Source organism: Escherichia sp. MOD1-EC5433 (assembly GCF_002966005.1).
Taxonomy (GTDB): Bacteria; Pseudomonadota; Gammaproteobacteria; order Enterobacterales; family Enterobacteriaceae; genus Escherichia; species Escherichia ruysiae.
This window is the reverse complement of sequence record NZ_PTRL01000010.1, coordinates 1-57,671: the sequence shown is the minus strand read 5'-3', so window position 1 is coordinate 57,671 and position 57,671 is coordinate 1. Positions and strand designations below refer to the sequence as shown.

The window sequence follows — 57,671 nt, the reverse complement described above, 5'->3', positions numbered from 1 at the left end:
CCTCTAGGCCAGGATGTGACATCGGCTACCACCGGTGGACATGGCGCATTGTTAAATTATTCGCTTCTCTCCAGCCGTTCTGAGTTTGGCAATGACAGCTCTGATTTTTCCCAGGCGGTGCTGGAAGGCGGTATCAACATCAATGACTGGATGTTAAGAAGCCATCAATTTATTACGCAATCTGACGGTAACTTCAGCAACCAGAACTCCACGACCTACCTTGAGCACACATTCGTGGGGAGCAAGATGTTAATGCGTGCGGGTGAAGTTAACGTGAATAACACGTTGCTTGAAGGTGCAAGAATTTATGGTATTGAATTATCGCCAGATAGCGCCTTACAGCATACCGGCAGCGGCGTACAAGTAACCGGAATCGCGAATACATTTCAGGCGCGAGTGGAAATACGCCAACAGGGCGTTCTGCTACTCTCGACTCTGGTTCCGGCGGGTGCGTTTACCATTTCGGATGTTCCCGTTCGCACGATGAACAGCGACCTTCAGGTCAACGTGATTGAAACTACCGGAGGGGAACACACCTTCTCCGTTCCTGCGACGTTGTTTAATAACCAAATGGTTAACGGCCAGGGCTATCGCATTTCACTGGGCCGCGTTGACAATAGTTATGACGACTCTCCCTGGGTATTAAGCGCATCTGATAGCTGGAATCTCACAACCTGGAGTAATCTCGGCGGAGGGGCAATTGTGGCAGATAGCTACCAGGCTATTGCTGCGCGTACAGATATCATCCCCTTGCCTGACCTGTCGCTGGGAGGCCAAATAAGCTCGGCCAGGGATAACAACCATTCGCTGCAAGGGCAAAAATATCAACTGGATGTAAACTACAACTTACCTTACGCATTAGGAGTAAACAGTAGTATCAGCTACCAGGATCGTGACTATCGTACCCTGTCTGAATCCACCGATAACGATGGTGAAAGCGACTGGACAAAAAGCACCCTGTCACTGGGAATTAGCTGGTCAGATCCGACACTTGGCGGTGTTAACGTTAGTGGCTATAAAACGCAAAGTTACGATGGCAGAAGCGATTCGACTAACCTTAGTGTCAACTGGAACAAAAGCTTTAAACACGCCACGGTTTCCGTTAACTGGCAGCATCAATTGGATGCCTCTGAAGATAATGAAGACGATGGCGACCTTTTCTACGTGAATATCAGTATTCCGTTTGGTCGTTCCAGCAGTACCACATTGTATACACGCCACGATGACCATCGCACATACTACGGCGGGGGAGTCTCTGGTGTTATCTCAGATGAAACATCTTACTATGTCAGTGCCGAGCGTAACCAGGACGAACAGCAGAACACGATTAATGGCAGCCTGAATACCAATCTTCACTATACCCAGCTCAGCCTGGCTGCAAGTGCGAACAACACAGATAATCGTTCCTATAACGGTATGCTTTCTGGCGGTATTGCTCTGCACAGCCAGGGTGTCACGCTCTCTCCGTGGGCAATTGATGATACTTACGCCATTGCCAGACTCGATAACGCCGTATCAGGGGTCAAAATATCAACCCCAACAGGCTCAGTCTGGACGGATATCGGCGGCAAGGCGGTGATCCCCTCACTTCAGCCGTGGCGTAAAGCAACAATAGAAATTGATACCACCAGTTTGCCAAAAAATGTCGACGTCGGTAATGGCACAAAAATGCTGAAACAGAGCCGTGGGGCTGTGGGTAAAGTGGGCTTTAACACCCTCACACAACGGCGGGCACTGCTCACTATTGCTTATCCCGATGGTAAAAAACTGCCGCGAGGAATGGCGATCCAGGACAGTGACGGCAACTACCTGACTACGTCCGTTGACGAAGGTACGGTGTTCCTCAACAACGTGAAGCCAGAGATGACAATAATCGCAGTAGATGGCAATCGCTCTTGTCGGATCTCGCTCTCCTTACCCGCAGAAGCACCTGACGATATCTTCTACGAAACAGCAACAGGAGTCTGCCAATGAAACGGATAATCGCAGTATGCCTGCTATTGACGTGCGCCATGCCCGTTCTGGCAGAGTGTAATCTCACCAGCAGCACACAAAATGTCGACTATGGCAAACGCAGTGCCGCTATGCGCCAGGCCGACCGAGGTAAGACAACGCAGTTAGCGGACAAAACAACCACGCTGGTTATTCAATGCGACCAGACTGGTCATGTCCGCGTTCAGTTAAGTACCACGCATATTACAAATAACAGATTTGGTTTTGGCCCGGACGGTGCATTAAATCTGGTCGCCAGCGATGCAATTTCCGGTAGTGACAGCTTTGATTTGGCGTTAGCTAACAGCAAAAGTGACAATGCAGGCAGTGCAGGAACAGCATCTGTAAGCCCTTCGCCTAATAATTGGCTGGTATTTATGCAAAATGGTCAGGAAGCAGTAATTGATAGCGGTAAAAGTATCAGCCTCACACTGACCATGGCGCCTTCTTTTAAGGATGAAGGAGAGCTCACCGACATGACGGATATTACGGGCAATCTTACTGTCCTGGTGGAGGTAAAATGAACAACACAAAATTGCTGATTGTCGCCAGCGCCTTTATTACTTTGTCAGTACAAGCCGCTGACAGAGCCACCATTGGCGTCAAGGTGTCTTTGGAAGCTGCAGCCTGTACACCGCTGTTAAGCAACGGCGGTGTAGTGAACTTCGGCAGCCATTCAATCAATGCACTTTCAACGCAGCATTACACTCAGATTGGCACACGTAATATTACTCTGACCATCACTTGTGAATCAGCAACCGGAATCGCGATTACTGCCCGGGATACGCGGATGGACAGCGTGATCACCGGAAAAGATGGTGAAGGTCAGAGCGGTGTAAAATATACCGTGAATGGCGGCGGTTATATTAACCAGGCAACACGCTTATTCGGCTTAGGAAAAACAAAAGATAATAAGAATATCGGCAGTTATGCTGTGTTAATTGATAGCCAAAACATTAGCGCCAGCAATGGTAGCCAGACGTTGGCGGCATCAGTTGCAGGTGCAGATGCGGTCATAACTGGGCAAAAAAGAGCATGGCAAACGCTCACCGCTTATCCGCTTGCTGTCGACCAAAGTTATTACTACACCTTTGTAAAAGCAGGGGAAATTTCCCCCATTCCTGTGACTAACGCCGTTATACCACTACAGGTGAGCGCATCTATTGCGAATGATTTAGGCAGCTCAGAGAAAATCGAACTGGATGGTCAAGCAGTGATAAGCGTGGTTTACTTGTAATAACAATGCCGGGCAGGAGTACTATCTGGCATTCGTTTTATACGCTCTGATAATATTGCTGGAAACTGTTCACCTATCTTAGGGAAAGTGAATGTAATACGCCGTTCTTAATTGTTCAGTGCTCATCCCAGGCATATAGCTGACTCCATTATTCAACACAGCGCCGTATAAAGGCACAGATAATGGAATCTCTCTCAGAGAGAACCACAGCAGGCTATCAGCAAATCCACGACGGCATTATTCACCTGGCCGATAGTGCCCGACGGAAACGATACGTAGCCTTAATGACCGCCACATACTGGGTAATTGGCCGACGAATTGTCGAATTTGAACAAGGCTGCGTATGGCGCACAGCTAATCAAGCGGCTATCAAAGGATTTAAGTCTTAGGTATAAGCGTGGTTTTTCCACCAGGAATTTATGGCAGTTTAAAAATTTTTATATTTTTTCAACGAATTGAAATTCGTGCAGACAATGTCTGCCAAATTATGCTTGTTACCTGATAAAAAACGACTCGCGGATGAACTCGTTCGAACATAGGCGGCGCCAGAGGAAGGTTATAGACGCCGTTAATTTCAGCGGTTTCGAATTCTGCAGACGGTGTCTGCAGAATCTTTAAAACGAACCAAGTTTTAAGCCATTAACTCGGCCTTAACCTTCACTACCACCTTTTTAATCTCTCCTGGCTCGCTAACAACACATCCCGGTTTATGCGGTTCTCCTGGCATAAACACGGCGAACATTCCCGGTTTCAGGATGATAGCTTGCTCGTTCTCAATGGCGCTGCAAAGCTGGTAATCATCCTCATGGTGAAACTCTTCACACTGACGCGCAGTGCCTGCCATGCCAAAAAGAATCCGCTCCTCGCCGCTTAACAATAACTGGATATCAATATATTGCTCGTGCAATTCGGCTTTTTTCTCAACGGGCGATTGAGTGTTAAAAGTCATGACATTCATAAAGATATTGTCGCCCTGCAATTCGTAACGACCCGGCGCTTTTTCCTGCGGCCTGGCGGCTAATGCCAGCGTTAACGCGTCCAGTAGTGCTGGATGTAAACCGGCAGATGGTAACGACTGTACTTCACCCATCATCATAATTTTTCTCCCTGAGCCAGCAACGCAGCCCCAAGTAAACCTGCATCATGGCGGTAGTGCGCCGCCAGTAACTCAACATGAAATGCCGCTGGCTCCTGAGCCAGATACGTTTCCACCAGCGCCAGATACCCTTCCGCCAGCCCGACACTGCCGCCGAGCACCACACACTGGCAATCAGTTGTGGCTTTAACATCGGCAATCAGTCTTGCCAGCGCATGTGCGGAGCGATGAATCAGTTGCTGCGCCTGCTCGTCGCCCTGTCCGGCGCGCGTGAAAATGGTTTTCGCATCCGCGCCAGCCAGCTCACCCTGCGCTGCCGCTGCAATGCCGCGACCAGAAGCAATCGCTTCCACGCAACCTGTGCGTCCACAGCCACAGACAGGCCCCTGCGGATCGGCAAGCGTATGCCCGATGTGCCCCGCCAGACCGCCAGGGCCGGTAAGCAGTTTGCCGCCACTGACCACGCCGCCGCCAACACCGGTGGAAACGGTGATAAACACCATATCGGTTATATCGCCTTCCAGCGCCTGATACTCTGCCCATGCTGCGGCCTGCGCGTCATTAATGGCAATGGTCGGCAAATCGGTAAGTTGCTCCAGCGTTTTGACTAACGGAAAGTGTAGCAATCCACCAAGATTATGCGGATTAAGCGCCAGCAAACTGCCGTCGCGAATAATTCCGGTCGAAGCGATGGCAACCCGCTGCGCATGAGCTTGCAACGGAGAGACTAATGCGGATAAGGCATCACGCAAGGCTTCTGGTGTCTGGCTGGCTGGCGTAGGAAGTTCACGACGATCGCGGATCTGCCCGTCAGCGCCAATCAGCGCGGCGGCAAGTTTAGTACCGCCGATATCAATCGCCAGTGTGGTCATAGCACCGCCTTTTTCATCGCTGTGTTGTACCACTGGCAAATGTGCTCAAGTCGCGTAATGGCAGAACCGACCGTCACTGCCCATGCGCCGTGGCGCATCGCATCTGCCGCCTGCGCTGGCGTGTTGTATCGCCCTTCGGCAATCACGCGACATCCTGCGTCACTCAACGTTTTCACCAGCGCCAGATCGGGCTCTTCTGGCGTTTCAGGTGTGGTATAGCCAGAAAGCGTAGTACCAATAATTTCGGCTCCCAGCTTTTGGCAAGCCAGACCGTCTTCCGGCGTTGAGCAGTCGGTCATCGCCAGTAAACCGTGGTGGTGAATACGCGCAAGCAGCGTTTCAACAGGCACCGGACGTGGGCGATCGGTGCCATCAATCGCGATAATATCCGCGCCCGCCTGCGCCAGTGCATCAACATCTTCAATATAGGCCGTGATACGTACCGGAGAATCCTCCAGATCGCGTTTCACAATCCCGATAATCGGCACGCTCACCACCGCACGCGTGGCTTTCAGGTTTGCCACACCCTCTATGCGAATAGCGACCGCACCCGCCTGCTCTGCCGCTAATGCCATGGCAGCAACGATTTCGGGTTTATCGAGCGGGCTGTCCGGAACCGGCTGGCAGGAGACAATCAAGCCACCATTGGTAGCGATTTTTTGATCCAGTTGTGCAAGTAACGACATACTTCTTCCCTTAGCGAAAGGCCCGGTGCAGAGACCGGGCTACAGGATTAACTTTTGGTTTTGACTAAATCGTTTTTGGCGCTGCCAAACGGCACGGCACCGCTAAATGGTTTGCCGTCGATAGCGTCATGAGTACGTAACGCTTCCGGGCGCAGCCAACGCTGAACGCGGGATGGCATATCCAGACCAATCAGCAAGATCACCACGAACGTCAGACTGAACGAGAGCGATCCCAGCGCAGTGCCCAGATCCAGACGTTGAGCGATCAACGCGCCGAGGATTGGAGCCAGTGCGCCGCCAAGTGCGCCGACGTTGTAGGTAAAGCCCAGCCCCGCCGCACGCTGGTCGGTATCGAAATAACCGCCGATCAGTTTCGGTAAGATCCCGGAGATGCCCTGACCGAGCATTTGCTGGAAGAACAGTAACAGACCGAGTACCCAGACGTTTGCGCCGCCAATCGCAAATACCGGAATAATCAGCAATTGTGAAGCTAACAGGCTACAAACGTAGGCTTTGCGCGTTCCCAGCCAGTCACCGAGGAAGCCACCGACGCAGCAACCCACCGCCGCACCAAAACCACTAAAGAACAACACATTGGCGACCGTATGTGGGTTATAAGCCAGCTCAGTTTTCAGATACGTCGGCAGCAGCGCCTGAATCGGCCATGAGTAGAGGAAGGCAAACAACACAACCACCATCAGCATTACGCCCGTTGGCCAGCGTTTACCCGTACTTTGCACCATAAAGCTGATAAAGATCGCGGCGCATAACAGCCCAAGAACAGCGACGATTGCGGCATTTTGCAGGTTGCCGGCGAAGCAGAACCACAGCGCAGTAGCTGCCGCCAGCGTCATCACGATATTGGCGATGCGATGTTCACCACGGTAAAGAATATCCACCATTGTACGTACCGGTGCTTTACCTCCGTGTTTCTCTTTCCAGTCTTCTGCTTCCGGGATGTTTTTCCGCAGCCAGAGAGCAAAGATGATCGGTAAGATGCCGATAAAGAACAGCGCACGCCAGCCCCAGATCGGAACCACCAGGCTGTAGACCTGAGCTGCAACGACGGCACCTACAGAGAAGCCGGAAATCAGAAAACCACTGGCTTTGTTACGCAGGTGTTTTGGCCAGCTTTCAATGACATAGGTGGCGCTGGAACCGTATTCTCCTGCCATCCCCATGCCGATCACCAGACGAGCGATAAACATGGTGATGTAGCCTGGCGCGAAGCCACAAGCCAGCGTCCCGACCGAGAAGAGAACGATACTGGTGACCATTGCCAGACGACGCCCGTAACGATCCCCCATAGCCCCAAGCATCAAGCCGCCGAACCAGCGTGAGATAAAGGCTGCGGAGATCAGACTTGCCGCCTGCACCGTCGTCAGCCCAAATTCACCTTGTACTTCGGTGAGTACAAGGGCAATTAAAACGAAATCAAAACCATCAAGTAGATATCCCAACCAGGCAGCGGAAAATGCTCGCCATTGTGCGCGGTTGAGATGGCGATACCACGGGATATTCTGGGTTGTAGTACTCATTGTGAGTCTCCCGCGATGGGCGTTGCCCACACGCTTTGGTATGAAAGTTGTAGGGTACAGATGCGTTTATTTCCCCTCACCCGGTAGGGGCGAGTGAGGGGAAAAACTCACCCGCGCTCTTGCATCAACTGCTGAGCCAGCGCCTTCAGTTCTGGCAGATATTTTTCATCTACCGGACCAAACGGTTTGCGGCACAGCGGAACGGACACCACATCCATATAGTGCAGAACTGTTTTCAGGCCACGGAATACGCCAGTTTTAATCAGCAAATCAATGACTTTGTTGCACTCGGTTTGCAGTTTCTGCGCGGTCTGGATATCACCTTCTTTTAACGCCTTAACGATGCCCTGATAACGCCAGCCCATGATGTTGTAGGTACTACCGATACCACCATCAGCGCCCGCCAGCAGGCCGGAAGCAAAGATTTCGTCGTAACCGTTGTAGAGCACCAGATCCGGATGTTCACGACGGATCTGCTCCATCTGATAGAGATCACCAGAGGTCTGTTTCAGCGCGCCGACACCTGGCAACGTAACCAGAGTGTTGATCTGATCCAGGCTCAGTTTAACGCCGCTTAACGCCGGAATGTTGTACACCACCATCGGTAAACCATCCGCTGAATCAATGATTGCCCGGTAGTGATCGCAGTGTTCTTCAAAGCTGAAAGGATAGTAGAACGGCGTAACGGCAGAGACGGCATCGAAGCCATAACGTTTAGCGGATGCCGCAAGTTGTTGGCTTTCAGCAGTGCTGACGCAACCTACGTGAGCGATTAATTTAATCTTACCTTTCGCCTCTTCGGCGACGATTTCCAGTACCTGTTCACGCTCGGAAAGGCTCTGTACAAAGGCTTCGCCGGTTGAACCACCTACGTATAAGCCGTCGATGCCCTGCTGAATATTGAACTGAACCAGGCGGCGCAGACTCGCTTTATCCAGTGCTTGTTGTTGGTCAAAAGGAGTCAGGAGTGCGGCCATTACGCCACGTAAATTTGTTGCCATAAATACCTCTGAAGTGATGCTTGCCTGTTAGAAACGATATACCTTTATACCTGTTATACCAGATCAAATAAGCAACACATCATACAGAACGCTTATAATGCGATCTGCTTCACTAAAGTGGCATTATTTCTTTTTGTTGGTGGTCTGACCGAAGGCGTGCCAGGTGGCAGAAACGCTGTTGAGATGCGATTGCAATGCGCGATCGGCTTCATCGGGATCGTGACGACGGATCGCATCAACGATCGCAATATGCTGCTGATAACTAACGTTATTATGCTCGTGCAGCGCCTGATCGGCGACTGTCGGACGGGCGGCGATCAGCCAGTCGAGCAGAGCAACGTGGATCGCCATAAAGATCGGGTTCCCCGGGATCTCTGCCAGCACACGGTGGAAATCAACGTCTGAACGAATAAACGCGGCGTTGTTATCCAGCGACTGACTGTTGATTTCCAGAGCTTTTGCCAGCAAATCAATTTGCTCATCGGTGGCATGTTCAGCCGCATAGCGCACCAGGCTGGACTCAAAGAACAGGCGTAACTGTTCGAAATGGGCTATCCCGCCAGGATGGGAAAGAAAATCTTTTGCCATGCCGGAAAGCTCGCCGATGATGGTGTCCGCAGAAGGACGCGAGACACGAGCGCGTTCACCATTATTAATTTGTACCAGACCTTTGCGCTTTAACGCCGCCAACGCCTCACGTACCGAAGGACGCCCAACGTTAAAGAACGCCATAAGTTCGCGTTCAGACGGCAGTTGCTCACCTTCGCCAAATTCACGACGGCGGATCATCTGCTCCAGCTCTTCCTCCACCATTTCGGAGAGTTTTTTGCGCGCCAGTGGACGACGACGCAAGTTACGACCGATAGTAGCCGGAGAATCTTCTGCTTGCGGATCAAATGCGTTCATAGAGCTCTTTCTGGGAAAATACGTTGACGGATAATAGCGAAGTTATCGTAACACAGTATTAAAATCAGGCGAAAAGAAGGTAGATAGCAAAACAGGCCACATGGGCCTGTTTATCATTTATTTCACAACCCGCAATGCCGGGCGTCCACCGCGTGGAGGCTGTGGCGGTTCATCGTCAGGATGATGGTCATCATCGTGATCGGGCTTATCGCCGTCAATGACCGACATAACGGTTTCATTATCTGCCGACGCTTCATCATCATTCATGATACTGGCATCTTCGTCGTAGGCAGCTTCAGGCTCGAACATCGTTCCTGCGCCATTTTCGCGGGCGTAGATAGCCAGCACGGCAGCCAGCGGCACTGAAACCTGACGCGGAATGCCACCAAAGCGCGCGTTAAAACGCACTTCATCATTCGCCAGTTCCAGATTGCCAACCGCACGCGGCGCAATGTTGAGTACGATTTGCCCGTCACGCGCATATTCCATAGGAACCTGCACGCCAGGGAGCGTCACATCCACCACCAGGTGCGGCGTGAGCTGGTTATCCAGCAACCACTCATAGAATGCACGCAGCAGATAGGGACGACGTGGTGTTAGCTGTGACAAATCCATGCAGATTAACTCCGGCCCAGACGCATTTCACGTTCTGCTTCAGTTAAAGAAGCAAGGAAAGAGTCACGCTCAAAGACGCGGGTCATATAGCCTTTCAGCTCTTTCGCACCCGGGCCGCTAAACTCGATGCCCAGTTGCGGCAGACGCCACAGCAATGGAGCAAGGTAGCAATCAACCAGGCTGAACTCATCGCTCAGGAAGTACGGCTTCTGACCGAAGACCGGCGCAATCGCCAGCAGTTCTTCGCGCAGTTGCTTACGTGCGGCATCGGCTTCAGAGGCTGAACCGTTGATGATGGTGTTCATCAGCGTGTACCAGTCTTTTTCGATGCGGTGCATGTACAGACGGCTTTCACCGCGAGCTACTGGGTAAACAGGCATCAGTGGCGGATGCGGGAAACGCTCATCCAGATATTCCATAATGATGCGAGATTCCCACAGGGTCAGCTCACGATCCACCAGGGTCGGAACGCTCTGATTCGGGTTGAGGTCAATCAGATCCTGAGGCGGATTGTCCTTTTCCACGTGTTCGATCTCGAAACTTACACCTTTCTCAGCCAGCACAATGCGGACCTGATGGCTATAGATGTCAGTAGGACCGGAAAACAGCGTCATTACCGAACGTTTGTTGGCAGCGACAGCCATGAAAACCTCCAGGTATAGTCAGAATTTTTACTGCTACCAGCCACCAGGTGGCCAGTCAGAAGTTATGTTACCCAGTTAGGAACGACTCTCTTTGTTCGAAAATCAAACAAAAAATGAGCAATACCCGACATTTGGGCAGAAAATTGGATGATAGTTTACCAGATTTTGCGACCTTTGTGGTAAGTCGATACCGGAAATGGGGAAAAAGAGATGCGCTTTAGTCTGAAATGGTTGACTTAATCCCTTATCGGCGATGTTGTTTTTGCTTTACCTGCCTGTCAGACGGTAGCAAAAAGCATCTTTCCATTCTTACGCTGATTCAGATTTTAGTCATAAAAAAACCCGCCGAAGCGGGTTTTTTCGCAAATTGTATTCTGCCAGAGCAGAAAGCAATTAACGTTTGGAGAACTGCGGACGACGACGTGCTTTACGCAGACCGACTTTCTTACGTTCAACCTGACGAGCGTCACGAGTAACGAAGCCAGCTTTACGCAGTTCAGAACGCAGGGACTCGTCGTACTCCATCAGAGCGCGGGTGATACCGTGACGGATCGCACCAGCCTGACCAGAGATACCACCACCTTTAACGGTGATGTACAGATCCAGTTTCTCAACCATGTCGACCAGTTCCAGCGGCTGACGAACTACCATGCGGGCAGTTTCACGACCGAAGTACTGTTCCAGAGAACGTTGGTTGATAACGATTTTACCGTTGCCCGGTTTGATGAAAACGCGAGCTGCGGAACTTTTGCGGCGACCAGTGCCGTAGTATTGATTTTCAGCCATTGCCTATAATCCCGATTAGATGTCAAGAACTTGCGGTTGCTGTGCCGCGTGGTTGTGCTCGTTACCCGCGTAAACTTTCAGTTTACGGAACATAGCACGACCCAGCGGGCCTTTTGGCAACATGCCTTTAACCGCGATTTCAATCACACGCTCAGGACGGCGAGCAATCATCTCTTCAAAGGTCGCTTGTTTGATACCACCGATGTGACCGGTGTGATGATAGTACACTTTGTCAGTACGCTTGTTGCCGGTTACAGCAACTTTGTCAGCGTTCAGAACGATGATGTAATCACCAGTATCTACGTGCGGAGTGTATTCCGCTTTATGCTTACCGCGCAGGCGCAGAGCCAGTTCGGAAGCCAGACGGCCCAGAGTTTTACCGGTCGCGTCAACAACATACCAGTCGCGTTTTACGGTTTCTGGTTTAGCTGTAAAAGTTTTCATTAAAAGCTTACCCAATAAATAGTTACACGTTGGTGAACACCCAAACGTCTTCAATTGTTGAGGTTCACACGACAAAGTCCGGCAAACCTACCCCTTCGAATAGCCTATGCCAGCACACAAAAAGTTTTGGGAAAAAAACTTTCTTGTAACGTGGGGTCGCAAGATTATAGAGAAGTCGGGGTCAAAGATCGACCCCTTTTTGTGATTTGTGACAGGTTTTAACCCGCCAAATGCTCGCGCTTCAAATACTCTTCGCTTTGCATCTCTTGCAGACGTGACAGGCAACGCTGGAACTCAAACTTCAGCCGCTCGCCCTGATAAATTTCATACAAAGGTACTTCCGCGCTCACCACTAGCTTGACATGGCGCTCGTAAAATTCATCCACCAGCGCAATGAAACGCCGCGCTTCACTCTCCATCAACCGCGTCATGACAGGAACATCAAACAACATCACCGTGTGAAACAGACGTGAGAGCGCAATATAGTCATGCTGGCTGCGGGCATCGACGCACAGCGTGGTAAATGACACCGCCAGCGTCTGGTTTTCTACGCCCATTGTCGCCAGCGGTCGATGATTGATTTCCAGCGTAGGGGCTTGTTCTCGTTTTGCACCTGCCAGCGCCAGCCACAGCTTATCCATCTGCTCACGCGTTTCATCATTAAGCGGCGACAGCCACAGATGCGCCTGAGTAAGGGTACGCAGTCGATAATCAACACCGGCGTCCACGTTCATTACATCACAATGCTGTTTAATGGCATCGATTGCAGGCAGAAAACGCGCACGTTGCAGGCCATTTCGATAAAGCTCATCCGGCGGAATATTTGACGTTGCTACCAGCGTTATGCCGCGAGCAAACAATGCTTTCATCAGGCCACCCAGCAGCATGGCATCGGTAATATCAGAAACAAAAAATTCATCAAAACAGAGCACGTCAGTTTCGGCTTTGAAACGATCGGCAATAATTTCCAGCGGATCGCTCTGCCCTTGCAATGCGGTTAATTCTTCATGCACCCGCAGCATAAAACGGTGAAAATGCAGCCGCTGTTTTCGCTCTCCCGGCAAACTTTGATAGAAAAGATCCATCAGCCAGGTTTTCCCGCGCCCTACACCGCCCCACATATATAAGCCACGCACCGGCGCGTTGCTTGTATCTTCGCGCTTCCCCCACAGTTTCCCAACCCGTGCCATTAGCCCGCTAGCCCTGGGGACTGGCGGCGTGCTGTTGATTAATTCCTGGTAGATAATCTCCAGCCGACTGACGGCCTCTTTTTGTACGTCGTCGGGTTGATGGCTACCTTCATTGAGCGCCTTCAGGTATTGCGATGTTGGGGTAACGCTTTGCATGATGTTCTTGTTATTCCTTGAATAATCGGTGTGCCGTTGTTCACGGTTGACGAAAAAAAGGCCGTTCTACACTACGCGATATGCAGTCGGGATTCCACTTCTGTGGAATTAACGGTTATAGTGGCATAATCAGCCGCAGGCATGGAGCCTGAAGCCAACACCCTACGGAAACAAAAGACAACGGGAGATGTTCATGACCTGGGAATATGCGCTAATTGGGTTAGTCGTCGGCATCATTATTGGTGCTGTGGCCATGCGTTTTGGTAATCGTAAACTGCGCCAGCAACAGGCGTTGCAGTACGAACTTGAAAAAAATAAAGCTGAACTGGACGAGTATCGCGAAGAGCTGGTTAACCACTTTGCCCGCAGCGCGGAATTACTGGATACCATGGCGCACGACTATCGCCAGCTGTATCAACACATGGCGAAAAGCTCCAGCAGCCTGCTGCCGGAACTGTCTGCTGAAGCCAACCCGTTCCGCAATCGTCTGGCAGAATCTGAAGCCAGCAACGATCAGGCTCCGGTGCAAATGCCGCGTGACTATTCTGAAGGCGCATCCGGCCTGTTACGTACCGGCGCGAAGCGCGACTAATTTATTTTTCGGGCGCAGCCATTGCGCCCTCCTCTTCTCTTCTTCCCCCGACTATCATTTAATCTGGTGTCTCATTGTTTGCCATCTGAAAATTCAATAACATCAAACTGTTTTGAATCTCTTTTTCTTATCATTCAGGTACGAGAGCAGGAATAATGAAAAAGCAAACCCAGCTGTTGAGTGCATTAGCGTTAAGTGTCGGGTTAACTCTCTCGGCGCCGTTTCAGGCCATCGCATCGATTCCCGGCCAGGTTGCCGGTCAAGCGCCTCTGCCCAGTCTGGCGCCGATGCTGGAAAAAGTGCTTCCCGCAGTGGTCAGTGTTCGAGTCGAAGGAACCGCCAGCCAGGAGCAGAAAATTCCGGAAGAATTCAAAAAGTTTTTTGGTGATGATTTACCGGATCAGCCTGCGCAACCTTTCGAAGGTTTAGGTTCCGGCGTCATAATCAATGCCAATAAAGGTTATGTGCTGACCAACAATCACGTCATTAATCAGGCACAGAAAATCAGTATTCAACTCAATGACGGGCGTGAGTTTGATGCAAAGCTGATTGGCGGTGATGACCAGAGCGATATCGCCCTGTTGCAAATTCAGAATCCAGGCAAATTAACGCAAATTGCCATTGCCGACTCCGATAAACTGCGCGTCGGTGATTTTGCCGTCGCTGTCGGCAACCCGTTTGGTCTTGGGCAAACCGCCACCTCCGGGATTGTTTCCGCATTAGGCCGCAGTGGGTTAAATCTCGAAGGTCTGGAAAACTTTATTCAGACCGATGCCTCTATTAACCGTGGTAACTCCGGCGGTGCGCTGTTAAACCTTAACGGTGAATTAATTGGCATCAACACCGCAATCCTTGCCCCGGGCGGCGGTAGCGTAGGAATTGGTTTTGCCATTCCGAGTAATATGGCGCGAACCCTGGCGCAGCAACTTATTGATTTTGGTGAAATCAAACGCGGCCTGTTAGGCATTAAAGGCACCGAAATGAGTGCCGATATCGCCAAAGCATTTAATTTGGACGTTCAGCGCGGCGCGTTTGTCAGCGAAGTGCTGCCAGGTTCTGGCTCGGCGAAAGCAGGCGTGAAAGCGGGCGATATTATTACCAGTCTCAACGGTAAACCACTCAATAGCTTTGCTGAGTTGCGTTCTCGTATCGCGACCACCGAGCCAGGCACGAAAGTGAAACTTGGCCTGCTGCGTAACGGCAAACCACTGGAAGTAGAAGTGACACTCGATACCAGCACCTCATCGTCAGCCAGTGCCGAGATGATCACACCTGCGCTGGAAGGCGCGACGTTGAGCGATGGTCAGCTAAAAGATGGCGGCAAAGGTATTAAGATCGATGAGGTTGTCAAAGGAAGCCCCGCCGCTCAGGCTGGCTTGCAAAAAGACGATGTGATCATTGGCGTCAACCGCGATCGGGTGAATTCGATCGCTGAAATGCGCAAAGTGCTGGCGACAAAACCGTCCATCATCGCCCTGCAGATCGTACGTGGCAATGAGAGCATTTACCTGCTAATGCGTTAATGTCGTAAACCGGGCATCAGGCTGACGTGTGATGTCCGGTTAACTCGTGGTATGCTGCTGCCGTTCCCTTTTTTAATGACGCCTCCATCATGTTTGTGAAGCTCTTACGTTCCGTTGCGATTGGATTAATTGTCGGCGCTATTCTGCTGGTTGCCATGCCTTCGCTGCGCAGCATTAACCCGCTTTCCACACCGCAATTCGACAGTACCGATGAGACGCCTGCCAGCTATAATCTGGCGGTTCGCCGCGCCGCGCCAGCGGTAGTCAACGTTTATAACCGTGGTTTGAATACCTCCTCACACAACCAGCTTGAGATCCGTACACTGGGATCTGGCGTGATCATGGATCAACGCGGTTATATCATCACCAATAAACACGTGATCAACGACGCCGATCAGATCATCGTCGCCTTACAGGATGGTCGTGTTTTTGAAGCATTACTGGTGGGATCTGACTCTCTAACCGATCTGGCGGTGCTTAAAATTAATGCCACTGGCGGTTTACCCACTATTCCAATCAATTCACGACGCGTACCGCACATTGGCGATGTGGTGCTGGCGATCGGTAACCCATACAACCTCGGGCAGACCATTACCCAAGGCATTATCAGTGCCACGGGTCGAATCGGCCTGAACCCGACCGGGCGGCAAAACTTCCTGCAAACCGATGCTTCCATTAACCATGGTAACTCTGGTGGCGCGCTGGTTAACTCGCTAGGTGAGCTTATGGGCATTAACACGCTGTCGTTTGATAAGAGTAACGATGGCGAAACGCCGGAAGGTATCGGCTTTGCGATTCCTTTCCAGTTAGCAACCAAAATTATGGATAAGCTGATCCGCGATGGTCGCGTGATCCGTGGCTACATTGGCATTGGTGGACGAGAGATCGCACCTTTGCACGCGCAGGGCGGCGGCATCGATCAACTGCAAGGGATCGTGGTTAATGAAGTGTCACCTGACGGCCCGGCGGCGAATGCGGGTATTCAGGTCAACGATTTGATTATTTCAGTGGATAACAAACCGGCCATCTCTGCTCTGGAGACGATGGATCAGGTGGCGGAAATCCGACCAGGCTCGGTGATCCCGGTTGTAGTGATGCGTGATGATAAACAGTTAACGTTGCAGGTCACCATTCAGGAATATCCGGCGACCAATTAAGGCCAGCGTGAAAGACAAAAAACCGGAGACGTTGCTCCGGTTTTTTTTATTATCCGCTAATCAATTACTTATTAACGAACTCTTCGCCCAGGGCGATATCTTTCTTCAGCGTATCCAGCATACCTTCCAGCGCGTTCTGTTCAAATGCGCTCAGGGTGCCGATAGATTTACGCTCTTCCACACCATTTTTACCCAGCAGCAGCGGTTGAGAGAAGAAACGTGCGTACTGACCGTCGCCTTCAACGTAGGCACATTCTACAACGCCTTGTTCACCCTGCAGTGCGCGAACCAGAGACAGACCAAAACGTGCAGCTGCCTGACCCATAGACAAGGTTGCAGACCCGCCACCGGCTTTCGCTTCAACCACTTCAGTACCCGCGTTCTGGATACGTTTGGTCAAATCAGCCACTTCTTGTTCGGTGAAGCTGACGCCAGGAACCTGTGACAGCAGCGGCAGAATGGTAACACCAGAGTGACCGCCAATAACCGGCACTTCAACTTCGCCCGGCTGTTTGCCTTTCAGTTCCGCAACAAAGGTGTTGGAACGAATGATATCCAGCGTGGTAACGCCGAACAGTTTGTTTTTGTCATAAACACCGGCTTTTTTCAGCACTTCTGCAGCGATAGCCACAGTGGTGTTCACTGGGTTAGTGATAATACCAATGCATGCTTTCGGGCAGGTTTTCGCAACTTGCTGTACCAGGTTTTTCACGATACCGGCGTTAACGTTAAACAGGTCGGAACGATCCATACCCGGTTTACGCGCAACACCTGCAGAAATAAGAACGACATCTGCGCCTTCCAGAGCAGGGGTCGCATCTTCACCAGAAAAACCTTTGATTTTCACAGCAGTAGGGATATGGCTCAGGTCGACGGCCACACCGGGAGTGACTGGAGCGATATCATACAGGGAGAGTTCTGAACCTGAAGGCAGTTGGGTTTTTAACAGTAGTGCAAGCGCCTGGCCGATACCACCAGCAGCGCCGAGGACTGCGACTTTCATCCTAAACTCCTTATTATATTGATAAACTAAGATATGTTGCTCCGCTGCCGCGACCTTAATCCACAAATTCCCTGTTTACAATGACCACTTCTCAAGAATGTGTAGTCACGCAAATTTGGCGTTTATGCATTTAATTGACGTAATCAGGGAGCTAACTTACGTAATTAACAGTCGCTTATGCGTTAGAGCAACATTCCAACAGGTGGTGACAATATACCCTACCGTTCAGCCAAAACAACATCATTTTGATAACAATTAATTTACTTTTAAGCGAAATTTACATGCCGTGACGCAGGCATGTTTCTCAATAACGAAATTTGATAAAATCCCGCTCTTTCATAACATTATTTCAGCCTTCTCCAGGGCAGACTGTTTGCATAAAAATTCATCTGTATGCACAATAATGTTGTATCAACCACCATATTGGGTGACTTATGCGAAGCTCGGCTAAGCAAGAAGAATTAGTTAAAGCGTTTAAAGCGTTACTTAAAGAAGAGAAATTTAGCTCCCAGGGCGAAATCGTCGCCGCATTGCAGGAGCAAGGCTTTGACAATATTAACCAGTCTAAAGTCTCGCGGATGTTAACCAAGTTTGGGGCTGTACGAACCCGCAATGCCAAGATGGAAATGGTTTACTGCCTGCCAGCTGAACTGGGCGTACCAACCACCTCCAGTCCGCTGAAAAATCTGGTGCTGGATATCGACTACAACGATGCTGTTGTGGTGATTCATACCAGCCCTGGCGCGGCACAATTAATTGCGCGTCTGCTGGACTCTCTGGGCAAAGCAGAAGGTATTCTTGGCACTATTGCCGGTGATGACACCATCTTTACCACCCCTGCCAAAGGTTTTACCGTCAAAGACCTGTACGAAGCGATTTTAGAGCTGTTCGACCAGGAGCTTTAATCTCTACCCCGCCGCTTCTGGCGGCGGGAAAAATGCTGCGTTCTCCTCTCATCTCCCTGCTTTCCCCTGCCATCTACTTAACGAATAGTGCGCTTTGCTGCGACAAAACATTCACATCTTGAATGCATAGGGTAATAATCGCACATTATGCAAAACACTATATCGTATTGAAATTAATGATATTTATCATGGTGCGCTATGTTTTTAATTCCACTTTGTTATAAAAATTAATATTTTTAACACTTTAAACCCAATACAAACGGTTAGCGTGGTATTAATTAGCTAGATAATTAGTGTATACTTGATTTTGTGATATGGGTCACGAAACAAAGACCCAGTTAAAAGATTATGTCGAGGTAAAAATCATGAAAATCAAAACCACTGTTGCTGCATTAAGCGTACTTTCTGTTCTCTCTTTCGGTGCGTTCGCTGCCGATTCCATTAATGCTGCACAAGCGCAAAACCGTGAAGCTATCGGTACAGTATCCGTCAGTGGGGTGGCGTCTTCACCGATGGATATGCGTGAAATGCTGAATAAAAAAGCGGAAGAAAAAGGCGCAACGGCCTACCAGATTACTGAAGCTCGTAGCGGTGACACCTGGCACGCTACGGCTGAACTGTACAAATAAACCCTCATCGTCTTGTCCGACGATATTGCCCCCGGTTCGGGGGCTTTTTTTGCGCTAATGACGAACATTAAAACGCAAATGCCCTTCCAGCTCTTCCTCTGCCTCATCAAACAGCAATATTAACGCGCCAAAACGGCGACGCGTTTTCTCTCCCAGATGAACAAATTCGATCTCCAGCGGTAGCGGCAGGACATCGTTCATTAACACATCCCATAAAGAGTCGAGATCGCGTACCTTATCTTTCGCCAGGCCAAAGGTTTGGCTAAAGTCGCGATAAAAATCCTCCTGACTCTCAATCTCATCAAAATCAAAGGTATAGATATTCATCTGTTGCCACCGTCACGTTTCGCGGCGAGTTCTGCCGTTCATCGCTAAGTATAGACATGAAAAAACCGACGCTTTTGGCGTCGGTTTTAACTTAACTATCGGTCAGCGCGTGCTGGTATTTATGCAGCATACCGGTAAGCCGATGCACCGGTTCCGTCACCTGCGGTGGCGCTTGCCAGATGCGTAGCTTTTCCTGATAGATTTCCAGTTCTTCCAGCAACTGCCCAAAGTACCGACGACGTTTATCATCGCTACGGGCAGATATCACATGGTCAGCTGTGCGGCGCATTTGTCGGTGAAACGCCGATAAATCCTCGTTAACCGGGATCGGCGCATCACGCAGGCGCTGGTGCGCGATAATCATCGTCAGCGCCAGGCGAAATTTCGGCAAATCTCCGGGAAATTTATTCATCAGCAAAAACAACTGCTGATAAAGTGCCGGAAGATGGTTCTCTTTACGTCGCGCGACATTGGTGGTCATCGCGGAAACGGCAGCAGAAACAAATTGATTAAGCAATACGCGTCCGGTTCTGTCGCGCGATTTATCCCGCACCAGCAAAATAACGATGAACGCGAGCACACAGCCGACGATTTGCCCTAATGCGCTGTCGAGAAACTGGCTGAAATGGAACGTCATCGGGTTATCCAGCACGATAATATTGATGGTGCTGGCCAGCGCCCCCATTGAGCCTAGTCGCCGTTTCTGTACCTCAATGCCGAGGAAGAATCCCAGCACTGCAAGGCTAATACACAGCAGCAACATACTCTGTTGGGTATTAGGGATAATCACCAAAAAGTAGAGCAGCCCTAACGGCAGCGCCGCCAGCGTCCCGTAGATAAAGTCGATCGCCACCATACGTGGATTCGGCAAACGCATTGCCAGTGACGTCACTACCGCAATCATCACCATTGCGCCACTGCCGGAAGTCCACCCCGTCCACAGCCAGAAAAGCGTGCCCAGAATGCAGGAAAGTGTGGTTCGCCAGAAGTTTACCATCGCATGATGACGTTCGGCTGACTCTACTTTTACTTCCGGCTCGCCTTGCAGGATCTCTTCTTCGGTCTTGTTGATTTTTGTGTTACTGATAACGCCGCGTTTGAGCAATTGATAACGCGTTGCTGCCGCGACCCAGCTATAAATGGTGACAGGTGTTTCACGTTCCCCGGTCCAGGCAATAACTCTCCGCAGGCGTTTTAACTGCTTGTGAACGTCCTGCGCGGTTTCTACCGGCGTGTCAAAAAATTCGCGGAAAGTATCAGTGATCAATTCCGGGCGCGAATTCTGAATCAAATAGGTTTCGCAGGACTGGGTAATCAGTGTCAGCGATAGCGTATTGATCGCTTTTAAACGTCGATTGGCTCGCGCCCAGCGGGAAGATTCCATATTCAGGTTGCTGCGCATACCTTGTAGCGCCGTGGTGCGTCGAACCAGGTCGCCCCAGGCTTTATCGACAACTTCACCATCGCCATGCTTGATACAGAGTTGCATTAATTGATATTGCGCGACCAGCAAACTTTCCAGCTCTCGATCCACTTCTTGTTTGATCGATCGCGGAGAAAAGAGCAGATCCGCCATAATCGCACACACAATACCAATAACGATCTCACTACAACGTTCGACGGCAAACTGCGGCGTAAGCAGCGGTTCCGGCTGAATAGTGATCACAATGATCAGCGCGGTATAACCAGCCAGTCCCCACGCATAGGAGTTTTCTATTCGTACCAGTGAAGAAATCCAGGTACAAAAACCAGCCCAGATACAGCACACCAGAATCATCAGCAAGGGGGCGCGGATCATCGCAATAATGATCACCAGCCCGGCAATACAACCAATAAATGTGCCGATGATACGTAAAAAGCCACGATAGCGAATAGCGCCAGAATACGGTTCGCCACCGGCAGCAAAGGCCGGACCGGCGGCAACAATCGCCGCTGTCAGTACCGCCCAACGTGGCGTTTCCAGCTGAAAGTGAAAGCCAACAAACAGCGCCAGCACAATGGCGGTCGCCAGTTTTACCGCGAAGCGAATATGTTGGTTAGCAATGGAGAAAATACCCATCGTGATTAACCAAACTCACGCAGGCGATGAGCCATTTTACGGAAGAACGAATCCTGGCTTTCGTCACGATCCTGTTTGCCAGTGACCACCACCGTAGCGGTGGTGCCCGCAGGCCAGATGTTCTCTTGCTGGTTGTCGAGACGAATACGTACCGGAACACGTTGCGCCAGACGCACCCACTCCAGGTTAGAGTCGATAGTCGCCATTCCTTTGTCATCGCGCGTACTGCTGGCGTTGGTGACCCCGGCAGCGACGCTATCAACCGTACCTTTCAGAACTTTGTTGCTGCCAAGCGGCGTGATCTCTGCGCGATACCCAGGGCGTACGCCTTCCAGCTTGGTTTCTTCCATATAGGCCAGCACATAGAAGGAGTTCTGTTTCACCAGCGCAACCGCCGTTGAGCCACGGGTAATAAACTCACCGGTATAGACGTTGAGATTGGTCACCCAACCATCTGCTGGCGCGCGGATCACCGTGCGTTCAAGATCCAGTTTTGCCAGATCGCGGGTCGCCTGCGCTTTCGCTAATTGATGCAGAACCGTTTGTAGTACGTTGTTGGCCTGGTCTATCTCTTCGCGAGACATCGCCTGTATGCCGAGACGGTTACGACGTCCGGCCTCCTGGCGTTTTTCCTGTGCCAGCACCTGATAATAAGCAACATCGGCTTGCGCTTCCTCGAGCGCCTTTTGATAGCGCGGCTGGTCGATGGTGAACAGTACCTGTCCTTTTTTCACCAGCTGGTTATCATGAACATTCACCTGAGTAATGAGTCCGGATACGTCCGGCGCGATCGCAACGACGTCGGCGCTAAAGCGTGCGTCACGCGTCCACGGGGATTCGGTGTAATAGACCCAGGCATTAAAAATTGCGATGAAGGCCAGAATGACTAATACGACCGTGATGGCCGTACGGGAGAATTTTCTTATTAGTGTTTTCACTTCAACCTCAAACGAACAGTCGCGATATCAAATAAAACAAGCAGCAATAGAGCGCGGTGTTGAACAACGCCGGATGCCAGACAAAGTCGTAGATACCTGTTGGCACAAGTACCCGGCGCACCAGCCAGAAAATCGCCAGTGATAAAAGCAATTCGAAAAATATCGGTGGGAAGGACAGCCCAAACACCACGATAACGGGAAACAGACTCATGTTGACCTTGGTTGTATAGAGAGAGCAGGCGTTATTATTTTCAGCATCTGTCGCCGCAGAGAAGGGCATGGAAAGCCGGGCGAGAGCAACATTGCTGTAGATTGATATTTAATATATTAACGTAACTGTTATGCTGTTATCTATATTATGTGATCTAAATCACTTTTAAGTCAGAGTGAATAATGGAACGACTAAAACGCATGTCGGTGTTTGCCAAAGTAGTTGAATTTGGCTCTTTTACCGCCGCCGCCAGACAGCTACAGATGAGCGTTTCGTCCATCAGTCAGACGGTGTCAAAACTGGAAGATGAGTTGCAGGTAAAGCTGCTAAACCGCAGCACACGCAGCATTGGTCTGACCGAGGCCGGTAGAATTTACTACCAGGGCTGCCGTCGGATGCTCCATGAAGTGCAGGATGTCCATGAACAACTGTATGCCTTCAATAACACGCCCATCGGGACGCTGCGCATTGGCTGTTCTTCAACTATGGCACAAAATGTTCTCGCCGGGCTGACAGCAAAAATGCTGAAAGAGTACCCAGGTCTGAGCGTGAATCTGGTTACCGGTATACCTGCGCCCGACCTGATCGCTGATGGTCTGGATGTGGTGATCCGCGTCGGCGCTTTACAGGATTCCAGCCTGTTTTCCCGCCGTCTGGGCGCGATGCCAATGGTAGTGTGCGCCGCTAAAAGCTATCTCATACAATACGGCATACCGGAAAAACCCGCCGATTTAAGTAGCCATTCATGGCTGGAATACAGCGTGCGCCCGGACAATGAATTTGAACTGATTGCCCCGGAAGGGATCTCAACACGACTGATCCCGCAAGGACGGTTTGTCACAAATGATCCGATGACGCTGGTGCGCTGGCTGACGGCAGGCGCCGGCATCGCCTACGTGCCGCTGATGTGGGTGATCAACGAGATCAATCGCGGGGAACTGGAGATCTTGCTGCCGCGTTACCAGTCAGATCCACGCCCGGTTTATGCGTTGTATACCGAAAAAGATAAGCTGCCACTGAAGGTGCAGGTCGTGATCAACTCACTGACGGATTATTTTGTTGAGGTCGGTAAGCTATTTCAGGAGATGCACGGGCGCGGGAAAGAGAAGTAATTTATGTGCGTAAGTCGGTAAGCACTGCATCCGGCAACCAATGCCTGATGCGACGCTTACCGGCCTGGATAGATTACGCAGTACCGCCAACGGTCAGGTTATCGACTTTAAGCGTCGGCTGGCCCACGCCAACCGGCAAACTCTGCCCTTCTTTACCGCAGACACCCACGCCGTTATCCAGTTTCAGGTCGTTGCCCACCATCGAAATCTGCTGCATGGTTTCGATTCCGGAACCAATCAACGTTGCGCCTTTCACCGGCTTCGTTACTTTACCGTTTTCAATCAGATACGCTTCTGAGGTGGAGAAGACAAATTTACCGGAGGTGATATCTACCTGACCGCCACCGAAGTTCGGCGCATAGATGCCATACTCAACGGATTCAATAATTTCCTGCGGGGTAGATTTACCCGGCAGCATGTAGGTATTGGTCATACGCGGCATTGGCAGGTGAGCGTAGGATTCACGGCGACCATTGCCGGTCGGCTTCATGCCCATTAAGCGCGCGTTGAGTTTATCCTGCATGTAACCTTTCAGGATGCCGTTCTCAATCAGCACGTTGTACTGTCCTGGCGTACCTTCGTCATCAATCGCCACCGAACCACGGCGATCAACCATCGTGCCGTCATCAACCACTGTACACAGTTCAGAAGCCACCAGCTCCCCGACCTGTCCACTAAAGACCGAAGTACCACGGCGGTTGAAGTCGCCTTCCAGGCCATGACCGACCGCTTCATGCAACAGCACGCCAGGCCAGCCAGCGCCGAGAACCACCGGCATGGTGCCCGCAGGTGCGGCAACAGCAGAAAGATTGACCAGCGCCATACGCACGGCTTCTTTTGCCCATGCATCCGCACGGACTTCGCCGTCGAGATCGGCAAGGAAGAACTCATAACCAAAACGACCGCCGCCGCCACTGGCGCCGCGTTCGCGTTTACCATCTTCTTCGACCAGAACGCTCACAGAAAGACGCACCAGAGGGCGCACATCTGCCGCCAGGGTGCCGTCAGTCGCCGCAACCAGAATTAATTCATAGACGCCACTGAGGCTGGCAGTCACTTCCTGTACGCGTTTGTCCGCTTCGCGAGCAACCTTATCGACACGACGCAGGATATCCAGCTTCTCTTCACGGCTCATGCTTTGCAGCGGGTCGACCGAGGTATACAGCGGGCTATGCTCTACCACACCCAGCGTCTGTACTTTGCCATCGCCGTTGTCACGCACAATGGTACGCGCCGCTTGCGCACTCTGTTCCAGCGCCAGCAGGCTGATTTGGTCAGCGTAAGCAAATCCGGTTTTTTCACCGCTGATTGCACGCACGCCAACGCCCTGATCGATGTTGTAAGAACCATCTTTAATAATGCGGTCTTCTAAAACCCAGGATTCGTGATAGCTCGACTGAAAATAGAGATCGCCATAATCAAGGCGACGTTCGGTCAGTTGACCGAGGATCGCGAACAAGTCCTGATGTTTCAGGCCGTTCGCCGCTAGCAATTGTTCACTTACCAGGTTCAGACTCATCGTTTTTGCTACTCGTTAGTTACTGCGGTAGAGGATTTTTTACGGCTGCCGGACGCGGCGTGAACACCTTATCCGACCTACGGTTATTTCCGGTTTGTAGGCCTGATAAGACGCACTGCATCGCATCAGGCAACGGCTGCCGGATGCGGCGTGAACGCCTTATCCGGCCTACGGTTATGTTCCGGCTCGTTGGCCGTATGGCAACGATTATCTTATGAGATTGGGGCAATTACGCGCCCTCGTCAAATCATTGCGCTTTTTCTTTACGCGGTTGGCGCAACACTTCGTTGATTTGCGGATCGTCCAGCGGACCCGAAATGTGATAGCGCAAAATGGAAACTTTGCTCCACAGCGGCCCCAGCACTTTACTGGCGGCAAACACCGCCGCGCCGACAATGGGGTTAACCGCAAAGGCTGCAGCTACGCCGACCGTCGCAGAAATCTCTGGTGCGACAACCGCTTCCATATTCAGATCGCGACGCACCAGATTCACCGACCCTTTCATGGCGATATCCGCTTCCAGGCCATCCACCAGCGTGTCATCGGTGTGCATAACGCCGTCTTTAATCCACGCGGTGCTGCGAATGGAGTCAAAATAGAACCCTTCGCCAAAGGTATCCCTGAAATCAAAACGCAGCTTACGCATCAGGGCATCAACGCTCAATAAGCGCAGCAATTGCCCGGCATGTCCGGTGCTAATTTCGGTAATTTCGCCTTTGCCCAGTTGAGTATGAATGATGCCATTCAATGTCGCTTCATCTGGCTGCCACGGTGCTTTACGCCAGTGTAAATCGTAATCCACATTAAATGACGACTGGCGTATTGGCGTCGTGACACCAAAAAATTCTGCGGCGGCATCAATTTTCTGTCCGCGCAGTTTTCCTTTCAGCGAGGTGCGTTCATTCCCCGGATTGTTAACCCATTCACCATCGGCAGTGAGTCGCGAGAAACCGGTATCAATCAGTCCATTGGTCAGCGTTAACGTATCGCCGGAAATGGTGATATCGCTGTCGATGCGACCGAATTTTTGCCCCCAGAACCAGCACTCTGCGCAACGTATTTGCGCGTCCGGCCAGCCACGGAAGCTGATGCGCTCCGTGGTCGGGAAAGGTGATGAACTCATTGATTTACCACCTGTTTTCGCTACGTTCGGGTTGTAATAGAGATATTTAATATTCGCCAGCCACGGCGCGTTATTACGCATCGCCAGCGTAGCGTTGATTTCACGCCCTTGCGCCTCAACCTGCGTACCGTTTGCCATCGGTTGCGAGACGATGCTCAGGTTATTCCACTGCTGATTCCCCAATGACAACGCCGGTGTACGTAACGTAATGTGCTGAGGGAAACTCGCCGCGCTACCAACTTTTTCCGTCGCGCCTTTCTGGAATAGCGCCAGCCATTCGGCGCCGTCCATTGGCGGCATATTTAACTCAACACCACTCTGTTCCGGTAACGGGGGAAGCGTTTTGCTGTCTGCCGCCCAGATAGCGCGCTCAAGCGTCAACTTTTGACCGAGCAACCAGCGGCTATTGAAATGGTTCTTCGTGCCAGCCTGCCCGGTTAATTCAAAGCTGTTGAGATTGCCATCAACCTTAATGTTAACCGGTAGCGGTTCGCCCGCAGGTTTGGCTAACGGTGAGGGTAAGTGACTACTCACATTCTTCAGATCGCCGTTCAGCTCTACGTTATAGGTCGCGCCAGCATGATAAGGCAGCTCAATACCCACTTTTCCATCCCACGCCACGCTGCCGCTTAACGCTTCGTTCACCGCTTCAGGCAGAACGCCGGTTTTCGCCGGTTGCCAGTTGCCGTTGAGATTCACCGCAACCTGGTAGGCTTTCGCCCCTTCTTTGGTGGAAAAATCCACGTTCAGTGGCTGGTTAAACCAGCTTGCTGTCAGTGGTTCACTTTGCAGATCACCATTGATAAAGCTGAATTTTCCGCTCAAATTTTTCAGAGTGCTGTCGAGGGGTTTGATAAACAGACTGTTGTTGCGCAGCGTCACTTCACCTTTCGCTGTAACCAGTTCGCCGTTCAGCGGGATATCGAGATGTAAGCGAGCATTCACATCGCCGTCGAGCTGGAGTTCTTGGAGGGTCGCTCCCAGCGAGTCCTTCAGCGGCGTCTCATCAAAGTAAGGACCAACGGCTTTACCCGGACCTTTAATGTCAGCGTCAATCAGCAACTTTTCTTTCGAGTAGTCAGGGATCACCGCAGTGAGGTTACTGGCGCGCACACCGCCCAGATTAACACCATCGGTTTTCATCCATAAACCGTCGTTAATAAAGTCCAGTTCAATATCGAGATTAGTCAACGCTGGCCAATCTGGCTGGAAAGCAAACTTCGCGTTACGCAGCGGCACCAGCACTTCAAACTGACCTTCGTTGTGTTTGTAAGGGAAAAGATGTGGATTGCCGCCATAAACCAGGGTTGCGTTATCCGCTTCACCGCCCTGAATTGCGCCACTTAGATAATCGACTAACTCTTTCCCCATCAGGTTTTCCGGGAAATAGCGCCAGGCTTGTGAACCATCATCGGTACTAATGCCAGCCAGAATCCCCAGCCAGGGTTCATCGTTAGCAGGTTGCAGGTAACGAAAACCGCCGCGCGCATGGACGGCTTTAGCTTTGACGTCGATGTTACGACCATCCAGCTGGAAACCTTTGTCATTATTCAACCAGCTTATAGTTGCCTGACCGTCGGCAATTTCCAGCGGTGCGCGAAATACCGTTTCGTAAGGCATTTTCGCCTGCTTCATGGAAGCCGTCAGCAAACCATTTTCTACGCTACCGGAAAGCGTCCCGGAGAAGTGCTCCGCGCCTGGCAGTAATTTCCATTGCTTCCAGGCCAGATCGCTCCACGATGCCTGAAAGCGGGTCTTTTCGGCTGCCTGGAGCGGGATATCCAGCGCCAGCGTGTTGATCTTGCCGCTCGGCTGCGTGGAGCGCCAGATGTCACCCAGGGCAGGTGAAAGTTTCGCGGCCAGTGGGCGTATGCCTTCCAGCCCCGCCAGCTCCAGATTGCTGGCGCGAATCCGTAGTTCGTCACTGCGTTTATTGTTTTTGCCGCCAACGTCCTGTTCCGGTATCCAGGCCAGCGTCAAAGCTCCACTCGGCCAGGGTTTGCCGTCCATGGTGATCCGCGTATCAGGAATGGAAAACTGCCAGCCCGAATGTTCGCGCGTTATGTGCGCGGTCAGATTATCCACCGACAGCGAATGCGTTTTTTTCTCGCCCAGCCAGCTTGCACCGCCCTGTTTCAGCCAGACATCGCCGCCGATCACATCGCCTTTGTCGATCGTCATCCAGCCTTCAAGGGAGAACTGTGCCGTTTCCAGCGCAATATTGTCCTGCATCCATTTACCGAGCCACGGCTTCAGGTCAATGTCATTAGCCTGGAGCCAGACGCGACCATTGCTTAACAGTCCCTCGTCATCACGCAGATCCATGCGCACCTGCATCACGCCGTGTTGTCCGGTCAGACTGGAGAGACTTACCTGACCTTCCGCGCGGTGTCTACGTGGATCGTTAAGCCAGGTGAGTTGCGGGATCGCCAGTTCAGCGCGCTGACCGGATGGTGTCAGGAAGCTGATTTCGCTATCGCGGAGATCGAAGTGATCGAACTGACGAAGAAACAGATCGCTGATGTGGCTGGCTTCCAGGCTATCATTACTACCGCCACTGGTGATGGGGGTATTGGTGCGAAAGCGCAGTTGCCAGAAAGTGAGGTCGCGAAACTGCCAGCGCATATGCAGCAGGCTCTGCCAGACATCCAGCGCCAGGGTGACGCGTTTAACCGAAAATTCACCGCCATCTTTCAACTCAGCGCGGATGTCGTGCGCTTCGAGTGTTGGGCCAAAATTTTGCCAACTGGCGGAGAGCTGACTGGCTGCCACCGGCATACCCGTCGCGGATTCAATTTTGTTAAGGATTTCCGGGCGCCAGGCGTCGAGGTGCGGTAAAGCAATACGCAGGCCGCTGACCAGCAGCGCAGCGATCACAACGAGCGCGGCTCCAGTAAGCAGTAAAATCCCCGGCAATCGCCTCACCCGTCACTCCTTGTCTGCTAAAAATGTGACTCAAAAACCCTTTGCCGGATGGCGGCCCAGCATTTGTTTACATCATTACGACGTCAAACTGCTCCTGGTTGTAGAGCGGTTCGATTTGTACTTTAACCTGCTTGCCTACAAAAATTTCCACTTCCGCCAGCGAGTGAGATTCTTCGCCTTTCAAGGCTTCCGCTACTGCCGGAGAAGCATAGACCAGGAAACGGTCAGAGTCGTAAGCATGGTGCACGCGAACGATCTCGCGCATGATTTCATAGCATACCGTTTCCACGGTTTTTACCGTTCCGCGACCGTGGCAGGTAGGGCATTCATTACACAGTACGTGCTCAATGCTTTCGCGGGTGCGTTTACGCGTCATTTCCACCAACCCCAGAGCAGAAAAACCGTTAACGCTGGTTTTCACCCGGTCTTTACTCAACGCCTGTTCCAGCGAATGCAATACGCGGCGACGGTGATCTTCATTATTCATGTCGATGAAATCAATAATGATAATCCCGCCCAGGTTACGCAACCGTAACTGGCGAGCGATAGCCTGCGTCGCTTCAATATTGGTATTGAAGATGGTGTCGTCCAGATTGCGATGACCGACAAACGCCCCGGTATTGATGTCCACAGTGGTCATCGCTTCGGTCTGGTCGATAATCAGATAGCCGCCGGATTTCAGTTCTACTTTGCGTTCCAGCGCCCGCTGGATTTCGTTTTCGACATCAAAGAGATCGAAAATTGGCTGGCGTCCGGTGTAATGCTCCAGCTTGCTGGTCATCTCAGGAATATATTCCGAGGTGAACTCAAGCAATGCTTCGTAAGTCAGGCGCGAGTCAACGCGAATACGATCCAGCTCAGCGTCGGCGAAATCACGCAGAACACGCTGCGCCAGCGCCAGTTCGCCGTACAGTTGATAACGGGTCTGTGGACGCTTTTTACGCTCCATCACTTTGGTCCAGACACGTTTCAGGTAGGCAGCATCAGAGGCCAGCTCCGCTTCGCCAACCCCTTCCGCCGCAGTACGGATGATAAATCCGCCCTGCTCGTCGCAATACTCTGCGACCACTTTTTTCAGGCGTTCACGTTCAGATTCACTTTCAATGCGTTGGGAAACCCCAACGTGAGATGCACCCGGCATAAACACCAGATAGCGAGATGGCAGCGTGATATCTGTGGTCAGGCGCGCACCTTTAGTGCCAAGCGGGTCTTTCACCACCTGCACCATCAGATCTTGTCCCTGACGCACCAGCTCTGAAATATCGCGCACCGTGAACTGCTTTTGTTCTTCACCCGCCACACATTCGGTGTGCGGCATGATGTCGGATGCATGAAGAAACGCGGCTTTATCCAGCCCAATATCTACAAAAGCCGCCTGCATACCCGGAAGTACACGACTTACACGACCCTTGTAGATATTGCCTACTATTCCGCGTCGCGCCTCACGTTCAATATGAATTTCCTGCAGAATACCGCCATCAATATACGCCACTCGTGTTTCCGAAGGCGTTACGTTTACCAACAATTCAGCCGTCATGTTTATCCCTTTTGTCACGCAGTGCGTTAAAATTACTTAATAATTCATACGTTTCAACCAGCGGTAAGCCGACTACGGCGTGATAGCTGCCATTTATCTTCCTGACAAAACAACCACCCAGCCCCTGAATACCGTATGCACCTGCTTTATCTAACGGTTCACCGCTGGCAACATAGCCCGCGATGTCTTCGTCTGTTAACGTTCTGAACGTCACATCGGTGACCACCAGACAATCGAGAATGTACTGGCTGTCTGCCAGCGCCACCGCCGTCATTACCTGATGAGTCTGTCCCGATAATTTGCGCAACATCTGCGCCGCATGCTCTGCATCGCGCGGTTTCTCTAACACTTCCCCATTCAGGACAACGATGGTATCCGCTCCCAGTACCGGGAGATCCTGCGCAGTATGAGCAACACCTGCTTGCGCTTTCTCACGCGCCAGACGCATAACATACTGCTGCGCGCTCTCCTGCGGATGGCGCTGTTCCTCAATGCCCGTAACAATACGTTCAAAGGTCACGCCAAGTTGCGCAAGTAACTCCTGACGACGCGGAGAACCGGAAGCTAAATACAGAGAAGTCATAGAAACCTTTATTGCACTGCAAACTGCTGACGGATTTTGCGCATCAGCAAGAAAATCCACGGCCAGAGCACACCATTGACTACACTACTCCAGAACACTTCGGGTCTGAAAGAGACGTTGATCACTAAAAACTCTGCCCAGAAAACAATAATATCCACTACCAGCGAAAGCAACATGACGACCAGCGCCTGCTGCCATAATGCCAGGTTGCGGAAAAGCTGGAATTTCAGTGCTACCAGATAAGCAATGATACTCATCGACAACGCCCGGACACCGAGCGTAGAGCCACTGATCAGATCCAGTATGGCACCCATCACAAAACCTGTGCCCACATTTACGCGATGAGGCAAGGCCAGGATCCAATACAATAAGATGAGCAATACCCAGTTTGGCCGGAAAACGATGAGATTATCCGGCCAGGGCATAATTTGTAGTAACAAGGCGATGAGGAAAGAGAGCCAGATAACCCAGCGCCCCTGGCTACGATATCTCGCCACTATTGCCCTCCTGGCGCACGTGCAGGCGGTTGAGCACCACTTTGCGGCGGCGTAGCCCTTTGTGGAGAGCGGTTAGTGGCAGTACCTGTTGCAGGTTGCTGCGGGTCTGGCTGGGTAATTCCCGTTGCCGGTTCCGGAAGTTTTGGTCCCATTGCGTCTGGCGAAGGCAATACCTGCGGCATCATCTGCATCAAACGTTCATTAGCAACGCGATGCACCTCTTCCGGCGTCATGGGATTAGCACCGTTACGATCTGCGCCCCACAGCAGCAGCAGATAACGCAAACGTTGCAGCCCCGCAGTCGGACGCGCCTGGATCACGGTATAAGCGCGCTGGGTATCGAGTTTCACAGAAGAGACGACCGCCACCGGATAACCTTCCGGGAAGCGTCCACCAAGACCAGATGTCACCAATACATCACCAACACGAATATCAGTATTCGCTGGCAGGTGCTCAAGTTGTAAATCATCAGTACAACCGTTACCCGCAGCAATTACGCGGATATCATTACGGAGTACCTGAATTGGCAGTGCATGGGTCGCGTCGCAAATCAGCAGCACGCGGCTGGTCAGTTTGGCGACCGCCACCACCTGGCCAACAACACCTTTGTCGCTGATGACCGGCTGGCCTTCATAAACTCCGTTAACGCTGCCTTTGTCGATAACGACTTGATCGCTATACGGATCGTTAACCGTAGAGATAACCTGGGTCACCATCTTTTGCTCATCCTGGCGCAACGGAGAACCCAGCAGCTCGCGCAGGCGCGCGTTCTCCTGTTTGTATTGTCCAAGCATCAGCAGTTCGCTGTTTTTCAACAGCAATTCCTGACGTAACGCCCGGTTTTCAAGTTCTAGTTGATCACGCGAGGCCAGCGTCTGCGATACGCCATCCAGCAATTCTCGAGGAGCATTGGAAACAAAGTAGAAAGGACTGACGGCGGTATCCATATAGGTACGGATTTGACTAAACATCCCCAGGCGACTGTCGGCAATAATAACGCCGAGCGCCACCAGCACCGCCAGAATAAGGCGAATCTGTAGCGACGGGCCACGGCTAAAAATTGGCTTCATAAGTTATGCGTATTCTCGTATCAGACCAGGCAGGGCAAACAGATGCTTCCCCTGCCTGCATCCGATTACTCTTCGCTGAACAGGTCGCCGCCGTGCATGTCGATCATTTCCAGTGCTTTGCCGCCACCGCGCGCCACACAGGTCAGCGGGTCTTCAGCAACAACAACAGGAATGCCGGTTTCTTCCATTAACAAACGGTCAAGGTTACGCAGCAGCGCACCACCGCCAGTGAGCACCATTCCGCGCTCGGAAATGTCGGAAGCGAGTTCCGGCGGGCACTGCTCCAGCGCAACCATCACCGCGCTAACGATGCCGGTCAGCGGCTCTTGCAGCGCTTCGAGGATTTCGTTGGAATTCAATGTAAAGCCGCGTGGCACGCCTTCTGCCAGGTTACGGCCACGAACTTCAATTTCACGGACTTCATCGCCCGGATAAGCAGAACCGATTTCGTGTTTGATACGTTCTGCAGTCGCTTCACCGATCAGAGAACCGTAGTTACGACGAACGTAGTTGATGATCGCTTCGTCGAAGCGGTCACCGCCGATACGTACAGAAGAGGAGTAAACCACACCGTTCAGGGAGATAACGGCAACTTCAGTAGTACCACCACCGATATCAACCACCATGGAACCGGTTGCTTCAGATACCGGCAAGCCGGCACCGATTGCTGCGGCCATCGGCTCTTCAATCAGGAATACTTCGCGGGCGCCTGCGCCCTGCGCGGATTCACGAATAGCACGGCGCTCAACCTGGGTAGCGCCAACCGGCACACAAACCAGAACTCGCGGGCTTGGACGCATAAAGCTGTTGCTGTGCACTTGTTTGATAAAGTGCTGGAGCATCTTTTCAGTCACGAAGAAATCAGCGATAACGCCATCTTTCATTGGGCGAATGGCAGCAATATTGCCCGGCGTACGGCCCAGCATCTGCTTCGCGTCATGACCTACTGCAGCTACGCTTTTCGGTGAACCGGCACGATCCTGACGAATAGCCACCACAGAAGGCTCATTCAATACGATGCCTTGTCCTTTTACATAAATGAGGGTATTCGCAGTACCCAGGTCAATGGACAAGTCATTGGAAAACATGCCACGAAATTTTTTCAACATACTAAGGGATAATCCTGAAAGCTGGGGCGGAAAAGAAAATCCGCTTACTTTACCAACCACACGCAGCAGCGACAAGGCGCAAAAATCATCTGCTACGGTGAAAATTAGTGCAGTTTGTTTCCTTTGTTACAAATCTCTACCTGAGTCCAGAGAGGCTAAATGCATCAGCATGCATTCCTCGCCTGTTTGCAACTGCGTAAGGTCATTAATCTGCATATGTGCTGCAACAATCTGGCGAACAGACAAGCACGCTCCCGTGAAACGCAGCGCGCGTTATTCTACGTGAAAACGGATCAAACGGCAGGTTAAACCGAGTATCTTTGTGAATATTTTTTCACGTTAGTATCAAGTGGCTGTGAGGACGCAAAAAAATCCCCCTGCCCACCCAAAACCCCACGCTGAATCAGGGTCTGCCACTCGCTTCGCGAACGTACGCCAGTAGCGTAAACCTGGGTGTTGGTCCCGGAACACGCTTCTACCATGCTCTGAACCAACAATTGATTCTCTGTTCGCTTCTCAATGTTTCTTACCAGCCCCGGATGGAGCTTGAGTAATTCGACATTAAGTTCTTTGATCCAACGAGTACTTACCAGCGTCAAACCAGCCTGGTTGACGGCGACCCGAACGCCTAAAGCATTCACCAAACGAATGACAGGTTGCAAGCGACCGATATGTTGACCAACATCAGCCTCTGCAAGTTCAATAATTATGCGTTTTCGCTGTGATTTTTCACACTGCATCAGTGTATCGCGTAGCCAACGCTGGAAACGCGGGCGAATCAACGACTCAACGGTGACCTGAATCGCCAGATTTTCTTGCGGCCAATAGCGTAACAGCGGGATGAGGCGACTGACTTGCAGACGGTCATACTCTTCCGATAAGCCAAACTGCAACACCATCGGCATATATTCCGCCGAACTGACCTCTTCGTTACCATCAAAGATACGACACATCAGTTCGCGGTGATGAACCTGCCCTTCACGGGTAACCGCCGGTTTCTGATAAAGACGCGGGCCGCCGCGACTCAGCATTTGCTCGATGAGCGTACGCCAACGAACGTTACCGCGCCCTTTTTCAGGTAACGAGTCATCGTAAATAGCCCAGCTATTGCCGCCCTGTAATCCTGCATTGCGCGTGGCGGATTCCGCATGTTCCATCACCTGTTCGGTATCCTGCCCGCTACGCCAGGCACAGATGCCGATGTGAATCATATCATCACGATCCAGCATTTTATTCGTCGGTAAGGTATCGACCGCCTTGATCAATTGCCCGGCAATACTCTCCGCCTCTTTTAATGTCCGGTGTGGCAACAGCACGGCGAAATCGCTACGGTGATAACGCGCCAATAGCGCCCCCGGATAACGCATCATAAATGTCGATAACAGATTTGTCAGGGTAAAGAGCTGTTCTTCAACCTGGCTGTGCCCCCAGGTATCGCTCAACATATTGAAATCCGGCAGGCGGATCATCATCACGATCCCGTGAGTCCCCACTTTCTCCTGATCTTCCAGTAACGTTGCTAACTGATTATCGAAAAAGAGTCGGTTATTAAGGCCGGTTTTGATGTCCTGAGCAGCATAGGAGCGAATCAGTGTATCAAGACGACTGTGCTGTTCGCGTGCGTTCTGAATTTCACAAAGCAGCGTATCCAGCGCACTGCTGGTTCTGGGCGGCCATTCATAGATGGTTCCCAACACATTCGAGCCTCGCTCACCATTTAAAATACGTGTGGCGCGGGTTTCCAGCAGTTCTTGCCCGGCAAGTTGCCGCTGTAACCAGCGTACTGCCAGGAAGAGCATAACAATGATAAATCCAATCGCACCGGTGAGCGGTGCGGTGGTCATCAACGAGTGGAAATAGTTGCCCATCGGGTCCTGATAAACCAAACGCAGCGACATCCCCGGATGTTTAATCAACGGTACAGTCAGTTCGCGAAACAGATCGCTGGTTCCCACCGGACGGTAACTACCATTGCGGGACTGGGTATAAACCTGTTTTTTATCGTGCAAAAGATCCACGCGAACGATATCTGCAGACATCATCAGTTCGCTGATTTGTGGCCTCAATGTGCTGAAGTCATTCGACACAAGGTGGGTATCGATCGCCGTCGCCACTGCCTGAACACGATGACTAAACTTATACTGAATGGCGTTGTAGAAACTAAGCGAGCAGCCCAGCAGAGTCACAAAAATTGTTAACCCGGTGAGCAGCGTGACAAAGGCCGAAAATTTCGTCGTTAATCTCATCCTTGTGTTAACTCCGATAGTGAGGACGCGGGCATACTAGCAAATCAGATTTATCTCGCAATTTATTGCGCTTCATCGGCTTTGCTTTTCCATTAGCGAGTATAGTCTTCAGAAATTATTTTCCAATCCATCATGCACATGAGGATCTCTTATGCAGGCGTTACTTTTAGAACAGCAGGACGGTAAAACCCTCGCATCTGTACAGACTCTGGACGCAAGTCGCCTGCCGGAAGGCGATGTGACGGTCGATGTCCAGTGGTCGAGTCTGAATTATAAAGATGCACTGGCGATTACCGGTAAAGGAAAAATCATCCGTAATTTTCCGATGATTCCTGGCATTGACTTCGCCGGAACGGTACGCGCCAGTGAAGATCCTCGTTTTCATGCCGGTCAGGAAGTGTTACTGACGGGTTGGGGCGTCGGTGAAAACCACTGGGGCGGGCTGGCACAACAGGCGCGCGTAAAAGGTGACTGGCTTGTTGCGATGCCGCAAGGTCTGGACGCGCGTAAAGCGATGATTATCGGTACTGCCGGATTTACCGCCATGCTGTGCGTAATGGCACTGAAAGATGCCGGTATTCGTCCGCAGGATGGCGAGATTGTGGTGACGGGTGCCAGCGGCGGCGTCGGCAGTACAGCCGTGGCGCTGTTGCATAAGTTAGGTTATCAGGTCGTTGCTGTATCTGGTCGCGAAAGTACCCATGAGTATCTGAAAAGTTTAGGCGCCAGCCGTATTCTGCCGCGCGATGAGTTTGCTGAATCCCGTCCCCTGGAAAAACAACTCTGGGCAGGCGCAATTGACACCGTTGGTGACAAAGTACTGGCGAAAGTACTGGCACAAATGAACTACGGCGGCTGCGTGGCGGCTTGTGGTCTGGCGGGTGGCTTTGCTCTGCCAACCACGGTAATGCCGTTTATTCTGCGCAACGTCCGTCTGCAAGGAGTGGATTCAGTCATGACGCCACCAGCTCGTCGGGCGCAGGCCTGGCAGCGCCTGGTCGCTGATCTACCGGAATCATTCTATTCACAGGCAGCAAAAGAAATCTCACTGACAGAGGCACCGAAGTTTGCCGAAGCCATTATTAATAACCAAGTGCAGGGGCGCACACTGGTAAAAATAAGTTAAGATTTCGTACAAAATAATTTACATATAACTAACGAATTTTAGCAGCACTTTGACATTCTCCCTGCCATAGTAATCAGGAGCATACCGGGAGTCTGTTATGAAAAAAATTCGTCAATTTACAGAAGCCGATGTCACTGCCGAATCGGCTTTTTTTATGCAACGTCGGCAGATTCTGAAAACATTAGGCATCAGCGCAGCTGCACTTTCTCTGCCAACCACTACACATGCCGACCTGCTTAACTGGTTTAAGGGCAACGATCGCCCGCCCGCACCTGCCGGGAAGCCGCTGGAGTTTAGTAAACCTGCCGCCTGGCAAAATAATCTGCCGCTCACGCCGGAAGATAAAGTTTCCGGCTATAACAACTACTATGAGTTCGGGCTGGATAAAGCGGACCCAGCGGCAAATGCCGGCAGCCTGAAAACCGATCCGTGGACGTTGAAAATCAGTGGTGAAGTCGCCAAACCGTTAACGCTCGACCACGAAGCCTTAACCCGTCGTTTCCCGCTGGAAGAGCGGATTTACCGTATGCGCTGCGTGGAAGCGTGGTCGATGGTCGTACCGTGGATTGGTTTCCCGCTGCACAAATTACTGGCACTGGCGGAACCAACCAGTAACGCAAAATACGTCGCCTTCGAAACCATTTATGCGCCGGAACAGATGCCAGGCCAGCAGGACCGGTTTATTGGCGGCGGCCTGAAATATCCTTATATAGAAGGATTACGTCTCGACGAAGCGATGCATCCGCTCACGCTGATGACCGTCGGTGTCTATGGCAAGGCGCTACCACCACAAAATGGCGCACCTGTGCGGCTGATTGTGCCGTGGAAATATGGCTTTAAAGGGATTAAATCGATTGTCAGCATTAAGCTGACCCGCGAACGTCCGCCAACCACCTGGAATCTGGCTGCGCCCAATGAATATGGCTTTTACGCCAACGTCAATCCGCATGTTGATCATCCCCGTTGGTCGCAGGCCACCGAACGTTTTATTGGTTCAGGCGGCATTCTGGATGTACAACGCCAGCCTACGTTGCTGTTTAACGGATATGCCGATCAAGTAGCGTCGCTTTATCGTGGCCTGGATTTACGGGAGAATTTTTAAGTGCGACTGACAGCAAAACAAGTGACATGGCTGAAAGTTTGCCTGCATCTTGCCGGATTTTTACCGTTTGTCTGGCTGGTATGGGCAATCAATCATGGCGGATTAAGCGCCGATCCGGTGAAAGATATTCAGCATTTTACTGGTCGGACTGCGCTGAAATTCTTGCTGGCGACCTTATTAATTACGCCACTAGCGCGCTATGCTAAACAGCCCTTATTGATACGCACCCGCCGCCTGCTAGGTTTATGGTGTTTCGCCTGGGCAACGCTGCACTTAACCAGTTATGCCTTACTGGAACTGGGCGTGAATAACCTGACGTTATTCGGTCAGGAATTAATCACCAGACCTTATTTAACGCTCGGCATTGTCAGTTGGCTGATTTTACTGGCTTTAGCATTCACTTCCACGCAGGCGATGCAGCGAAACTTAGGTAAACGCTGGCAACAGTTGCATAACTTCGTCTATCTGGTCGCGATCCTGGCTCCCATACATTATCTGTGGTCAGTGAAGATTATCTCACCACAGCCGGTTATCTACGCCGGGCTGGCTTTACTGCTTTTAGCCTTACGTTTTAAGAAGTTCCGTCAATGGTGGCGCTAATTTCATGAACTGTGCGGCTTGTTGCAAAATGCACGGCGTTGAAAGTTATTTACATGTTAGCTGTTGATTATCTTCCCTGATAAGACCAGTATTTAGCTGCCAATTGCTACGAAATCGTTATAATGTGCGACTTCGTTCTCCCTAACGCGGTTTTTAAGCTGCGGAAAAGGTGACAATGGCGCAACGAAGGTATATTTTGTTTTTTGCCGGAGGATAGCAGCAGATCGCTACACAATGTCCGTCAAGTCTCACATTGACGCTCTGGGGCAAAATAGACCGGCGTCCCGGTCAGCTGGAATTTATCGCTATGCATACAGCTGTCGGGGCATACGCTTTACAGACGGCGGTGAAACGCCTGTCACAATCACACTAAACAAAGAGTACGGAACCCACTCATGGATATTCGTAAGATTAAAAAACTGATCGAGCTGGTTGAAGAATCAGGCATCTCCGAACTGGAAATTTCTGAAGGCGAAGAGTCAGTACGCATTAGCCGTGCAGCTCCTGCCGCAAGTTTCCCTGTGATGCAACAAGCTTACGCTGCACCAATGATGCAGCAGCCAGCTCAATCTAACGCAGCCGCTCCGGCGACCGTTCCTTCCATGGAAGCGCCAGCAGCAGCGGAAATCAGTGGTCACATCGTACGTTCCCCGATGGTTGGTACTTTCTACCGCACCCCAAGCCCGGACGCAAAAGCGTTCATCGAAGTGGGTCAGAAAGTAAACGTGGGCGATACCCTGTGCATCGTTGAAGCCATGAAAATGATGAACCAGATCGAAGCGGACAAATCCGGTACCGTGAAAGCAATTCTGGTCGAAAGTGGACAACCGGTAGAATTTGACGAGCCGCTGGTCGTCATCGAGTAACGAGGCGAACATGCTGGATAAAATTGTTATTGCCAACCGCGGCGAGATTGCATTGCGTATTCTTCGTGCCTGTAAAGAACTGGGCATCAAGACTGTCGCTGTGCACTCCAGCGCGGATCGCGATCTAAAACACGTATTACTGGCAGATGAAACGGTCTGTATCGGCCCTGCTCCGTCAGTAAAAAGTTATCTGAACATCCCGGCAATCATCAGCGCCGCTGAAATCACCGGCGCAGTAGCAATCCATCCGGGTTACGGCTTCCTCTCCGAGAACGCCAACTTTGCTGAGCAGGTTGAACGCTCCGGCTTTATCTTCATTGGCCCGAAAGCAGAAACCATTCGCCTAATGGGCGACAAAGTATCCGCAATCGCGGCGATGAAAAAAGCGGGCGTCCCTTGCGTACCGGGTTCTGACGGCCCGCTGGGCGACGATATGGATAAAAACCGTGCCATTGCTAAACGCATTGGTTATCCGGTGATTATCAAAGCCTCCGGCGGCGGCGGCGGTCGCGGTATGCGCGTTGTGCGCAGCGACGCTGAACTGGCGCAGTCTATCTCCATGACCCGTGCGGAAGCGAAAGCTGCTTTTAGCAATGATATGGTTTATATGGAGAAGTACCTGGAAAATCCTCGCCACGTCGAGATCCAGGTACTGGCGGACGGTCAGGGCAACGCAATCTATCTGGCAGAACGTGACTGCTCCATGCAGCGTCGTCACCAGAAAGTCGTCGAAGAAGCGCCAGCACCGGGCATTACCCCGGAACTGCGTCGTTACATCGGCGAACGTTGCGCTAAAGCGTGTGTTGATATCGGCTATCGCGGTGCAGGTACTTTCGAGTTCCTGTTCGAAAACGGCGAGTTCTATTTCATCGAAATGAACACCCGTATTCAGGTAGAACACCCGGTTACTGAAATGATCACCGGCGTTGACCTGATCAAAGAACAGCTGCGTATCGCGGCAGGTCAACCGCTGTCGATCAAGCAAGAAGAAGTTCACGTTCGCGGCCATGCGGTGGAATGCCGTATCAACGCCGAAGATCCGAACACCTTCCTGCCAAGCCCGGGCAAAATCACCCGTTTCCACGCACCTGGCGGTTTTGGCGTGCGTTGGGAGTCTCATATCTACGCTGGCTACACCGTGCCGCCGTACTATGACTCAATGATCGGCAAACTGATTTGCTACGGTGAAAACCGTGACGTGGCGATTGCACGCATGAAGAATGCGCTGCAGGAGCTGATCATCGACGGTATCAAAACCAACGTTGATCTGCAGATCCGCATCATGAACGACGAGAACTTCCAGCATGGTGGCACTAACATCCACTATCTGGAGAAAAAACTCGGTCTTCAGGAAAAATAAAACTGCAAAAACGTCAAAAGGCCGGATTTTCCGGCCTTTTTTATTTCTGGGGATCGACAAGCCCCATAAGGTACAATCCCCGCTTTCTTCACCCATCAGGGACAAAAAATGGACACTCGTTTTGTTCAGGCCCATAAAGAGGCGCGCTGGGCGCTGGGGCTGACCCTTTTGTATCTGGCTGTATGGTTAGTAGCCGCTTACTTACCTGGCGTTGCCCCCGGTTTTACCGGCTTTCCACGCTGGTTTGAGATGGCCTGCATCCTGACGCCGCTGCTGTTTATTGGACTGTGCTGGGCGATGGTGAAATTTATCTATCGCGATATCCCGCTGGAGGATGACGATGCAGCTTGAAGTAATTCTACCGCTGGTCGCCTATCTGGTGGTGGTGTTCGGAATCTCTGTCTACGCGATGCGTAAACGGAGCGCGGGCACGTTCCTTAATGAGTATTTCCTCGGCAGCCGTTCTATGGGCGGTATTGTGCTGGCGATGACGCTCACCGCAACCTATATCAGCGCCAGTTCGTTTATCGGCGGGCCTGGTGCTGCTTATAAATACGGGCTGGGCTGGGTATTACTGGCGATGATCCAGTTGCCGGCAGTCTGGCTTTCGCTCGGTATTCTTGGCAAAAAGTTCGCGATTCTCGCGCGCCGTTATAATGCGGTAACGCTGAACGATATGCTGTTTGCCCGCTACCAGAGCCGCCTGCTGGTGTGGCTGGCAAGTTTGAGTTTGCTGGTTGCGTTCGTTGGTGCGATGACCGTGCAGTTTATCGGCGGTGCGCGCCTGCTGGAAACCGCTGCGGGTATTCCTTATGAAACCGGCCTGCTGATTTTCGGTATCAGCATTGCGTTGTATACCGCCTTTGGCGGCTTCCGCGCCAGCGTGCTGAACGACACTATGCAAGGGCTGGTGATGCTGATTGGCACCATTGTGCTGCTGGTCGGCGTGGTCCATGCTGCTGGCGGCTTAAGCAACGCAGTAGAGACGCTGCAAACCATCGATCCGCAGCTGGTTACGCCGCAAGGTGCTAACGATATTTTGTCGCCAGCCTTTATGACGTCGTTCTGGGTGCTGGTATGTTTTGGCGTGATTGGTCTGCCGCATACCGCTGTGCGCTGCATCTCTTATAAAGACAGTAAAGCAGTACATCGTGGGATCATCATTGGTACGGTTGTGGTGGCGATCCTGATGTTTGGTATGCACCTTGCCGGAGCGTTAGGTCGGGCAGTGATCCCCGATCTCACCGTACCGGATCTGGTGATCCCAACGTTGATGGTAAAAGTGCTGCCACCGTTTGCTGCCGGGATCTTCCTTGCTGCACCAATGGCTGCGATCATGTCGACAATCAACGCCCAATTGCTGCAAAGTTCCGCTACGATCATTAAAGATCTCTATCTGAATATCCGTCCGGATCAAATGCAAAATGAGACGCGTCTGAAGCGGATGTCGGCAGTAATTACGTTAGTTCTCGGCGCGTTGCTGCTGCTTGCCGCCTGGAAGCCGCCAGAAATGATCATCTGGCTGAATTTGCTGGCCTTTGGTGGGCTGGAAGCCGTTTTCCTGTGGCCGCTGGTGCTGGGTCTTTACTGGGAACGCGCCAACGCCAAAGGCGCGCTAAGTGCCATGATCGTCGGCGGCGTGCTGTATGCCGTACTTGCGACGCTGAATATTCAGTACCTGGGCTTCCATCCTATCGTGCCCTCGTTACTGCTAAGTTTGCTGGCTTTCCTGGTCGGAAACCGTTTCGGTACATCCGTCCCGCAAGCTACCGTTTTGACTACTGATAAATAAAGAGTTTTGCCATGCCTTGGATCCAACTGAAACTGAACACCACCGGCGCGAACGCAGAAGATCTTAGCGATGCGCTGATGGAAGCGGGTGCCGTTTCTATCACTTTTCAGGACACCCACGATACACCGGTGTTTGAGCCGCTGCCTGGCGAAACTCGCCTGTGGGGCGATACCGATGTGATAGGTCTGTTCGACGCTGAAACTGACATGAATGAAGTTGTGGCGATTCTGGAAAACCATCCGCTGCTCGGCGCGGGCTTCGCGCATAAAATCGAACAACTGGAAGATAAAGACTGGGAGCGCGAATGGATGGATAATTTCCACCCAATGCGCTTTGGTGAACGTCTGTGGATCTGCCCAAGCTGGCGTGATGTGCCGGACGAAAACGCTGTCAACGTAATGTTAGACCCAGGCCTGGCGTTTGGTACAGGGACTCATCCAACCACCTCTCTGTGCCTGCAATGGCTCGACAGCCTCGATTTAACCGGTAAAACGGTCATCGACTTTGGTTGTGGCTCCGGCATTCTGGCTATCGCGGCGCTGAAACTTGGTGCAGCAAAAGCTATTGGTATTGATATCGACCCGCAGGCTATTCAGGCAAGCCGTGACAACGCTGAACGCAATGGCGTTTCCGAGCGTCTGGAACTCTATCTCCCGAAAGATCAGCCAGAAGAAATGAAAGCCGACGTGGTGGTCGCTAATATCCTCGCAGGCCCATTACGTGAACTGGCACCGTTAATCAGCGTCCTGCCGGTTTCAGGCGGTTTGCTGGGCCTTTCCGGTATTCTGGCAAGCCAGGCGGAGAGCGTTTGCGAAGCTTATGTCGACAGCTTCGCTCTGGACCCGGTTGTGGAAAAAGAAGAGTGGTGTCGCATTACTGGTCGTAAGAATTAACCTTCGCATCACCACATGGTGATGCAGGGCGAAGTGCGAGCAAGGTCACAAAAGGCACGTAAATTTGCTGATTATTTACGCAATTTTGCGTGCCAAAATTTTCATTCATAAAGAAAAATTGAGAACTTACTCAAATTTCTTTGAGTGTAAATTTTAGTCACTATTTTCTAATATGATGATTTTTATGATTAATTATCGCGCTACGCTCATTTTAAATGCAATTCTTTGATCCATCTCAGAGGATTGGTCAAAGTTTGGCCTTTCATCTCGTGCAAAAAATGCGTAATATACGCCGCCTTGCAGTCACAGTATGGTCATTTCTTAACTCATGCGCATCGGACAATATCAGCTCAGAAATCGCCTGATCGCAGCGCCCATGGCTGGCATTACAGACAGACCTTTTCGGACGTTGTGCTACGAGATGGGAGCCGGATTGACAGTATCCGAGATGATGTCTTCTAACCCTCAGGTTTGGGAAAGCGACAAATCTCGTTTACGGATGGTGCACATTGATGAACCCGGTATTCGCACCGTGCAAATTGCTGGTAGCGATCCGAAAGAAATGGCAGATGCAGCACGTATTAACGTGGAAAGCGGTGCCCAGATTATTGATATCAATATGGGTTGCCCGGCTAAAAAAGTGAATCGCAAGCTCGCAGGTTCAGCCCTCTTGCAGTACCCGGATGTCGTTAAATCGATCCTTACCGAGGTCGTCAATGCAGTGGACGTTCCTGTTACCCTGAAGATTCGCACCGGCTGGGCGCCAGAACACCGTAACTGTGAAGAGATTGCCCAACTGGCTGAAGACTGTGGCATTCAGGCTCTGACCATTCATGGCCGTACACGCGCCTGTTTGTTCAATGGAGAAGCTGAGTACGACAGTATTCGGGCAGTTAAGCAGAAAGTTTCCATTCCGGTTATCGCGAATGGCGACATTACTGACCCGCTTAAAGCCAGAGCTGTGCTCGACTATACAGGGGCGGATGCTCTGATGATAGGCCGTGCAGCTCAGGGAAGACCCTGGATCTTTCGGGAAATCCAGCATTATCTGGACACTGGGGAGTTGCTGCCCCCGCTGCCTTTGGCAGAGGTTAAGCGCTTGCTTTGCGCGCACGTTCGGGAACTGCATGACTTTTATGGTCCGGCAAAAGGATACCGAATTGCACGTAAACACGTTTCCTGGTATCTCCAGGAACACGCTCCAAATGACCAGTTTCGGCGCACATTCAACGCCATTGAGGATGCCAGCGAACAGCTGGAGGCGTTGGAGGCATACTTCGAAAATTTTGCGTAAACAGAAATAAAGAGCTGACAGAACTATGTTCGAACAACGCGTAAATTCTGACGTACTGACCGTTTCTACCGTTAACTCTCAGGATCAGGTAACCCAAAAACCCCTGCGTGACTCGGTTAAACAGGCACTGAAGAACTATTTTGCTCAACTGAATGGTCAGGATGTGAATGACCTCTATGAGCTGGTACTGGCTGAAGTAGAACAGCCCCTGTTGGACATGGTGATGCAATACACCCGTGGTAACCAGACCCGTGCTGCGCTGATGATGGGCATCAACCGTGGTACGCTGCGTAAAAAATTGAAAAAGTACGGCATGAACTAATTCAGGTTAGCTAAATGCTTGATTAAAAAGGCGCTACTCGGCATGGGGAAGCGCCTTTTTTATAGGTGTCACAAAGGGAGTGACCATGAGAACAGGATGTGAACCGACCCGGTTTGGTAATGAAGCTAAGACTATTATTCACGGTGATGCACTTGCCGAGCTTAAAAAACTACCCACCGAAAGCGTCGATCTGATCTTTGCCGACCCACCTTATAACATCGGTAAAAATTTTGATGGTCTGATCGAAGCCTGGAAAGAAGAGTTGTTTATCGACTGGTTGTTTGAAGTGATTGCAGAGTGCCACCGCGTTCTGAAAAAGCAGGGCAGCATGTACATCATGAACAGCACGGAAAACATGCCCTTTATCGATATCCAGTGCCGCAAGTTCTTTACCATCAAAAGTCGCATCGTCTGGTCATATGACAGTTCTGGGGTGCAGGCGAAGAAACACTACGGCTCCATGTACGAACCCATCCTGATGATGGTGAAAGATGCAAAGAACTACACGTTCAACGGTGATGCTATTCTGGTAGAAGCTAAAACCGGATCGCAGCGCGCGTTGATCGATTATCGTAAAAATCCTCCACAGCCTTACAATCATCAAAAAGTACCGGGTAATGTCTGGGATTTTCCGCGCGTGCGTTATTTGATGGATGAATATGAAAACCATCCGACGCAAAAACCGGAAGCATTACTGAAGCGCATTATTCTCGCCTCTTCCAACCCTGGAGATGTCGTTCTTGACCCGTTTGCCGGTAGCTTTACTACCGGTGCCGTAGCCGTCGCCAGCGGGCGAAAATTCATTGGTATTGAGATTAACATCGAGTACATCAAGATGGGACTTCGACGGCTGGATGTCGTGTCACATTACTCTGTGGAAGATTTGGCGAAAGTGAAAAAAAGAAAAACCAGCAACCTCTCAAAACGAAGTCGGTTAAGCGAAGTTGACCCCGATCTCATTGCAAAGTAAAGGAAGTGTAAGCCTGGTTTTCAGATTATTCATTTCGTGTATATTTCCTGCCAGACCAGGTTAAACATGCACAGGTTCAGGTAATGATTCGCAAGTATTGGTGGCTCGTCGTTTTCGCTGTCTCCGTTTTTCTGTTTGATGCTTTACTGATGCAATGGATTGAACTGCTGGCAACAGAAACAGACAAATGCCGCAATATGAACTCGGTTAATCCACTTAAACTGGTTAACTGTGATGAGCTGAATTTTCAGTACAGAATGTAAATTTACATGACACTTAATTCATTTGTTTGATGAATTAATTTCGTTATGTTTTCATCTGGCATGAACATTCTTAATACGTTATCGACTAATGCGGGTGCTTGTTTATAAAGATCGTAACCCGCCATATTCATTAACCAGTTTTGAACAATACCACTGAAGGCGCCATCAATAATAATCATCACGACATCTAAATCGAGATTATTTGCCACATAACCTTGTTGCTGACATGATTGCAATACTTCGTGGAGAGTCTGCGGATTAAAGCCCATCTTCTCGCGTATTACTGCCTCTGCCAGCATCTCATCATTAAATTCACATTTGTGATATAAGATTTGCAGTAATGCCTGTTGGCGGGGAGTTTCGGCAATATATTGCAAGCCAACAATCAGTTTTTCACGCAATTGCTGGTACGGGTTATGGTCTGAACCTGCCGCCAGCCGCTCCTGGATTAACTCCCGCAATGATGGCTGTTGCAGCCACATTTCATTAAACAACTGGGTCTTGTTTTCGAAGTGCCAGTAGATAGCGCCACGCGTGACGTTAGCGGCGTCGGCGATGTCATTGAGCGTCGTTTTGCTTACGCCATGTAGTGCAAACTGGGCGATGGCGGTTTCAATCAGTTCTTGCCGGGTCTTCAGGGCTTCGGCTTTAGTTCTTTTGGCCATAGTTAATTATTCAGAAAATAAATATAATAGACACAGGGTGAGAAAATAGCGCAGGTTAATCTATCACCTGATGTGTATTTATACGAGAGGCTAATATTGAGTTGCCATAAATCGTCAAATAAATCACATGTATTGTTTATCTAAAATTCATTCACTTAATCAATATATATTTCCATTTGCGTGAATTTAATTCCACCTCATTCAATTCGCATCAAAACAAAACATCAGAATATTAATCTTTTTTTGTGTTTATGTGCCTTGAGACGCCAGTATTCATAACTATTCCTTACATCGACGAATGATAATTTGTAGGATAGCGAACTGTATTTTTTCTTTCTGCGAGTTAACGCGTTGCCTTTTTGGGTAAATAACGCGCTTTTGGTTTTTTTGAGGAATAGTAATGACGAAACATGCCAGGTTTTTCCTCCTGCCCTCCTTTATTCTGATCTCCGCTGCTTTAATCGCGGGTTGTAACGATAAGGGAGAAGAGAAAGCTCACGTCGGTGAACCGCAGGTTACCGTTCATGTTGTGAAAACGGCCCCGTTAGAAGTAAAAACTGAATTACCAGGCCGCACCAATGCTTTTCGTATTGCCGAAGTTCGCCCACAGGTTAGTGGGATCGTACTGAATCGTAATTTCACTGAAGGCAGCGATGTGCAGGCAGGCCAGTCCCTGTACCAGATCGATCCAGCGACCTATCAGGCAAGTTATGACAGCGCGAAAGGCGAACTGGCGAAAAGTGAAGCCGCCGCCTCCATCGCGCATTTGACGGTAAAACGTTACGTTCCGCTCGTGGGTACGAAATACATCAGTCAGCAGGAGTACGACCAGGCCATTGCTGATGCTCGCCAGGCCGATGCCGCCGTAATTGCCGCAAAAGCCACGGTCGAAAGCGCCCGCATCAATCTCGCTTATACCAAAGTGACTGCGCCCATTAGCGGACGTATCGGCAAATCTACTGTGACCGAAGGTGCTCTTGTCACTAACGGGCAAACGACTGAACTGGCGACTGTCCAGCAACTTGATCCTATCTACGTCGACGTTACTCAATCCAGCAACGATTTCATGAGGCTGAAGCAATCCGTAGAGCAAGGGAATTTGCATAAGGAAAATGCCACCAGCAACGTAGAACTGGTCATGGAAAACGGTCAAACCTATCCCCTGAAAGGCACGCTGCAATTCTCCGATGTGACCGTTGATGAAAGCACCGGCTCCATAACCCTACGCGCGGTCTTCCCTAACCCGCAACATACGCTTTTGCCGGGTATGTTTGTGCGCGCACGGATTGATGAAGGCGTACAACCTGATGCCATTCTTATCCCGCAACAAGGCGTTAGCCGCACACCACGTGGTGACGCAACCGTGCTGATTGTGAACGATAAAAGCCAGGTTGAAGCGCGCCCTGTCGTTGCCAGCCAGGCGATTGGCGATAAATGGTTGATTAGCGAAGGGCTGAAATCTGGCGATCAAGTCATTGTCAGCGGCCTGCAAAAAGCGCGTCCGGGAGAACAGGTTAAAGCCACTACCGATACCCCCGCAGATACTGCATCGAAGTAAGGCAATCTGACATGGCAAACTTTTTTATTCGACGACCGATATTTGCATGGGTGCTGGCAATTATTCTGATGATGGCGGGCGTACTGGCGATCTTACAATTGCCCGTCGCCCAGTACCCAACCATTGCGCCGCCTGCGGTTTCTGTTTCGGCAAACTATCCGGGCGCTGATGCGCAGACCGTGCAGGATACGGTGACGCAGGTTATCGAACAGAATATGAATGGTATCGATAACCTGATGTATATGTCCTCCACCAGCGATTCCGCCGGTAGCGTGACAATTACCCTCACCTTCCAGTCCGGAACCGATCCAGATATCGCGCAAGTGCAGGTGCAGAACAAACTCCAGCTCGCCACGCCGTTGCTGCCGCAGGAAGTTCAACAGCAGGGGATCAGCGTTGAAAAGTCCAGTAGCAGCTATTTAATGGTGGCGGGTTTCGTCTCTGATAACCCAGGCACCACACAGGACGATATCTCGGACTATGTGGCCTCTAACGTTAAAGATACGCTTAGCCGCCTGAATGGCGTTGGTGACGTGCAACTCTTTGGCGCACAGTATGCGATGCGTATCTGGCTGGACGCCGATCTGCTGAACAAATATAAGCTGACACCGGTTGATGTAATTAACCAGTTGAAAGTGCAAAACGATCAGATTGCTGCCGGACAGTTGGGCGGAACGCCAGCGTTACCAGGGCAACAGTTGAACGCCTCGATTATTGCTCAGACGCGATTAAAAAATCCGGAAGAGTTCGGCAAAGTTACCCTGCGTGTGAACAGCGATGGTTCGGTTGTGCGCCTGAAAGATGTCGCACGGGTTGAACTAGGCGGTGAAAACTATAACGTTATCGCTCGCATCAACGGTAAACCGGCGGCGGGTCTGGGTATTAAGCTGGCAACCGGTGCGAACGCTCTCGATACCGCGAAAGCCATTAAGGAAAAACTAGCGGAATTACAGCCATTCTTCCCGCAGGGAATGAAAGTTCTCTACCCTTATGACACCACGCCATTCGTCCAGCTTTCTATTCACGAAGTGGTAAAAACGCTGTTCGAAGCCATTATGCTGGTGTTCCTGGTGATGTATCTGTTCTTGCAGAATATGCGAGCAACGCTGATCCCCACCATTGCGGTGCCCGTGGTGTTGTTAGGGACGTTTGCCATCCTCGCCGCTTTTGGTTACTCCATCAACACACTAACGATGTTCGGGATGGTGCTTGCCATTGGGCTGCTCGTCGATGATGCGATAGTGGTGGTGGAGAACGTCGAGCGCGTGATGATGGAGGATAAGCTCCCGCCAAAAGAAGCGACGGAAAAATCGATGTCGCAAATTCAGGGCGCACTGGTGGGTATCGCGATGGTGCTGTCAGCGGTATTTATTCCGATGGCATTCTTCGGCGGTTCCACAGGGGCAATTTATCGCCAGTTCTCTATCACCATCGTTTCAGCAATGGCGCTTTCCGTACTGGTGGCATTGATCCTTACTCCTGCGTTATGTGCAACGCTGCTCAAACCCGTCTCTGCTGAGCATCACGAAAATAAGGGCGGTTTCTTCGGCTGGTTTAATACCACCTTCGATCATAGCGTTAATCATTACACTAACAGCGTCGGCAAAATCCTCGGTTCCACAGGACGATATTTACTGATCTATACGCTGATTGTTGCTGGAATGGTGGTGTTGTTTTTACGTCTTCCGTCGTCCTTCTTGCCTGAAGAGGATCAGGGTGTCTTTCTGACCATGATTCAGTTACCTGCTGGCGCGACGCAAGAGCGGACGCAAAAAGTGTTGGATCAGGTGACGGATTACTATCTGAAGAACGAGAAAGCGAACGTTGAAAGTGTCTTTACGGTTAACGGCTTTAGCTTCAGCGGCCAGGCACAAAACGCCGGTATGGCCTTCGTCAGTCTGAAACCGTGGGAAGAGCGTAATGGTGATGAAAACAGTGCGGAAGCGGTTATCCATCGTGCCAAAATGGAATTGGGCAAGATCCGCGACGGTTTTGTCATTCCATTCAATATGCCAGCCATTGTTGAACTGGGCACGGCAACGGGTTTCGACTTTGAGTTAATTGATCAGGCAGGGCTGGGTCACGATGCCCTAACCCAGGCCCGTAACCAGTTGCTTGGTATGGCTGCGCAACATCCTGCCAGCTTAGTCAGCGTGCGTCCCAATGGTCTGGAAGACACCGCGCAATTCAAACTTGAAGTTGACCAGGAAAAGGCGCAGGCATTAGGCGTATCGCTTTCTGACATCAATCAGACCATTTCTACGGCGTTGGGCGGGACTTACGTTAACGACTTCATCGATCGTGGTCGCGTGAAAAAAGTTTATGTTCAGGCAGATGCCAAATTCCGTATGCTGCCAGAAGATGTCGATAAACTTTATGTTCGCAGCGCCAACGGCGAAATGGTGCCATTCTCTTCCTTTACCACTTCACATTGGGTGTATGGTTCTCCGCGACTGGAACGCTACAACGGTCTGCCGTCAATGGAAATTCAGGGGGAAGCCGCGCCAGGAACCAGTTCCGGCGATGCCATGGCGTTGATGGAAAACCTTGCGTCAAAATTACCGGCAGGCATTGGTTATGACTGGACAGGTATGTCGTACCAGGAACGCTTATCGGGTAACCAGGCTCCTGCTTTGGTGGCAATCTCCTTCGTAGTGGTTTTCCTGTGCCTTGCTGCGCTCTATGAAAGCTGGTCAATACCTGTCTCGGTTATGTTGGTCGTGCCGTTAGGGATTGTTGGCGTGCTGCTGGCCGCGACAATCTTTAATCAAAAAAATGACGTTTACTTTATGGTGGGCTTGTTAACGACAATTGGCTTGTCGGCCAAAAACGCCATATTGATTGTTGAGTTCGCTAAAGATCTGATGGAGAAAGAGGGGAAAGGTGTTGTCGAAGCGACACTGATGGCAGTACGTATGCGTCTGCGTCCTATCCTGATGACCTCTCTCGCCTTTATTCTCGGTGTATTACCGCTGGCTATCAGTAATGGCGCCGGCAGTGGTGCGCAGAACGCAGTGGGTATCGGGGTAATGGGCGGAATGGTTTCTGCAACATTGCTGGCGATTTTCTTCGTACCGGTGTTCTTTGTCGTGATCCGCCGTTGCTTTAAAGGATAAATCAGAAACATAAAGGCGCTTTCGGGCGCCTTTATTATTTCTACTGAACACCATAAAAATTAATAAGATAATCTTCCACTCACTCTTTAATAACTTTCCATAGCCCATGCTCCCTTCACTATTTTTACAATTCACATAATTTGTCATTATTCATTCCGCAAGATTTATAACCTCCAGTGATAAAATGGCATTCAGCTCGCTAATAAGAGAGTTAACTTATTAAGCGATAGCGTTATTACTGAGGTAACACCATGAAAAGATTAATTCCTGTGGCATTGCTCACCGCATTGCTGGCGGGCTGTGCTCACGATTCCCCCTGCGTTCCAGTTTATGACGATCAGGGACGCCTGGTTCACACCAATACCTGTATGAAAGGTACAACACAGGATAACTGGGAAACTGCCGGAGCTATTGCTGGCGGGGCGGCGGCTGTCGCTGGCCTTACGATGGGGATCATTGCTCTGTCAAAATAACTGAACAGAGCGCGGACTTCCGCGCTCTGTTTAACGATACAGAATCTTTCTATACGTTAAACACCGCTATATTTCGCTGGCTAATCCCCTTTTAATTAAGCATTTTATCTCGCAGCATTACCTCAATATCGAAATAACGCATTAATTTATTTTTTAATCACATCCTCCCCACCGATACTCACGCCAATAATCATTATTCTGCTTAGCAAAATACGAGTAAATCTTTTGCGCCAAAATGTGGCGCATGTTTCATTTTCGCACCATTGCGGGGCGCTGTTTTTATTATTTCCTGTCTACACTCAGCTTATTGCGACGCGAAATCGTGCGCAAAAGCTGGCACTACTTTTGCTTATAAGAGGATGGCCACAGACAGGTAAAAGGCGTTTCCCAAACGTCCTATAACGATAATTTTCGCCTCACAGGAAGCATTATGAAAAAGATGATGATAGCCACACTGGCTGCCGCCAGCGTGCTGCTTGCCGTTGCAAATCAGGCACATGCTGGCGCGACGCTCGATGCTGTAAAGAAAAAAGGTTTTGTGCAATGCGGGATCAGTGACGGATTGCCTGGATTCTCTTATGCCGATGCAGATGGCAAGTTTTCTGGTATTGATGTTGATGTTTGTCGTGGCGTCGCCGCCGCTGTATTTGGCGATGACACAAAAGTGAAATACACCCCGCTCACCGCAAAAGAGCGTTTCACTGCATTGCAATCTGGCGAAGTGGATTTACTCTCTCGTAATACAACCTGGACTTCATCTCGTGACGCAGGCATGGGAATGGCATTTACTGGTGTCACTTATTACGATGGCATTGGTTTCCTGACGCACGATAAAGCGGGGCTAAAAAGCGCGAAAGAGCTGGACGGCGCAACGGTCTGTATTCAGGCAGGAACAGACACCGAACTCAACGTTGCCGATTACTTCAAGGCAAACAATATGAAGTACACGCCCGTGACCTTCGATCGCTCTGACGAATCCGCGAAGGCTCTGGAATCTGGTCGCTGCGATACGCTGGCCTCGGATCAATCACAACTGTATGCATTGCGAATCAAATTAAGCAACCCAGCCGAGTGGATCGTGCTGCCAGAAGTTATCTCTAAAGAACCGCTTGGTCCGGTAGTCCGCCGTGGCGATGACGAATGGTTCTCTATTGTGCGCTGGACGCTTTTTGCCATGCTGAATGCTGAAGAGATGGGCATCAATTCCCAGAACGTCGATGAGAAAGCGGCGAATCCGGCAACGCCTGATATGGCGCATCTACTGGGTAAAGAGGGCGATTACGGCAAAGATCTGAAGCTGGATAACCAATGGGCATACAACATCATCAAAAAGGTGGGTAACTACTCGGAAATTTTTGAGCGCAACGTCGGCTCCGAAAGCCCACTGAAAATTAAACGTGGTCAAAATAATCTCTGGAATAACGGTGGCATCCAGTACGCACCGCCCGTGCGTTAAGTCGGTGTGAGGTAATGAGCGTCGCTACAGCGGCGCTCTCTTTAGCGTTATGGTTTCCGAGGTTCCTATGTCCCATCGCCGCACAACCGTTAAAGGTTCACTTTCATTTGCCAATCCTACGGTTCGCGCCTGGCTTTTCCAGATCCTTGCCGTTGTCGCCGTCGTCGGCATTGTAGGCTGGCTCTTCCATAACACCGTAACGAATCTAAGCAATCGCGGCATTACATCGGGGTTTGCCTTTCTGGATCGCGGAGCTGGCTTCGGTATCGTCCAGCATTTGATCGATTACCAGCAGGGCGATACTTACGGACGCGTTTTTATTGTCGGCTTACTCAATACGCTACTGGTTTCAGCATTGTGTATTGTATTCGCTTCTGTTCTGGGCTTCTTTATCGGTCTGGCGAGACTTTCGGATAACTGGCTGCTACGAAAGCTTTCCACAATTTATATTGAGATCTTCCGTAATATTCCGCCATTGCTGCAAATCTTCTTCTGGTACTTTGCCGTGTTGCGCAATTTGCCCGGACCACGCCAGGCGGTGAGCGCGTTAGATCTGATCTTTTTGAGCAATCGTGGACTTTACATTCCTTCACCGCAACTGGGAGATGGATTTCTCGCGTTCATAGTGGCTGTTGTTATTGCTATAGCCATTTCTGTTGGGTTATTCCGTTTCAATAAAACGCACCAGATAAAGACCGGTCAACTGCGTCGTACATGGCCTGTCACCGTTGGGTTGATCATTGGTTTGCCTTTACTGGCACACTGGCTTTTTGGTGCAGCAGTGCACTGGAATATTCCGGCGCTACAAGGGTTTAACTTCCGTGGCGGTATGGTTCTCATACCCGAACTGGCAGCCTTAACGTTGGCGCTTTCCGTTTATACCTCTGCATTTATCGCCGAGATTATCCGCGCCGGGATCCAGGCGGTGCCTTATGGTCAACATGAAGCTGCCCGCTCGCTGGGGTTACCCAACCCGGTTACGCTACGCCAGGTCATTATTCCCCAGGCGCTGCGGGTGATTATTCCGCCGTTAACCAGCCAGTATCTCAATATCGTCAAAAACTCCTCTCTTGCCGCCGCTATTGGCTACCCGGATATGGTTTCGCTGTTTGCTGGCACCGTACTGAACCAGACGGGGCAAGCTATCGAGACTATAGCCATGACCATGTCGGTCTATCTGATTATCAGTCTGACTATCTCGCTGCTGATGAATATCTATAACCGCCGTATCGCGATCGTTGAACGCTAAGGAGTCATGATGACAAAAGTATTGCTGTCTCATCCCCCGCGCCCGGCGAGCCATAACTCAAGCCGCGCTATGGTGTGGGTGCGCAAAAACCTGTTCTCCAGCTGGGGCAATAGCCTGCTGACTATTGGCTGCTTGTGGTTGATGTGGGAATTAATTCCGCCGTTGCTGAACTGGGCATTTTTGCAGGCTAACTGGGTTGGCTCAACGCGTGCCGACTGCACAAAAGCCGGTGCCTGTTGGGTTTTCATCCACGAACGATTTGGTCAGTTTATGTATGGGCTTTACCCACACGACCAACGTTGGCGAATTAATCTGGCATTACTGATTGGCCTGGTTTCGATTGCGCCGATGTTCTGGAAAATACTCCCTCATCGCGGGCGCTATATTGCAGTATGGGCGGTTATCTACCCACTCATCGTCTGGTGGCTAATGTATGGCGGTTTTCTCGGTCTGGCGCGGGTTGAAACCCGGCAATGGGGCGGGCTGACGCTGACTTTGATTATTGCATCAGTTGGGATCGCGGGGGCGCTACCGTGGGGGATCTTGCTGGCATTAGGTCGCCGCTCCCATATGCCGATTGTGCGTATCTTATCGGTCATTTTTATCGAGTTCTGGCGTGGCGTGCCGCTGATCACCGTGTTGTTTATGTCTTCGGTCATGCTGCCGTTGTTTATGGCAGAAGGCACCAGTATCGACAAACTGATCCGCGCGCTGGTTGGCGTGATCCTGTTTCAGTCAGCCTATGTTGCAGAAGTCGTGCGAGGCGGATTACAGGCGCTGCCAAAGGGGCAATATGAAGCGGCGGAATCGCTGGCGTTGGGTTACTGGAAAACCCAGGGACTGGTTATTCTGCCACAGGCGTTGAAGCTGGTAATTCCTGGGCTGGTCAATACCATCATCGCACTCTTCAAAGATACCAGCCTGGTGATCATTATCGGGTTGTTCGATCTTTTCAGTAGCGTCCAGCAAGCCACCGTCGATCCCGCCTGGTTGGGCATGTCGACCGAAGGGTATGTTTTCGCCGCACTGATCTACTGGATCTTCTGTTTCAGCATGTCGCGCTATAGCCAGCATCTGGAAAAACGTTTTAACACCGGGCGTACACCGCATTGAGGACACTATGAGCCAAATTTTACTGCAACCTGCTAACGCGATGATTACGCTGGAAAACGTTAACAAATGGTATGGACAATTCCATGTACTGAAAAATATAAATTTAACCGTGCAACCGGGAGAACGAATCGTTCTGTGTGGCCCATCTGGTTCCGGGAAATCGACAACCATTCGTTGTATTAATCATCTGGAAGAACATCAACAGGGACGGATCGTGGTGGATGGGATCGAACTTAACGAAGATATCCGCAATATTGAGCGTGTCAGACAGGAAGTGGGAATGGTCTTTCAGCATTTTAATCTTTTCCCACATCTGACCGTTTTACAGAACTGTACCCTGGCACCGATTTGGGTACGCAAGATGCCAAAGAAAGAGGCTGAAGCTCTGGCGATGCATTACCTTGAGCGGGTGAGAATTGCCGAACATGCACAGAAGTTTCCCGGACAGATCTCCGGTGGTCAGCAGCAACGCGTTGCTATAGCACGTTCACTTTGTATGAAGCCCAAGATTATGCTGTTTGATGAACCAACATCCGCGCTCGATCCGGAGATGGTAAAAGAAGTGCTGGATACGATGATTGGGCTGGCGCAATCGGGTATGACGATGTTGTGCGTAACGCATGAGATGGGATTTGCGCGAACCGTCGCTGACCGGGTGATTTTTATGGATCGCGGAGAGATAGTGGAACAAGCTGCACCAGATGAGTTTTTTGCGCATCCTAAATCAGAGCGTACCAGGGCATTTTTATCGCAGGTAATCCATTAAGTTGCGTTTCCTGGACTGTAAAGGTGAATCCAACTTTTTTCGCACAATGCAAAAAGGCCATCCTTTCGGATGGCCTTTCGCTTGATTTGATGTCTGGCAGTTCCCTACTCTCGCATGGGGAGACCCCACACTACCATCGGCGCTACGGCGTTTCACTTCTGAGTTCGGCATGGGGTCAGGTGGGACCACCGCGCTACTGCCGCCAGACAAATTCTTTTCTAATCTGCCGAACTTTAACCTAAAAAGTGGTGCTGATACCCAGAGTCGAACTGGGGACCTCACCCTTACCAAGGGTGCGCTCTACCAACTGAGCCATATCAGCACGCTTAATTTGATGCCTGGCAGTTCCCTACTCTCGCATGGGGAGACCCCACACTACCATCGGCGCTACGGCGTTTCACTTCTGAGTTCGGCATGGGGTCAGGTGGGACCACCGCGCTACGGCCGCCAGGCAAATTC

At 50.9% G+C, this 57,671-nt stretch carries 54 protein-coding genes, 1 tRNA gene, 2 rRNA genes and 1 pseudogene (1 of these 58 running past the window's edge); 30 read left to right on the top strand and 28 right to left on the bottom strand.

All coding sequences use genetic code 11. The annotated features are described in order from the left end of the window. The 4 genes and pseudogenes from C3D30_RS18510 to C3D30_RS18495 form a co-directional block, all read left to right on the top strand. Window positions 1–1,974, top strand: partial view of a fimbrial biogenesis usher protein gene (locus C3D30_RS18510; protein ID WP_105287236.1) — the 3' portion only. Its footprint begins 414 nt before the window's first position; the window shows 1,974 of its 2,388 coding nt (coding positions 415–2,388); its start codon lies beyond the left edge, outside the window; it ends in the stop codon at window positions 1,972–1,974. Next, the gene (locus C3D30_RS18505) at window positions 1,971–2,516 is read left to right on the top strand and encodes a YhcE family protein (RefSeq protein ID WP_105287235.1); all 546 of its coding nucleotides are present in this window, start codon (window positions 1,971–1,973) and stop codon (window positions 2,514–2,516) included. The genes C3D30_RS18510 and C3D30_RS18505 overlap by 4 nt, the downstream gene beginning before the upstream one ends. Next, a complete protein-coding gene (locus C3D30_RS18500; protein ID WP_001066374.1) occupies window positions 2,513–3,229 on the top strand; it encodes a DUF1120 domain-containing protein in 717 nt (238 codons plus the stop codon). The genes C3D30_RS18505 and C3D30_RS18500 overlap by 4 nt, the downstream gene beginning before the upstream one ends. Before the next feature lie 182 nt (window positions 3,230–3,411). Then, window positions 3,412–3,695, top strand: a pseudogene (locus C3D30_RS18495) (DUF1016 N-terminal domain-containing protein); the annotation flags it as partial. Between the two features lie 165 nt (window positions 3,696–3,860). On the opposite strand, the gene nanQ reads toward C3D30_RS18495, so the two are convergent. From nanQ to zapE, 11 genes are all read right to left on the bottom strand, one after another. Continuing rightward, window positions 3,861–4,325, bottom strand: a complete 465-nt coding sequence (nanQ, locus tag C3D30_RS18490) for an N-acetylneuraminate anomerase (protein WP_016159484.1) — start codon at window positions 4,323–4,325, stop codon at window positions 3,861–3,863. Then, window positions 4,322–5,197, bottom strand: a complete 876-nt coding sequence (gene nanK / locus C3D30_RS18485) for an N-acetylmannosamine kinase (protein ID WP_105287234.1) — start codon at window positions 5,195–5,197, stop codon at window positions 4,322–4,324. The genes nanQ and nanK overlap by 4 nt, the downstream gene beginning before the upstream one ends. Continuing rightward, window positions 5,194–5,883 (bottom strand): N-acetylmannosamine-6-phosphate 2-epimerase, encoded by a 690-nt coding sequence (locus C3D30_RS18480; RefSeq protein WP_000054240.1) that lies wholly within the window; start codon window positions 5,881–5,883, stop codon window positions 5,194–5,196. The genes nanK and C3D30_RS18480 overlap by 4 nt, the downstream gene beginning before the upstream one ends. A 47-nt stretch (window positions 5,884–5,930) precedes the next feature. After that, on the bottom strand, window positions 5,931–7,421 hold the full coding sequence (gene nanT, locus C3D30_RS18475; RefSeq protein ID WP_000108483.1) for a sialic acid transporter NanT: 1,491 nt from the start codon (window positions 7,419–7,421) through the stop codon (window positions 5,931–5,933). 107 nt (window positions 7,422–7,528) lie between these two features. Beyond that, on the bottom strand, window positions 7,529–8,422 hold the full coding sequence (nanA, locus tag C3D30_RS18470; protein WP_000224706.1) for an N-acetylneuraminate lyase: 894 nt from the start codon (window positions 8,420–8,422) through the stop codon (window positions 7,529–7,531). 123 nt (window positions 8,423–8,545) lie between these two features. Continuing rightward, on the bottom strand, window positions 8,546–9,328 hold the full coding sequence (gene nanR, locus C3D30_RS18465) for a transcriptional regulator NanR (protein WP_000990910.1): 783 nt from the start codon (window positions 9,326–9,328) through the stop codon (window positions 8,546–8,548). A 117-nt stretch (window positions 9,329–9,445) separates the two neighbouring features. After that, complete coding sequence (gene sspB, locus C3D30_RS18460) at window positions 9,446–9,943, bottom strand: ClpXP protease specificity-enhancing factor (protein ID WP_000366123.1); 498 nt, start codon at window positions 9,941–9,943, stop codon at window positions 9,446–9,448. A gap of 5 nt (window positions 9,944–9,948) precedes the next feature. Then, window positions 9,949–10,587 carry a stringent starvation protein SspA gene (gene sspA, locus C3D30_RS18455; protein ID WP_000257293.1) on the bottom strand — a complete coding sequence of 213 codons (639 nt, stop codon included), beginning with the start codon at window positions 10,585–10,587 and terminating at the stop codon, window positions 9,949–9,951. A 393-nt stretch (window positions 10,588–10,980) separates the two neighbouring features. Continuing rightward, on the bottom strand, window positions 10,981–11,373 hold the full coding sequence (rpsI, locus tag C3D30_RS18450) for a 30S ribosomal protein S9 (RefSeq protein ID WP_000829818.1): 393 nt from the start codon (window positions 11,371–11,373) through the stop codon (window positions 10,981–10,983). A gap of 15 nt (window positions 11,374–11,388) precedes the next feature. Then, the gene (gene rplM / locus C3D30_RS18445; RefSeq protein WP_001517180.1) at window positions 11,389–11,817 is read right to left on the bottom strand and encodes a 50S ribosomal protein L13; all 429 of its coding nucleotides are present in this window, start codon (window positions 11,815–11,817) and stop codon (window positions 11,389–11,391) included. Between the two features lie 218 nt (window positions 11,818–12,035). Beyond that, window positions 12,036–13,163: a cell division protein ZapE gene (gene zapE, locus C3D30_RS18440; protein ID WP_016159488.1), complete on the bottom strand. Its 1,128-nt coding sequence runs from the start codon at window positions 13,161–13,163 to the stop codon at window positions 12,036–12,038. Window positions 13,164–13,356: 193 nt separating this feature from the next. Here zapE and zapG point away from each other — a divergent pair, with 193 nt between their 5' ends. From zapG to degS, 3 genes are all read left to right on the top strand, one after another. Continuing rightward, window positions 13,357–13,755, top strand: a complete 399-nt coding sequence (gene zapG, locus C3D30_RS18435; protein ID WP_010345273.1) for a Z-ring associated protein ZapG — start codon at window positions 13,357–13,359, stop codon at window positions 13,753–13,755. A gap of 155 nt (window positions 13,756–13,910) precedes the next feature. Next, complete coding sequence (gene degQ / locus C3D30_RS18430; RefSeq protein ID WP_000745038.1) at window positions 13,911–15,278, top strand: serine endoprotease DegQ; 1,368 nt, start codon at window positions 13,911–13,913, stop codon at window positions 15,276–15,278. A gap of 89 nt (window positions 15,279–15,367) precedes the next feature. Further along, window positions 15,368–16,435 (top strand): outer membrane-stress sensor serine endopeptidase DegS, encoded by a 1,068-nt coding sequence (gene degS / locus C3D30_RS18425; protein WP_000497717.1) that lies wholly within the window; start codon window positions 15,368–15,370, stop codon window positions 16,433–16,435. Window positions 16,436–16,499: 64 nt separating this feature from the next. On the opposite strand, the gene mdh is transcribed toward degS, so the two are convergent. Continuing rightward, entirely contained in the window at window positions 16,500–17,438 is a 939-nt protein-coding gene (gene mdh, locus C3D30_RS18420) for a malate dehydrogenase (protein ID WP_001295272.1), read from the bottom strand. A gap of 434 nt (window positions 17,439–17,872) precedes the next feature. Here mdh and argR point away from each other — a divergent pair, with 434 nt between their 5' ends. Beyond that, window positions 17,873–18,343, top strand: coding sequence for a transcriptional regulator ArgR (argR, locus tag C3D30_RS18415; protein WP_001257843.1), 471 nt, complete (start codon window positions 17,873–17,875; stop codon window positions 18,341–18,343). A 365-nt stretch (window positions 18,344–18,708) separates the two neighbouring features. Further along, window positions 18,709–18,972, top strand: coding sequence for a peroxide/acid stress response protein YhcN (gene yhcN / locus C3D30_RS18410; RefSeq protein ID WP_016159490.1), 264 nt, complete (start codon window positions 18,709–18,711; stop codon window positions 18,970–18,972). Between the two features lie 54 nt (window positions 18,973–19,026). Here yhcN and C3D30_RS18405 read toward each other — a convergent pair whose 3' ends face one another. From C3D30_RS18405 to aaeX, 4 genes are all read right to left on the bottom strand, one after another. Then, window positions 19,027–19,299: a barstar family protein gene (locus tag C3D30_RS18405; protein ID WP_001029013.1), complete on the bottom strand. Its 273-nt coding sequence runs from the start codon at window positions 19,297–19,299 to the stop codon at window positions 19,027–19,029. Between the two features lie 91 nt (window positions 19,300–19,390). Further along, window positions 19,391–21,358: a p-hydroxybenzoic acid efflux pump subunit AaeB gene (aaeB, locus tag C3D30_RS18400; RefSeq protein ID WP_105287233.1), complete on the bottom strand. Its 1,968-nt coding sequence runs from the start codon at window positions 21,356–21,358 to the stop codon at window positions 19,391–19,393. 5 nt (window positions 21,359–21,363) lie between these two features. Then, a complete protein-coding gene (gene aaeA / locus C3D30_RS18395) occupies window positions 21,364–22,296 on the bottom strand; it encodes a p-hydroxybenzoic acid efflux pump subunit AaeA (RefSeq protein ID WP_000854026.1) in 933 nt (310 codons plus the stop codon). A 7-nt stretch (window positions 22,297–22,303) separates the two neighbouring features. After that, window positions 22,304–22,507 carry a p-hydroxybenzoic acid efflux pump operon protein AaeX gene (aaeX, locus tag C3D30_RS18390; protein ID WP_000051841.1) on the bottom strand — a complete coding sequence of 68 codons (204 nt, stop codon included), beginning with the start codon at window positions 22,505–22,507 and terminating at the stop codon, window positions 22,304–22,306. A gap of 182 nt (window positions 22,508–22,689) precedes the next feature. Between aaeX and aaeR the strand changes: the two genes are divergently transcribed. Continuing rightward, a complete protein-coding gene (gene aaeR / locus C3D30_RS18385; protein WP_021550120.1) occupies window positions 22,690–23,619 on the top strand; it encodes an HTH-type transcriptional activator AaeR in 930 nt (309 codons plus the stop codon). A 73-nt stretch (window positions 23,620–23,692) separates the two neighbouring features. Here aaeR and tldD read toward each other — a convergent pair whose 3' ends face one another. From tldD to mreB, 7 genes are all read right to left on the bottom strand, one after another. Next, the gene (tldD, locus tag C3D30_RS18380) at window positions 23,693–25,138 is read right to left on the bottom strand and encodes a metalloprotease TldD (protein WP_105287232.1); all 1,446 of its coding nucleotides are present in this window, start codon (window positions 25,136–25,138) and stop codon (window positions 23,693–23,695) included. A 247-nt stretch (window positions 25,139–25,385) separates the two neighbouring features. Further along, the gene (yhdP, locus tag C3D30_RS18375) at window positions 25,386–29,186 is read right to left on the bottom strand and encodes an AsmA2 domain-containing protein YhdP (RefSeq protein WP_105287231.1); all 3,801 of its coding nucleotides are present in this window, start codon (window positions 29,184–29,186) and stop codon (window positions 25,386–25,388) included. Window positions 29,187–29,253: 67 nt separating this feature from the next. Further along, the gene (rng, locus tag C3D30_RS18370; RefSeq protein ID WP_000123197.1) at window positions 29,254–30,723 is read right to left on the bottom strand and encodes a ribonuclease G; all 1,470 of its coding nucleotides are present in this window, start codon (window positions 30,721–30,723) and stop codon (window positions 29,254–29,256) included. Then, window positions 30,713–31,306, bottom strand: coding sequence for a nucleoside triphosphate pyrophosphatase YhdE (yhdE, locus tag C3D30_RS18365; RefSeq protein ID WP_000203083.1), 594 nt, complete (start codon window positions 31,304–31,306; stop codon window positions 30,713–30,715). Before yhdE ends, rng begins: the two co-directional genes overlap by 11 nt. A gap of 8 nt (window positions 31,307–31,314) precedes the next feature. Then, entirely contained in the window at window positions 31,315–31,803 is a 489-nt protein-coding gene (gene mreD, locus C3D30_RS18360; RefSeq protein WP_000135265.1) for a rod shape-determining protein MreD, read from the bottom strand. Further along, window positions 31,803–32,873, bottom strand: a complete 1,071-nt coding sequence (gene mreC, locus C3D30_RS18355) for a rod shape-determining protein MreC (RefSeq protein WP_000802527.1) — start codon at window positions 32,871–32,873, stop codon at window positions 31,803–31,805. The genes mreD and mreC overlap by 1 nt, the downstream gene beginning before the upstream one ends. 65 nt (window positions 32,874–32,938) lie before the next feature. Further along, on the bottom strand, window positions 32,939–33,982 hold the full coding sequence (mreB, locus tag C3D30_RS18350) for a rod shape-determining protein MreB (protein WP_000913396.1): 1,044 nt from the start codon (window positions 33,980–33,982) through the stop codon (window positions 32,939–32,941). A gap of 159 nt (window positions 33,983–34,141) precedes the next feature. Here mreB and C3D30_RS18340 point away from each other — a divergent pair, with 159 nt between their 5' ends. Next, window positions 34,142–34,291 carry a hypothetical protein gene (locus tag C3D30_RS18340; protein WP_016159494.1) on the top strand — a complete coding sequence of 50 codons (150 nt, stop codon included), beginning with the start codon at window positions 34,142–34,144 and terminating at the stop codon, window positions 34,289–34,291. Here the strand turns inward: C3D30_RS18340 and csrD are convergent. Beyond that, complete coding sequence (gene csrD / locus C3D30_RS18335) at window positions 34,288–36,228, bottom strand: RNase E specificity factor CsrD (RefSeq protein WP_105287230.1); 1,941 nt, start codon at window positions 36,226–36,228, stop codon at window positions 34,288–34,290. The genes C3D30_RS18340 and csrD overlap by 4 nt on opposite strands. Before the next feature lie 151 nt (window positions 36,229–36,379). Between csrD and acuI the strand changes: the two genes are divergently transcribed. The 12 genes from acuI (at window position 36,380) to C3D30_RS18275 (ending at window position 46,816) form a co-directional block, all read left to right on the top strand. Beyond that, window positions 36,380–37,354 carry an acrylyl-CoA reductase (NADPH) gene (gene acuI, locus C3D30_RS18330; RefSeq protein WP_105287229.1) on the top strand — a complete coding sequence of 325 codons (975 nt, stop codon included), beginning with the start codon at window positions 36,380–36,382 and terminating at the stop codon, window positions 37,352–37,354. 97 nt (window positions 37,355–37,451) lie between these two features. After that, window positions 37,452–38,456, top strand: a complete 1,005-nt coding sequence (gene msrP / locus C3D30_RS18325) for a protein-methionine-sulfoxide reductase catalytic subunit MsrP (protein ID WP_000723881.1) — start codon at window positions 37,452–37,454, stop codon at window positions 38,454–38,456. Next, a complete protein-coding gene (gene msrQ / locus C3D30_RS18320) occupies window positions 38,457–39,056 on the top strand; it encodes a protein-methionine-sulfoxide reductase heme-binding subunit MsrQ (RefSeq protein ID WP_001240071.1) in 600 nt (199 codons plus the stop codon). A gap of 395 nt (window positions 39,057–39,451) precedes the next feature. After that, entirely contained in the window at window positions 39,452–39,922 is a 471-nt protein-coding gene (gene accB, locus C3D30_RS18315; RefSeq protein WP_000354622.1) for an acetyl-CoA carboxylase biotin carboxyl carrier protein, read from the top strand. A gap of 10 nt (window positions 39,923–39,932) precedes the next feature. Continuing rightward, window positions 39,933–41,282, top strand: a complete 1,350-nt coding sequence (gene accC, locus C3D30_RS18310) for an acetyl-CoA carboxylase biotin carboxylase subunit (protein ID WP_000884645.1) — start codon at window positions 39,933–39,935, stop codon at window positions 41,280–41,282. Between the two features lie 108 nt (window positions 41,283–41,390). Further along, complete coding sequence (locus tag C3D30_RS18305) at window positions 41,391–41,633, top strand: YhdT family protein (protein WP_000381170.1); 243 nt, start codon at window positions 41,391–41,393, stop codon at window positions 41,631–41,633. Next, the gene (gene panF, locus C3D30_RS18300; RefSeq protein WP_105287228.1) at window positions 41,623–43,074 is read left to right on the top strand and encodes a sodium/pantothenate symporter; all 1,452 of its coding nucleotides are present in this window, start codon (window positions 41,623–41,625) and stop codon (window positions 43,072–43,074) included. Before C3D30_RS18305 ends, panF begins: the two co-directional genes overlap by 11 nt. A gap of 11 nt (window positions 43,075–43,085) precedes the next feature. Beyond that, window positions 43,086–43,967 carry a 50S ribosomal protein L11 methyltransferase gene (gene prmA / locus C3D30_RS18295; RefSeq protein WP_105285457.1) on the top strand — a complete coding sequence of 294 codons (882 nt, stop codon included), beginning with the start codon at window positions 43,086–43,088 and terminating at the stop codon, window positions 43,965–43,967. A 328-nt stretch (window positions 43,968–44,295) separates the two neighbouring features. Then, window positions 44,296–45,261 carry a tRNA dihydrouridine synthase DusB gene (gene dusB, locus C3D30_RS18290; RefSeq protein WP_001219652.1) on the top strand — a complete coding sequence of 322 codons (966 nt, stop codon included), beginning with the start codon at window positions 44,296–44,298 and terminating at the stop codon, window positions 45,259–45,261. Between the two features lie 25 nt (window positions 45,262–45,286). Further along, on the top strand, window positions 45,287–45,583 hold the full coding sequence (gene fis / locus C3D30_RS18285; protein ID WP_000462905.1) for a DNA-binding transcriptional regulator Fis: 297 nt from the start codon (window positions 45,287–45,289) through the stop codon (window positions 45,581–45,583). 85 nt (window positions 45,584–45,668) lie between these two features. Continuing rightward, window positions 45,669–46,553 carry an adenine-specific DNA-methyltransferase gene (gene yhdJ / locus C3D30_RS18280; RefSeq protein WP_105287227.1) on the top strand — a complete coding sequence of 295 codons (885 nt, stop codon included), beginning with the start codon at window positions 45,669–45,671 and terminating at the stop codon, window positions 46,551–46,553. 83 nt (window positions 46,554–46,636) lie between these two features. Continuing rightward, window positions 46,637–46,816 (top strand): DUF2556 family protein, encoded by a 180-nt coding sequence (locus C3D30_RS18275; protein ID WP_105287226.1) that lies wholly within the window; start codon window positions 46,637–46,639, stop codon window positions 46,814–46,816. Window positions 46,817–46,818: 2 nt separating this feature from the next. Here C3D30_RS18275 and acrS read toward each other — a convergent pair whose 3' ends face one another. Continuing rightward, window positions 46,819–47,481 (bottom strand): multidrug efflux transporter transcriptional repressor AcrS, encoded by a 663-nt coding sequence (gene acrS / locus C3D30_RS18270; protein WP_105287225.1) that lies wholly within the window; start codon window positions 47,479–47,481, stop codon window positions 46,819–46,821. Window positions 47,482–47,881: 400 nt separating this feature from the next. Between acrS and acrE the strand changes: the two genes are divergently transcribed. The 7 genes from acrE to C3D30_RS18225 all read left to right on the top strand — a co-directional run bounded on the left by acrE (window position 47,882) and on the right by C3D30_RS18225 (window position 57,212). Continuing rightward, the gene (gene acrE, locus C3D30_RS18260) at window positions 47,882–49,039 is read left to right on the top strand and encodes a multidrug efflux RND transporter periplasmic adaptor subunit AcrE (RefSeq protein ID WP_000160371.1); all 1,158 of its coding nucleotides are present in this window, start codon (window positions 47,882–47,884) and stop codon (window positions 49,037–49,039) included. Between the two features lie 11 nt (window positions 49,040–49,050). Beyond that, window positions 49,051–52,155, top strand: a complete 3,105-nt coding sequence (gene acrF / locus C3D30_RS18255) for a multidrug efflux RND transporter permease subunit AcrF (protein WP_105287224.1) — start codon at window positions 49,051–49,053, stop codon at window positions 52,153–52,155. Window positions 52,156–52,406: 251 nt separating this feature from the next. Then, window positions 52,407–52,628, top strand: coding sequence for a putative periplasmic lipoprotein (locus C3D30_RS18250; RefSeq protein ID WP_000825639.1), 222 nt, complete (start codon window positions 52,407–52,409; stop codon window positions 52,626–52,628). 430 nt (window positions 52,629–53,058) lie between these two features. Further along, window positions 53,059–54,084, top strand: a complete 1,026-nt coding sequence (locus tag C3D30_RS18240; protein WP_000738561.1) for an amino acid ABC transporter substrate-binding protein — start codon at window positions 53,059–53,061, stop codon at window positions 54,082–54,084. Window positions 54,085–54,151: 67 nt separating this feature from the next. Beyond that, window positions 54,152–55,333, top strand: coding sequence for an amino acid ABC transporter permease (locus tag C3D30_RS18235; protein WP_010349802.1), 1,182 nt, complete (start codon window positions 54,152–54,154; stop codon window positions 55,331–55,333). Between the two features lie 9 nt (window positions 55,334–55,342). Beyond that, window positions 55,343–56,446, top strand: a complete 1,104-nt coding sequence (locus C3D30_RS18230; RefSeq protein WP_010349805.1) for an amino acid ABC transporter permease — start codon at window positions 55,343–55,345, stop codon at window positions 56,444–56,446. 7 nt (window positions 56,447–56,453) lie between these two features. Further along, a complete protein-coding gene (locus tag C3D30_RS18225; RefSeq protein WP_000078344.1) occupies window positions 56,454–57,212 on the top strand; it encodes an amino acid ABC transporter ATP-binding protein in 759 nt (252 codons plus the stop codon). 91 nt (window positions 57,213–57,303) lie between these two features. Here C3D30_RS18225 and rrf (C3D30_RS18220) read toward each other — a convergent pair. From rrf (C3D30_RS18220) to rrf (C3D30_RS18210), 3 genes are all read right to left on the bottom strand, one after another. After that, a 5S ribosomal RNA gene (gene rrf / locus C3D30_RS18220) occupies window positions 57,304–57,419 on the bottom strand. A 39-nt stretch (window positions 57,420–57,458) separates the two neighbouring features. Beyond that, window positions 57,459–57,534: transfer RNA gene (locus C3D30_RS18215), tRNA-Thr, on the bottom strand. A gap of 14 nt (window positions 57,535–57,548) precedes the next feature. Next, window positions 57,549–57,664 (bottom strand): 5S ribosomal RNA (gene rrf / locus C3D30_RS18210). Window positions 57,665–57,671: the final 7 nt, after the last annotated feature.

Coding starts and splice junctions, on each gene's coding strand:
- C3D30_RS18505 (WP_105287235.1), top strand. CDS start 1,971: ATGAAACGGATAATCGCAGTATGCCTGCTATTGACGTGCGCCATGCCC.
- C3D30_RS18500 (WP_001066374.1), top strand. CDS start 2,513: ATGAACAACACAAAATTGCTGATTGTCGCCAGCGCCTTTATTACTTTG.
- nanQ (WP_016159484.1), bottom strand. CDS start 4,325: ATGATGATGGGTGAAGTACAGTCGTTACCATCTGCCGGTTTACATCCA.
- nanK (WP_105287234.1), bottom strand. CDS start 5,197: ATGACCACACTGGCGATTGATATCGGCGGTACTAAACTTGCCGCCGCG.
- C3D30_RS18480 (WP_000054240.1), bottom strand. CDS start 5,883: ATGTCGTTACTTGCACAACTGGATCAAAAAATCGCTACCAATGGTGGC.
- nanT (WP_000108483.1), bottom strand. CDS start 7,421: ATGAGTACTACAACCCAGAATATCCCGTGGTATCGCCATCTCAACCGC.
- nanA (WP_000224706.1), bottom strand. CDS start 8,422: ATGGCAACAAATTTACGTGGCGTAATGGCCGCACTCCTGACTCCTTTT.
- nanR (WP_000990910.1), bottom strand. CDS start 9,328: ATGAACGCATTTGATCCGCAAGCAGAAGATTCTCCGGCTACTATCGGT.
- sspB (WP_000366123.1), bottom strand. CDS start 9,943: ATGGATTTGTCACAGCTAACACCACGTCGTCCCTATCTGCTGCGTGCA.
- sspA (WP_000257293.1), bottom strand. CDS start 10,587: ATGGCTGTCGCTGCCAACAAACGTTCGGTAATGACGCTGTTTTCCGGT.
- rpsI (WP_000829818.1), bottom strand. CDS start 11,373: ATGGCTGAAAATCAATACTACGGCACTGGTCGCCGCAAAAGTTCCGCA.
- rplM (WP_001517180.1), bottom strand. CDS start 11,817: ATGAAAACTTTTACAGCTAAACCAGAAACCGTAAAACGCGACTGGTAT.
- zapE (WP_016159488.1), bottom strand. CDS start 13,163: ATGCAAAGCGTTACCCCAACATCGCAATACCTGAAGGCGCTCAATGAA.
- zapG (WP_010345273.1), top strand. CDS start 13,357: ATGACCTGGGAATATGCGCTAATTGGGTTAGTCGTCGGCATCATTATT.
- degQ (WP_000745038.1), top strand. CDS start 13,911: ATGAAAAAGCAAACCCAGCTGTTGAGTGCATTAGCGTTAAGTGTCGGG.
- degS (WP_000497717.1), top strand. CDS start 15,368: ATGTTTGTGAAGCTCTTACGTTCCGTTGCGATTGGATTAATTGTCGGC.
- mdh (WP_001295272.1), bottom strand. CDS start 17,438: ATGAAAGTCGCAGTCCTCGGCGCTGCTGGTGGTATCGGCCAGGCGCTT.
- argR (WP_001257843.1), top strand. CDS start 17,873: ATGCGAAGCTCGGCTAAGCAAGAAGAATTAGTTAAAGCGTTTAAAGCG.
- yhcN (WP_016159490.1), top strand. CDS start 18,709: ATGAAAATCAAAACCACTGTTGCTGCATTAAGCGTACTTTCTGTTCTC.
- C3D30_RS18405 (WP_001029013.1), bottom strand. CDS start 19,299: ATGAATATCTATACCTTTGATTTTGATGAGATTGAGAGTCAGGAGGAT.
- aaeB (WP_105287233.1), bottom strand. CDS start 21,358: ATGGGTATTTTCTCCATTGCTAACCAACATATTCGCTTCGCGGTAAAA.
- aaeX (WP_000051841.1), bottom strand. CDS start 22,507: ATGAGTCTGTTTCCCGTTATCGTGGTGTTTGGGCTGTCCTTCCCACCG.
- aaeR (WP_021550120.1), top strand. CDS start 22,690: ATGGAACGACTAAAACGCATGTCGGTGTTTGCCAAAGTAGTTGAATTT.
- tldD (WP_105287232.1), bottom strand. CDS start 25,138: ATGAGTCTGAACCTGGTAAGTGAACAATTGCTAGCGGCGAACGGCCTG.
- rng (WP_000123197.1), bottom strand. CDS start 30,723: ATGACGGCTGAATTGTTGGTAAACGTAACGCCTTCGGAAACACGAGTG.
- yhdE (WP_000203083.1), bottom strand. CDS start 31,306: ATGACTTCTCTGTATTTAGCTTCCGGTTCTCCGCGTCGTCAGGAGTTA.
- mreC (WP_000802527.1), bottom strand. CDS start 32,873: ATGAAGCCAATTTTTAGCCGTGGCCCGTCGCTACAGATTCGCCTTATT.
- mreB (WP_000913396.1), bottom strand. CDS start 33,982: ATGTTGAAAAAATTTCGTGGCATGTTTTCCAATGACTTGTCCATTGAC.
- C3D30_RS18340 (WP_016159494.1), top strand. CDS start 34,142: ATGCATCAGCATGCATTCCTCGCCTGTTTGCAACTGCGTAAGGTCATT.
- csrD (WP_105287230.1), bottom strand. CDS start 36,228: ATGAGATTAACGACGAAATTTTCGGCCTTTGTCACGCTGCTCACCGGG.
- acuI (WP_105287229.1), top strand. CDS start 36,380: ATGCAGGCGTTACTTTTAGAACAGCAGGACGGTAAAACCCTCGCATCT.
- msrP (WP_000723881.1), top strand. CDS start 37,452: ATGAAAAAAATTCGTCAATTTACAGAAGCCGATGTCACTGCCGAATCG.
- accB (WP_000354622.1), top strand. CDS start 39,452: ATGGATATTCGTAAGATTAAAAAACTGATCGAGCTGGTTGAAGAATCA.
- accC (WP_000884645.1), top strand. CDS start 39,933: ATGCTGGATAAAATTGTTATTGCCAACCGCGGCGAGATTGCATTGCGT.
- C3D30_RS18305 (WP_000381170.1), top strand. CDS start 41,391: ATGGACACTCGTTTTGTTCAGGCCCATAAAGAGGCGCGCTGGGCGCTG.
- panF (WP_105287228.1), top strand. CDS start 41,623: ATGCAGCTTGAAGTAATTCTACCGCTGGTCGCCTATCTGGTGGTGGTG.
- prmA (WP_105285457.1), top strand. CDS start 43,086: ATGCCTTGGATCCAACTGAAACTGAACACCACCGGCGCGAACGCAGAA.
- dusB (WP_001219652.1), top strand. CDS start 44,296: ATGCGCATCGGACAATATCAGCTCAGAAATCGCCTGATCGCAGCGCCC.
- fis (WP_000462905.1), top strand. CDS start 45,287: ATGTTCGAACAACGCGTAAATTCTGACGTACTGACCGTTTCTACCGTT.
- yhdJ (WP_105287227.1), top strand. CDS start 45,669: ATGAGAACAGGATGTGAACCGACCCGGTTTGGTAATGAAGCTAAGACT.
- C3D30_RS18275 (WP_105287226.1), top strand. CDS start 46,637: ATGATTCGCAAGTATTGGTGGCTCGTCGTTTTCGCTGTCTCCGTTTTT.
- acrS (WP_105287225.1), bottom strand. CDS start 47,481: ATGGCCAAAAGAACTAAAGCCGAAGCCCTGAAGACCCGGCAAGAACTG.
- acrE (WP_000160371.1), top strand. CDS start 47,882: ATGACGAAACATGCCAGGTTTTTCCTCCTGCCCTCCTTTATTCTGATC.
- acrF (WP_105287224.1), top strand. CDS start 49,051: ATGGCAAACTTTTTTATTCGACGACCGATATTTGCATGGGTGCTGGCA.
- C3D30_RS18250 (WP_000825639.1), top strand. CDS start 52,407: ATGAAAAGATTAATTCCTGTGGCATTGCTCACCGCATTGCTGGCGGGC.
- C3D30_RS18240 (WP_000738561.1), top strand. CDS start 53,059: ATGAAAAAGATGATGATAGCCACACTGGCTGCCGCCAGCGTGCTGCTT.
- C3D30_RS18235 (WP_010349802.1), top strand. CDS start 54,152: ATGTCCCATCGCCGCACAACCGTTAAAGGTTCACTTTCATTTGCCAAT.
- C3D30_RS18230 (WP_010349805.1), top strand. CDS start 55,343: ATGACAAAAGTATTGCTGTCTCATCCCCCGCGCCCGGCGAGCCATAAC.
- C3D30_RS18225 (WP_000078344.1), top strand. CDS start 56,454: ATGAGCCAAATTTTACTGCAACCTGCTAACGCGATGATTACGCTGGAA.